Origin of the sequence: Streptomyces sp. CG4 (assembly GCF_041080655.1) — a bacterium.
In the GTDB taxonomy this organism is placed as follows: Bacteria; Actinomycetota; Actinomycetes; order Streptomycetales; family Streptomycetaceae; genus Streptomyces.
This window is the reverse complement of the sequence record NZ_CP163525.1, coordinates 2,464,278-2,521,331: the sequence shown is the minus strand read 5'-3', so window position 1 is coordinate 2,521,331 and position 57,054 is coordinate 2,464,278. Positions and strand designations below refer to the sequence as shown.

The following is a 57,054-nucleotide window of genomic DNA, read 5'->3' as shown; positions in this document are numbered from 1 at the left end:
CGCGGCCCCCTCGACGTACGGGCCCGGATCACCGAGCTGCGGCTGTCGGCCTTCGCCGGGCACCGGCGGGCCGGTTTTCCGCTGGGGTCCGTCACCTTGTTCGCGGGGCGCAGCGGCGCGGGGAAGACGACCGCGCTCGCGGCGTACGAGGCGCTCGCCCGGCTCGGCGGCGGAGCGTCGCTCGGCGAGGCGTTCCCGGACCCGGTCGCCTGCGTGCCACAGCGGGCGCGCCCCGACGCCGGCGGCCGACGGGGCTTCCGCATCGGGTGTACGGCCGACGGCGCCGAGGGGCCGGTCCGGCTCGACGTCGCCGTACAGGCCGAGCCCGACTTCAGGATCGTGGGGGAGCGACTGACCGCGGGCGGGGTCGTCCTGCTGGAGACCGCGCTGCGCGACCCCGGGCGCCGGACCGTGCAGGCCGCCTGGCACACCGCGGGCTCCGCACCGGTGACCCGCGCCCCGCTCCCGGACGACCGCCTCGGCACCGCGCTGCTGCCGCTGCGCGTGGCCGGCAAGACGGATGGGCAGCGCCAAGTGCTCGCCGCGGCCGAACAGATGGTGGTCGCCCTGCGCTCGGTCTTCCCCTGCGACCCCCGCCCCGAGTGCATGCGCACCCCCGTGCCCACCGGGTCCGGCCGGCTGCTGCCCGGCTGCGACAACCTGGCCGACGTGCTGTGGCGCACCCGCGCGGAGTGCGCCCGCCGGCACGGCCTGCTGGTCGAGGCGCTGCACGCGGGCTCCTCGGGCCCGGTTGCCGACCTGATCGCCGAGCCGCGGCCGGACGGCACGGTACGCGCCCTGCTCGACCGCGGCGACGGCCTGCGCAGCGAACTGGCCCGGCTCGGCGACGGCGAGCTGCGCTATCTCGCGCTGACGCTGGTGCTGCTGACCGGACCCGGTGTCCTGGACCTGGACACCCCGGGCGAGGTGCCCGACGCCCTGCGTACCCTCACCGTTCTCGCCGACGGCTTCGATCGCGGGCTCGACCCCTTCCAGCGCCGGGAACTGCTGCGGACGGCGGCCCGGATGGGCGAGCGCGGGCACATCCGGTGCGTGGGCGCGGTGAGCGACGCCTCGTGGGCCGCCGGGGTCGACGGCGTCTCGGTGGTACACCTGGACGCGTGACGGAACCTCTCGACCTGGCCCGGCTCCAGCGCAGGCTCGCCGCGTTCGCGGCCGCGCGGAACTGGCAGCCCTACCACACGCCCAAGAACCTCGTCGCCGCCCTCTCGGTGGAGGCCTCCGAACTCGTCGAGATCTTCCAGTGGTTGACCCCGGAGGAGTCGGCCCGCGTGATGGCCGACCCCGACACCGCGCATCGCGTCACGGACGAGGTCGCCGACGTCCTCGCCTATCTCCTGCAGTTCTGCGACGTCCTCGGCATCGACCCACTGGCCGCCCTGGACGCCAAGATCGCCCGAAACGAACGGCGTTTCCCCGTGCCGGGACCGGGCGGCGGGGATCGAGGCGGGGCCGAGGGCCGTCAACTGCCGGAATCCTGAGCTCCGTTATTACTCTACGCAGTCAATTCGCCTGTCTAATCCGAATTGTTGTCCACAAATTTCCCCCCACCTCTGGCTTTTCGTCCCACGCGCCCTCACTCTGGGTAGTGGACAGGAAAATTCAAGAGAGCGTGCGGAGAAGCACGCGGAGGGACGGGGGCGACACATGGATGCGATACGGCTCATCCTCACGAGCAGGCGCGCCCTGGCGGGCGGCGCCGACGCGGGCGAGATCCTGGCGGAGGTGTGGCAGGCGCAGGCCCTGGCCCAGGCGATCGGCAGCAGGCTCGCGGTCTCCGGTCCGCCGGAGCTGCGCGGCGAGGCGCTCGGCCTGACCGAACTGGCCGGCCGGGGCTGCGGGGTACTGGACCCGCCGGAAATCGACCTGGGCGACCTGCGCGCCGCCCAGCTCACCGAGCTGGACGACGCCCGCGAGACCCTGCTCTGCCTCGGGGGTCTGCTCGGCGAGGTCGGCATGGCCCTGGTCGGCATGGCCAGTGCCGCGGCCGACGAGACGGTGTACTGGCAGTGCATGGAGGCCATCGACGCGGCCGACGAGTCCCGCGACCGCGTCCTGGAGATGCTGCGCAAGCTGGCGGCACGGGAGGCGGCGTTACGCGAGGACGACAGCCAGGACAGCCAGAACAGCCAGAACAGCCCGAACGACAACCAGAACAGCCCGTCCGGCGTTTGAGGACGAGGCCGTTCAGGCCGAAGCGGGTGTCTGGGGGCGGCGGCCCCCAGGACGGCGTGTCAGCCCAGGTCGGCGTGTCGGCCGAGGTCGGCCTCTTCGGCGCAGCCCCGCTCCCCGGCGTGCAGGTCGGCCAGCTCCGACAGATCCGCGTTCAACGCGGCCATCAGCTCTTCCATCTGCTCCAGCAGGCTCCTCGGCTGGCCGGCGGAGCCAACCCGCTGACCGGCGGAGCCTTTCTCTTCGGACATCACGGCCTCCTCGGCCCCCCGGCCCGGCAGGGCCACGCGGTGACGCGCCACGGCGGCCACCGTCCGGCGCGGGTGCCGGTCGGTCCGGCTCCGACGTCCCAACGATCATCACCCGAGTGGGTCACTGCTCCGCGCCGTCGCCCCGGACCCTCCAGGACGATTTTCACCCGACCGGGGACGGCCGTGCGGGGAGGTACCGGCGAGGTTGACGGGGCGGGCGGCGTGCAGGATGGATGTATGGACCTTCGAATCTTCACCGAGCCCCAGCAGGGGGCCACCTACGACACCTTGCTCACCGTGGCGAAGGCCACCGAGGATCTCGGCTTCGACGCCTTCTTCCGCTCCGACCACTACCTCCGCATGGGCGGCTCCGACGGCTTGCCCGGGCCTACCGACGCCTGGATCACGCTGGCCGGGCTGGCCCGCGAGACCCAGCGCATCCGCCTCGGCACGCTGATGACTGCCGGAACGTTCCGGCTGCCCGGTGTGCTCGCCATTCAGGTCGCCCAGGTCGACCAGATGTCCGGCGGCCGAGTCGAGCTGGGCCTCGGCGCGGGCTGGTTCGAGGAGGAGCACAAGGCGTACGGCATCCCGTTCCCGAAGGAGAAGTTCGCGCGGCTGGAGGAGCAGCTCGCGATCGTCACCGGGCTGTGGGCGACCGAGGTCGGCAAGACCTTCGACTTCCACGGCGCCCACTACAACCTGACGGAGTCGCCCGCGCTGCCCAAGCCGGCCCAGCAGAAGATCCCGGTGCTCGTCGGCGGCCACGGCGCGACCCGCACACCGCGGCTCGCCGCCCGGTACGCCGACGAGTTCAACATCCCCTTCGCCTCCGTCGAGGACAGCGAGCGGCAGTTCGGCCGGGTGCGTGCCGCCGCCGAACAGGCCGGCCGCGGCTCGGACGCGCTGACGTACTCCAACGCGCTCGTCGTCTGCGTGGGCCGGGACGACCGGGAGGTCGCCCGGCGCGCCGCCGCGATCGGCCGTCAGGCGGACGAGCTGAAGGCCAACGGTCTGGCCGGCTCCCCGGCCGAGGTCGTCGACAAGATCGGCCGGTACGCCGAGATCGGCTCCCGGCGGATCTACCTGCAGATCCTCGACCTCGACGACCTGGACCACCTGGAGCTGATCTCGGCCCAGGTCCAGTCGCAGCTGTCGTAACACACCCGCGAGCACTCGCGAGCACTCGCGACCACCCGCGACCACCCCCGAACACACGGCACAAAGCCATGTCACGCCCGGACCGCCCGGAGCGCCCCGTCCGTACGGCGCGCCGGACCGGGCGGGGCACGGTCGCCGTCATCCCTCTCGCAGGCTCGTGACCAGATCGCGCGGCAGCCCATGGGTGTCGTGGAGGTAGTGGAAGTCCTCATCCGTCAGCGGGCCATGGAACCGGGGCCGGGCGAGCACCTGTCGTCCGCGCTCCAGGAGCCGGCGGAACCGGCGCTCCTCGTCGAGCAGCAGACGGCGTACGCCGGCGGTCTCCCCGTCCAGCCGGAAGTGGTCGAGGGTGTGGGCGAGCAGCTCGTCCGGCAGGTCGTGGAGACCGCGCGACGGATCGTCCCGCCACAGCACCGTGAGCACCCGGCGCACCAGGCGGCGCAGGACATAGCCCCGTCCGGTGTTGGCCGGGCGTACCCCGTCGCCGATGACCACGACGGCCGAGCGGAGATGGTCGTAGACCAGGCGCAGTGACGGTTCGTCCAGGGGCCACAGGGCCGGGACGAGCCGGCGCCAGGGGTCGAACACGTCGCACTCGAACACCGACGACCTGCCCTGCAGCAGAGAGGCGAGCCGTTCCACGCCCAGCCCGGTGTCGATGTTGCGCTGCGGCAGTGGCACGAGGGAGCCGTCCTCCAGGCGGCGATGGCGCATCATCACGTGGTTCCACACCTCGACCCAGCGGTCGTCGCGCGTGGGCGTCGAGCGGGGCGGGGTGTCGCCGGTCCACAGGAAGATCTCCGAGTCGGGCCCGCACGGGCCGACCGGGCCGTTGGACCACCAGTTGTCCTCCACGGTCAGCTCGACGGGAACGCCGCGGTCCTGCCACACCCGCAGGGAAGCGGTGTCCGGGCCGACCTGCTCGTCGCCGCCGTAGACGGTGGCGTGCAGCAGGCCCGGATCGATCCCCAGCCCCTCGGTCAGCAGGTCGTAGCCCCAGTTGAGACTCTGCGGGCCCTCGTAGTCGCCGAGGGACCAGGTGCCGAGCATCTCGAACACGGTCAGATGGGTCGTGTCGCCGACCTCCTCCAGGTCCGTGGTGCGCAGACAGCGCTGCAGATTGACCAGCCGACTGCCCAGGGGATGCGGGCGCCCCTCCAGATACGGGGTGAGCGGATGCATGCCGGAGGTGGTGAACAGCACCGGGTCGTCGGGGGGCGGCAGGAGGGTCGAGCCGGTGATGCGGCGATGACCGCGCTCTTCGAAGTACTCGATGAACGTTCGGACTACACGCTCGGTGTTCATGGGGGTGGCTCCTTCGCGTCACAGCGGGGGAGGCACCGGAGAACGGGACCGCTCGGTCACCACACCGGGCGAGCGGAGGAGAACGCCACGGGATCACCGACGGGCCGTCTCCGGTCGCCGGTGGAAAGGGGGAAGGTCAGGCGGCGGCAACCGGCGAGCTGGTCGCTCGCGCGGTCGCGTCGATGCTTCGGCCGGTGACGTTCATGAGAGTGACGGTAACGCGCCACGGCCCCGGAGGCATCCGGTTTTCCCGCAGGCTGAAAACCGGTGGTCGGCGGCGACTGATACCGGAAGACTCGGGCATGTGTTCCTGACGATCTCCACGCGCGGCGACGCCGCCCACCCGGCCACCGACCTCGGGTATCTGCTGCACAAGCACCCCGACAACGCGCAGAAGTTCTCCACGTCCTACGGAACTCCGTAGATACGTAGGTTGAAACTGCCCTACGCTCTGCCTCATGGCAGAGACACAGAGGGCGCTACTCGCCGCACGGATCAGCGTGGACACCGACGAATCAACGTCCATCCCACGGCAGTTGGAACACCTCCAGACGTGGGCACAGGGGCGCAGCTTCCCCGTGGCCGGCGTGGTGGAGGACCGGTCCGTATCCGGCTCTGTAGACCTCCCTGAGCGCCCCTCTATGGGGCCATGGCTCACCGAGGAAGGGCGGGAGCTTTGGGATGTGCTGGCAGTCACCACACAGGACCGCCTGAGCCGTGACGATCTCCATTTCATGGCGTTCGTCAAGAACGTTCTGGACTGGGGGAAGACTCTCGTTGTCTTGGATGATCCCTCGTTCGATATCTCCACAGAGACGGGACGGCTCATTGCCTACGCCAAGGCGACTCAGGCAGCAGCAGAGCTGAGAAAGATCCGGCAACGTGTCTCTGACGCAAGGGATTACCTACGCCGGAACGGCCTGTACGCGGGAGGCATCACGCCATTCGGCTACGTCTACGCAGACTCGCCGGACGGGAAGCATTACGTCCTGGTGCCGGAAACCAAGTACGCCAAGCTTCTACGGGAGATCTCAGAGCGCGTACGTGCTGGAGTCTCCACGAACCAGATTGCCCGAGAGCTGAACGCCAAGGGAGTAATTACGTGGCGTGACTATCTGCGCGTACTGAGAGGGAAGGAGCCAAAGCGCAGGAACGGGAACGCTCTGACAGAGCCCAAGGGAACTAACTGGACTCCCAGGGTGGTTCAGAACATCCTCAAGCACCCTGCCTGTGCCGGATTCCTCGCTTACAAGGGTGAGCCGTACGAGGATGATCAGGGGAACCTCGTAATGGCGACGGAGTACCCGATTCTCACTCATGCCGAATGGCAAGCCACTGTGTCCGCCATCAAGTCCCGTGGCGTATCGAACATCCGGCGTGGCGATGCTGTCTCCCTACTGACAGGCATTGCACGGTGCGGGAGTTGTGGGGCTCGGATGTTCTGCCACCGACTTAAGAAGACTCTGGCAACGGGGGAAGTCAAGGTCTACCGGCACTACTCCTGTACGTCCCGTTCCAAGGCAATGCCCTGTGACAGTCCGGCTCGGATTCCAGAGGACTTCCTGAATGAGATCTTTGAGGGAGTCCTCTTGGACAGGCTTGGTGACCTCCCGGAAGTGGTGAAGGTGACCGAGCCGGGGGAGGACCACACAGCAGAGCTGGAGCAGGTCACAGCACGTCTGCTCAGGCTGGAGAAGGACTATGAGAACGGCCGGTACGACGACCCCGAGAAGGAACAGTCCTACTGGCGTATGCACGGGAATCTCACCAGGAAACAGAAGGAGTTGAAAGCCAAGCCGGTACGCCCCTCAGTCACTCGATACGTAGAGACGGGTCTGACGTGGGCTCAGAAGTGGGGAGGCATGCGCACCGAGGAACGTAGGGATTACCTCACAGGCAGGGACGTACGGGTCTACGTCTGGAAGAGCGCACTTCTCAACGCGAGTCACGGCGTAGTCGTGTCCCTCGGCGACCTACAGGAACTTGCCAAAGCTGCGGGACTGGACTCCGCCTCTGTTGAGGGGTGGCAGTTGAACGGCTGGAACGTACCGGCGCATTGGACGAACCCGGAACTCAGGGACTTCCCAAGCAGGCTGGTGGATACGTCAGTTGTTCCAGAGGTCATTGATCAGCTACACCAGAAGCTCTTGAGCGCCCCTGAGAGCGTCTGAGAACGCGAGAGAGCTCCTGGATACCTTCCCGAGTTGGGAGGGCGTCACAGGGGCTTTTCTGTGTCTTTATGTCGATTGATCTGGAGCTAGAACCATCCCATGAGGCACTGACAAACAGACATGAATCATTCCGCTTACGGACACAGCTAAGCGCCCGGCTCCGAGGCGAACCGGGCGCGATGCCGCGCGCATTGAAACCGGCTGGCGGCTACGCCTACTCCGTCTCCTCCAATTCATCAAAGGAGAGCTGTCGGTGCAGGGAAGGCTCATACCCTAAGACTTGTCCCGTAACTGCTGGTCACGGATGAGATGATCTTGGTGTGGCTGGTGTGATCACGGCGTCGGAGCCGTCCTGGATAGCCCCGTTCACCGGGCTGAGTCCGCGTCAGTTCGGCAAGCTGATCACAGCGTTGCGACGCGAGGGCGCCGACCCGGTGCGCAAGGGCCGGCCCTGGAGTCTGCCGCTGGAGGACCGGGTCCTGCTGATCGCCGCCTATTGGCGGACCAACCTCACGCTGCGCCAACTGGCGCCGCTGTTCGGGGTGTCAAAGTCCGCAGCCGACCGCATCATCGACCACCTCGGACCCGCGCTCGCCCTCCAGCCGCGCAGACGGTTCCGCCGGGACACCGTGCTGATCGTGGACGGCACTCTGGTGCCCACCCGCGACCACACCGTCGCCGAGCAGTCAAAGAATTACCGGTACTCCACCAACCACCAGGTCGTCATCGACGCCGATACCCGGCTCGTCGTGGCCGTCGGCCGGCCACTGCCCGGCAACCGCAACGACTGCAAGGCTTGGGAGCTGTCCGGCGTGAAAGACGCCGTCGGCCACACCACGGTCATCGCAGACGGCGGCTACCGCGGCACCGGCCTGGTCATCCCGCACCGCCGCGAGCGCGGCCAGGCCGAACTCCCGGCCTGGAAAGAGGAACACAACGCCTCGCACCGCAAAGTCCGCGCCCGCGTCGAGCACGCCTTCGCCCGGATGAAGACCTGGAAGATCCTGCGCGACTGCCGCCTCAAAGGTGACGGCGTCCACCACGCCATGCTCGGCATCGCCCGCCTGCACAACCTCACCCTTGCCGGGTGACGGAGAAACGGCAGGTCATCCAGCACACCAAAGATCATTTACGGGACAACGCTTAGGAAGCGAGACAGACCTGCAGGCACTCAAGGAATTCGATCCGACGGCGACGGGCCCGGTGCCCACAGCCGAGGAGGCCACCGGGGTTCCGGCTCGCACCTTCGCCCAGTGGGCACACGACCATGCCCGGGAGTTTCTCCCCGACTGACGGTTTCATGCCGCGGACCGGAGCTTTCGAAGGCAGATGATGCTGCACGCCAGGGTCAACAACCCATGGTGGATGTCGGCGCGTCGTTCGTAGCGGACACGGAGCCGTTTGAACTGGTGCAGCCAGGCGAAGGCACGCTCGACCACCCAGCGCACCTTGCCAAGCCCCGAACCATGGGGGACGCCGCGTCGGGCGATCACCGGCTTGATGCCGCGTTTCCATAGTAGGCGGCGGTACTTGTCGAAGTCGTAGCCCCGGTCGGCGTAGATGCGCCGGGGTTTGCGGCGGGGGCGTCCCCGCTGACCCCGGATAGGTGGGATGGCGTCGAGCAGCGGCAGGAGCTGGGTGACGTCGTGGCGGTTGCCGCCGGTGAGCGTGACGGCAAGCAGGGTTCCGTGGCGGTCGACTATCACATGATGCTTCGAGCCTGGACGGGCGCGGTCGACCGGGGAAGACCCGACGCGATCCCCCCTAATCCAGGATGTAAGCAGACGGCCCGGGCTCGTGCAACGCCCCGGGCAGCTGCTTGTGCAGGACAGCGAATGCCTGGATCCCCCCTGGCCGTCAAGGCCTCCTCAAAGAGCGGTATCGCTGTCCGTTGCGGGGCTCCCGGTGATGACGCGGGCGCCGGGCTGATGCCTCCGTTTCCCCGGCCTCATCCATCCGCGAGCCCGTGAGCTCTGCAGAAAGAACGAGCCCCTGGAGTGCGCTGGTGTCGTGAACGGCTACTGAGATGGCGGACGTACGAGTCCTTGGATTAGGGCGCCGCGTGACCCGCATGTGCTCGTGACCTGCATAAACGGACGGATCTGGGAGGACAGCTTGACTGTGTTTTGCGGCATCGACTGGGCGGAGCGCCACCACGACGTCGCCGTCGTCGACGAAGCCGGCACCCTGCTCGCCCAAGCCCGTATCACCGACGACGCGGCCGGCTACCACCAGCTCCTGGCCCTCTTGGCCGAGCACGGTGACAGCCCAGACGATCCGATACCGGTGGCCATCGAGACCAGCCACGGCCTTCTGGTCGAGAGCCTGCGCACCGGCAGCCGTCGGGTCTTCGCGATCAACCCGCTCGCCGCCGCCCGCTATCGCGACCGCCACGGCGTCAGCCGGAAGAAGTCCGACCCCGGCGACGCCCTGGTCCTGGCGAACATCCTGCGCACCGACATGCACGCCCACCGGCCCCTGCCGGCCGACTCCGAACTTGCCCAGGCCATCACGGTCCTGGCCCGAGCCCAGCAGGACGCCGTCTGGACTAGGCAGCAGGTCGCCAACCAGGTCCGCTCGCTCCTGCGCGAGTACTACCCCGCTGCTCTGCTGGCCTTCCAGGGCAAACAAGGCGGTCTGACCAGGGCTGACGCCCGCGTCATCCTCACCCTGGCCCCGACCCCGGCCAAGGCCGCGAAGCTCACCCTCGCCCAGTTGCGGGGCGCCCTGAAACGTAGTGGCCGCCTCCGCGGCTGCGACGCGGAAGCCGAGCGGCTGCGGGATACCTTCCGTGCCGAGTACGCCCACCAGCTGCCCGGCGTCGAGGATGCCTTCGGCCACCAGCTCATGGCCCTGCTCAAGCAGTTGGACGCCACCTGCCAGGCTGCGGACGATCTCGCGGAGGCGGTCACAGCCGCCTTTCACCAGCACGCCGACAGTGAGATCCTGCTCAGCTTCCCGGGCCTGGGGCCCATGCTCGGCGCTCGCGTGCTCGCAGAGCTGGGCGACGACCGGGGACGGTTCGCCGACGCCCGGGCGCTGAAGTCGTACGCCGGACCCGCGCCCATCACCCGGGCCTCTGGCAAGAAGCGGTTCGTCGGCCGCCGGTTCGTCAAGAACAACCGCCTCATCAACGCTGGCTTCCTCTGGGCCTTCGCCGCCCTCACCGCCTCACCGGGAGCGAACGCGCACTACCGACGCCGACGCGAGCACGGAGACTGGCATGCCGCCGCGCAACGGCACTTGCTGAACCGCTTCCTCGGCCAGCTCCACCACTGTGTCAAGGCCCAGCAGCATTTCGACGAACAGCAGGCCTTTGCACCGCTCCTTCCAGCGCATGCATGCCCCGCCAACCCGACCGACTCCGTCGACGAGAACGACGGCAGTTCGACAGAGCCACGCTGTCGAGCGCGAACTCAATCAGAGGGCGTGACCGGGGCCCGCAGGCCGAGCCACTGATCGGCATCCCAGGCCCGGAACCGCTCCGCTTCGGTGAACCCCAGCTTTGCCGCGAGGCGCATCGAACGGACGTTGGCGGTCTGGGTGGCGAGCACCACCGGCTCACCCGGAAGGACGTCTTCGAGCCAGTCCAGTGCCGCCGCGCACGCCTCGGCGGCATACCCGAATCCCCACGCCCGCGGCAGGAACAGGTAGCCGAGATCGACCTTCCCCACGGCAGTGGGGCAGAGGTGCTCCGTTGCTCTCCTGAGCAGGATCTGGCCGATCATCGCCCCTTCGAGATCGACGACGAAGCTCCCGGACCGCCGCCCGGGCGTCTCGGGCATCTCGCGCTCAAGCTCGTCACGCGGGCGAGGGCCGCCGAGATAGGTGTGCACCTCCGACGAGGCGTGCAGCTCGATGAACGCCGCACGGTCCCAGGCCTCGGGCTCACGCAGCACGAGCCTCTCGGTCTTGATCGGTGCAGGCGGCCACGCAACAGGTCCGAGATCATTCATGTTGGCCAGCCAATCAGCGGCCTCAGTGGTGATCAAGACTCGCGGTCCCTCTTGACTTCTTATCCCTCTGAGATGTCTTTGAGGGCCCGAACATGCGACCCGTCCACGGCGTAGTCGTCCAACTCCAGAAGCTCCGCCTGGCGCAGCTCAGTCAGAAGGGCGGCGTGCAGGCGGGGCCAGACGCCAGCCTCGGTCCAGTCCCGCAGCCGGCGCCACGCCGTCACCCCGGAGCAGCCCACGACCTCGGTGGGAACGTCGCGCCATGCGACACCGGTCCGCAACACGTACAGCACGCCTGCGAGTGCCGTCCGGTCCGCAACGCGCAAGCGTCCGGGATAGCGGCGGCGCCGTTCAGGAACGGGAGGCAAGAGCGGAGCCACGCGCTCCCACAGATCATCCGGAACAAGACCAGAACGCACCCGGATACCCTGCCGGACAAGATCGCCAAGTACAAGGCCACCGAGCACAACTCATTCTGAAACGATCAGTTACTCCTCCTCGTACTCCGGAAGCCTCTGTCCCCGGCTCTCTGCGATGTTCAGTACGTCCGTCAGGCTCTCGATCAGCCGTCCGGCGATCCACCTCAGCTCACCTGCCGTCAGCTCGGCTGCCTCACCGACCATCGGCCGTGCCAACTCCACGATGACCGTTGCCGTTTCGATCTGCTGGCTCTCGATCCTGTCTGCCAGCAAGGACAGGGGAGTCGGTGATCCGTCAGTGATCAGGTGCGCCCTCTTCCCTTCCGGCCCAGAGAACGGCAACAGCCGGACAACGCTACGCTCTGCCATGTCATCCCTGCTTTCGTCAGGTGTGGCCACGCCCCCGGACAGTTCGCCCTGTCGCGGGGGTCCTTTCTTGGCTCACCAGACTACCTGGGTATCTGACTACCTCGATAGCGCGTTGGGTGAATCTCTCGCACGCTGAATAGGTGGAGATCAACAGGGCAGAGCCGCATTGGCCACAGGTGGCAGAGGAGATCCGGCGACGCATCCGTGAGGGCATGTACGCCCCTGGTGCGCGCGTGCCGGGCACTGTGGCACTGGCAGCAGAGTTCGACGTGTCGCAGTCAACGGCATCCCGAGCACTGGCCAGGCTCCGCACTGAGGGAGTTGTGTACGTGATCAGTGGACGTGGCTACTTCGTCTCAGAGCCCACGTAATCCAGTACCAACCTGGCCCACTGCCACCCATACTCGATCACGTGTTCCTGACGATCTCGACTACCGGCAACGAGCAGCGCCCGGCTACTGACCTGGGGTTTCTCCTCCATAAGCACCCTGACAACCCGTTCTCAACCAAGCTGTCCTACGGCACGGGGCACGTCTTCTACCCCGAGGCGGACGACCGGCGCTGCACGGCCGCGCTGTTGCTGGAGATCGACACGCTCGCGCTGGTCCGGCGGGGCAAGGGCAAGGGCCGCGGCGGCGCGCCCGACGCGGCGCTCGCGCAGTACGTCAACGACCGTCCGTACGCGGCCTCCTCGCTGCTCGCCGTCGCGCTCAGCGGTGTCTTCTCCAGCGCCCTGCGCGGGGTGTGCACCGCCCGCCCCGAGCGGGCCGCCGCCCCGCTGCCGCTGCGCATCGAGGTGCCCGCGCTGCCCGCCCGCGGCGGCGCCGATCTCGTCCGACGGCTCTTCGAGCCGCTCGGCTGGACGGTGAGCGCCGACCCGGTGCCGCTCGACGCGCAGTTCCCGCAGTGGGGCGACTCGCGGTACGTCCGTCTCGTCCTGGAGTCGGAGGCGCTGACCCTCGCCGAGGCGCTGCGCCATCTGTACGTCCTGCTGCCGGTCCTCGACGACGCCAAGCACTACTGGGTCTCCTCCGACGAGGTCGACAAGCTGCTGCGGGCCGGCGAGGGCTGGCTGCCCGGCCATCCGGAGCAGCAGCTGATCACCAGCCGGTATCTCTCCCGCCGCTGGTCGCTGACCCGCCAGGCCAGGGAGCGGCTGGAGCTGGTGCGGCTCGCCGAGGCCGACGACAGCGAGGTCGAGCAACTCGACAACGCCGTCGAGGCGGAGACCGAGGCGGAGGAGAAGCCGACCCCGCTCGCCGTGCGGCGAAGGGACGCGATCGTCGCGGCCCTGCACGCCTCGGGCGCGGCCCGGGTCCTCGACCTGGGCTGCGGGCAGGGCCAGTTGGTGCAGGCGCTGCTCAAGGACGTGCGGTTCACCGAGATCGTCGGTGTCGACGTGTCCGTGCGGGCGCTCACCATCGCCGCGCGGCGGCTGAAGCTGGACCGCATGGGGGAGCGGCAGGCGTCCCGGGTCCGGCTCGTGCAGGGCTCTCTCGCCTACACCGACAACCGGCTCAAGGGCTATGACGCCGCCGTGCTCAGCGAGGTGATCGAGCATCTCGACCTGCCCCGGCTGCCCGCTCTGGAGTACGCCGTGTTCGGGCACGCCCGCCCGAAGACGGTCCTCGTGACCACCCCGAACGTGGAGTACAACGTCCGCTGGGAGTCCCTGCCAGCCGGACACGTCCGGCACGGCGACCACCGCTTCGAGTGGACCCGCGAGGAGTTCCGCACCTGGGCGCAGGCGGTCGCCGAACGGCACGGATACGACGTGGAGTTCGTACCCGTCGGGCCGGACGACCCCGACGTGGGGCCGCCCACCCAGATGGCCCTGTTCCACCGCGACGACACCGAGAAGGAGGCGAAGGCGGCATGACCCTGAACCGCACGGGACGGACCCTCCCCGTCCCCGACCTCTGCCTCGTCGTCCTCGTCGGCGCCTCCGGCTCCGGCAAGTCCACCTTCGCCCGCCGGCACTTCAAGCCGACCGAGGTGATCTCCTCGGACTTCTGCCGCGGTCTCGTCTCCGACGACGAGAACGACCAGAGCGCGACCCGGGACGCCTTCGACGTCCTGCACTACATCGCCGGCAAGCGGCTGGCCGCCGGCCGCCGTACCGTCGTGGACGCCACCAGCGTGCAGCAGGACGCCCGGCGTCAGCTGATCGAGCTGGCGAAGAGGCACGACGTGCTGCCCATCGCCATCGTGCTGGACATGCCGGAGGAGGTGTGCGCCGAGCGCAACGCGGCCCGCACCGACCGTGCCGACATGCCCCGCCGGGTCATCCAGCGCCACATCCGCGAACTGCGCCGCTCGCTCAGGCACCTGGAGCGCGAGGGCTTCCGCAAGGTGCACGTCCTGCGCGGGGCCGAGGAGGCGGAGAGCGCCACCGTCGTCACCGAGAAGCGCTTCAACGACCTGACCCACCTCACCGGCCCGTTCGACATCGTCGGCGACATCCACGGCTGCGCGGCCGAACTGGAGTCGCTGCTGGCCAAGTTGGGCTATGTGGACGGCGTGCACCCCGAGGGCCGTACCGCCGTGTTCGTCGGTGACCTGGTCGACCGCGGCCCGGACACCCCGGGTGTGCTGCGCCGCGTGATGTCCATGGTCGCCTCCGGAAACGCGCTGTGCGTGCCCGGCAACCACGAGAACAAGTACGGCCGCCACCTCAAGGGCCGCAAGGTCCAGCACACCCACGGGCTCGCCGAGACCATCGCGCAGATGGAGGGCGAGAGCCAGGAGTTCAAGGACCAGGTCCGCGCGTTCCTCGAAGGACTCGTCAGCCACTACGTCCTCGACGGCGGCAAGCTGGTCGTCTGCCACGCCGGCCTGCCCGAGAAGTACCACGGCCGTACCTCCGGCCGGGTCCGCTCGCACGCCCTGTACGGCGACACCACCGGCGAGACCGACGAGTTCGGGCTGCCGGTGCGCTACCCGTGGGCGGAGGACTACCGAGGCCGGGCGGCCGTGGTCTACGGCCACACTCCGGTCCCGGAGGCGACATGGCTGAACAACACCATCTGCCTGGACACCGGCGTGGTCTTCGGCGGCAAGCTGACCGCGCTGCGCTGGCCGGAGCGGGAACTGGTCGACGTACCGGCCGAGCGGGTCTGGTACGAGCCGACGCGCCCGCTGCGCGCCGAGGCGCCCGGCGGTCAGGACGGCCGGCCGCTGGACCTGGCGGACGTGTACGGCCGCAGGGCCGTGGAGACCCGGCACGCGGGCAGGGTGGCGGTCCGGGAGGAGAACGCGGCGGCGGCCCTGGAGGTCATGAGCCGCTTCGCGACCGACCCGCGGCTGCTGCCCTACCTGCCGCCGACCATGGCGCCGACGGCGACCTCGCACCGGGAGAGCTATCTGGAACACCCCGCCGAGGCCTTCGCGCAGTACGCGGTGGACGGCGTCGAGCGGGTCGTGTGCGAGGAGAAGCACATGGGCTCGCGGGCCGTGGCCCTGGTGTGCCGGGACGCGGAAGCGGCACGCAAGCGCTTCGGAGTGGACGGCCCCACAGGGTCCCTCTACACCCGTACCGGGCGGCCGTTCTTCGACGACGAGACGGTGACCGAGGAGATCCTCGGCCGGCTGCGCTCGGCGATCACGGACGCCGGGCTCTGGGACGAACTGGCCACCGACTGGCTGCTGTTGGACGCCGAGCTGATGCCGTGGTCGCTGAAGGCGTCCGGGCTGCTGCGGTCGCAGTACGCGGCCGTCGGCGCCGCGTCCGGCGCGGTGTTCCCGGGTGCGCTGGCCGCCCTGGAGGCCGCGGCGGCGCGCGGCGCCGACGTGGGCGCACTGCTGGACCGGCAGCGGGAACGCGCGTCCGACGCGGCCGCGTTCACCGCCGCCTACCGCCGGTACTGCTGGACCACGGACGGCCTGGACGGCGTACGCCTGGCGCCGTTCCAGCTCCTTGCCGTGCAGGGCCGCAGCCTCGCCGCGCTGCCGCACGACGAGCAACTGGCCCTGATCGACCGGCTGGTGGAGCACGACGGCACCGGGCTGCTGCAGACCACCCGGCGGCTGTACGTCGACACCGGTGACCCGGAGTCGGTGCGCGCGGGCGTCGACTGGTGGCTGGAGATGACCGGCCGCGGCGGTGAGGGCATGGTGGTCAAGCCGGTCGGCGCGCTGGTCCGGAACGCGGAGGGCCGGCTGGTGCAGCCCGGCATCAAGTGCCGGGGCCGCGAGTACCTGCGGATCATCTACGGCCCCGAATACACCCGGCCGGACAACCTGGCCAGGCTCCGGCAGCGGTTCCTGAACCACAAGCGGTCCCTCGCCCTGCGCGAGTACGCCCTCGGCCTGGAGGCCCTGGACCGGCTCGCGGACGGGGAGCCGCTGTGGCGGGTGCACGAGGCGGTGTTCGGGGTGCTGGCCCTGGAGTCGGAGCCGGTGGACCCACGGTTGTGAGACCGGGCCGCCGTATCCGCACCCTTCCTGTTCTCGTCAATGGGACGAGAACAGGAAGGGGCGGAAACGGTCGAGAAGGGCGTGAAGACGGGCGGCTGCGGCCAGGATGGAGGCATGGCATACCACGTCGACTCCGAGGCCGGTCGGCTGCGCCGCGTGATCCTGCACCGGCCCGACCTAGAGCTCAAGAGGCTCACTCCCAGCAACAAGGACGCCCTCCTCTTCGACGACGTGCTGTGGGTGCGCCGGGCGCGTGCCGAGCACGACGGGTTCGCCGACGCCCTGCGGGACCGCGGAGTCGCCGTCCACCTCTTCGGTGACCTGCTGGCCGAAGCCCTGGAACTGCCCGAGGCCCGCACTCTGGTCCTCGACCGGGTCTTCCACGAGAAGGAGTACGGCCCCCTCGCCACCGACCATCTGCGCGCCGCGTTCGCCGCCCTGCCCGCGCCCGAGCTGGCCGAGGTGCTCGTGGGTGGGATGACCAAGCGGGAGTTCCTGGAGGCGCACGCGGAGCCGACCTCGGTCCGCTTCCATGTGATGGACCTCGACGACTTCCTCCTCGGACCCCTCCCCAACCACCTCTTCACCCGCGACACCTCCGCCTGGATCTACGACGGGGTCGCCATCAATGCCATGCGGCTGCCCGCGCGGCAGCGCGAGACCGTCCACTTCGAGGCCATCTACCGTCACCATCCGCTGTTCCGCGACGAGACGTTCCACGTCTGGTCCCAGGGGCAGGCCGACCACCCCTCCACCATCGAGGGCGGCGATGTGCTGGTGATCGGCAACGGCGCGGTCCTGGTCGGCATGAGCGAGCGCACCACGCCGCAGGCCGTGGAAATGCTGGCGTACAAGCTGTTCGCGGCCGGCTCGGCGCGCACCATCGTCGCGCTCGACATGCCCAAGCGGCGCGCCTTCATGCACCTCGACACCGTGATGACCATGGTCGACGGTGACACCTTCACCCAGTACGCCGGGCTCGGCATGCTGCGCTCCTACACCATCGAACCGGGGGTCGGCGAGAAGGAGCTGAAGGTCACCGACCATCCGCCGGAGCACATGCACCGCGCGATCGCCGCCGCCCTCGGCCTCGGCGAGATCCGGGTGCTGACCGCCACCCAGGACGTGCACGCCGCCGAGCGGGAGCAGTGGGACGACGGCTGCAACGTCCTCGCGGTCGAACCGGGCGTCGTCGTCGCCTACGAGCGCAACTCGACGACCAACACCCACCTGCGCAAGCAGGGCATCGAGGTGATCGAGATCCCGGGCAGCGAGCTGGGCCGGGGCCGGGGCGGACCGCGGTGCATGAGCTGTCCCGTGGAGCGAGACGCCGTATAAAAATGTGAAAGGTCGTATAGACTTCCACGGTCCCCTGTAGTCTTAGTCATCTGGAGCCCCCATGGCGACAGTCCCGACCGCCCTCGCCGGCCGCCACTTCCTCAAGGAGCTGGACTTCACCGACGAGGAGTTCCGCGACCTGGTCGAGCTGGCCGCCGAGCTGAAGGCCGCCAAGCAGGCCGGGGCCGAGACGCAGTACCTGCGCGGCAAGAACATCGCGCTCGTCTTCGAGAAGACCTCGACCCGCACCCGCTGCGCCTTCGAGGTCGCCGCCGCCGACCAGGGCGCCCACACCACCTACCTCGACCCGGCCGGCTCGCAGATCGGGCACAAGGAGTCCGTGAAGGACACCGCCCGCGTTCTCGGCCGGATGTTCGACGCCATCGAGTACCGCGGACACGGCCAGGGCGTCATCGAGGAGCTGGCCACCTACGCCGGTGTCCCCGTCTACAACGGCCTCACCGACGAATGGCACCCCACCCAGATGCTCGCCGACGTGCTCACCATGACCGAGCACACCGACAAGCCGCTGGCCGAGGTCGCCTTCGCCTACCTCGGCGACGCCCGCTACAACATGGGCAACTCCTACCTGGTCACCGGCGCCCTGCTCGGCATGGACGTGCGGATCGTCGCGCCCCGGCTGCTGTGGCCGGACGAGACGATCATCGAGCTGGCCCGGCAGCTCGCCACCGCCTCCGGCGCCCGGATCGCGCTCACCGACGAGGTGAAGGAGGGCGTGCGCGGCGCGGACTTCATCGCCACCGACGTATGGGTGTCGATGGGCGAGCCCAAGGAGGTCTGGGACGAGCGCATCGCGCTGCTCGGCCCGTACGCCGTGACCATGGACGTCCTCGCCGCCACCGGCAACCCGGACGTGAAGTTCCTGCACTGCCTGCCGGCCTTCCACGACCTCGGCACCGCCGTCGGCCGTGAGATCCACGAGCGGCACGGGCTCACCGAGCTGGAGGTCACCGACGAGGTGTTCGAGTCCGAGCACTCCGTGGTCTTCGACGAGGCGGAGAACCGGATGCACACGATCAAGGCGGTCCTCGTGGCCACCCTGGCGGGTACGTCACACAGCGTTGCCTGACCCACGTCACCAGGCCTTATCCTGACCGGCGGCCCGGCACCACCCCTGCCGGGGCCGCCGCCGCGACCGCATCACGGTCGCCCGCACCACCAGAAACGAGCACCACCCGCATGCCCGCTCCCCGCATCAAGTCCCCGCATCTGCTGGTCGCCGAATCCGGCGCCGACCGCGAGGGACACGGCCTGAAGCGCACCATGGGCCTCTTCCAGCTCATCTGCTTCGGCGTCGGCGCCATCGTCGGCACCGGCATCTTCGTCGGCCTCTCCGACTCGGTCGCCCAGGCCGGTCCTGCCGTCGTCGTCTCCTTCGTCCTCGCCGCGATCACCTGCGTCTTCACCGCGTTCTCCTTCGCGGAGCTGGGCGGCGCGATCCCGGTCTCCGGCTCCTCGTACTCCTTCGCCTACGCCGGACTCGGCGAGTCCACCGCCTTCCTGGTCGGCTGGTGCCTGCTGCTGGAGTACGGCATCTCCATCTCGGCCGTCGCCGTCGGCTGGAGCCAGTACGTCAACGAGCTGCTGCACAGCCTGACCGGCTGGCAGCTCCCGGCCGCGCTGTCCGCCGGACCGGGCGACGGCGGGGTCGTCAACCTCCCCGCCGTGATCGTCATCGCCATGGCCTCCGTCCTGCTGGTGCGCGGGGTGCGCGAGAGCGCCCGGGCGACGGCCGCCATGGCCGCCGTGAAGCTGGTCGTCCTGCTGGCCTTCTGCGCCATCGGCTACAGCGCCTTCAAGCACGGCAACCTCACCCCGTTCTCGCCGGCCGGCCTCGGCGGCATCGGCGCGGGCACCACCGCCGCGTTCTTCTCCTACATCGGCTTCGACGCGATCACCACGGCCGGCGAGGAGGCGAAGAACCCGCGCCGGGACATCCCGGTCGCGATCATGGTCTGCATGGGCCTGGTGACCCTGCTCTACTGCGCGGTCGCGGTCGCCGCGATCGGCGCCATCGGCGGCAAGCAGGTCGCCGGCCGCCCCGCGGCCCTCTCCTACGTCGTCAACGAGGTCACCGGCTCCGCCGTCGGCGGCGGTGTGATCGCCTTCGGCGCGGTCGTCGCCATCGCCTCGGTCGTCCTCGCCGTGATGTACGGCCAGACCCGCATCCTGATGTCGATGTCCCGCGACGGCCTGATCCCGCGCGTCTTCGAGAAGGTCAACCCGAAGACCGCCACCCCGGTCGCCGGCACCCTGATCGTCGCCGTCGTCTTCGCGGTCCCGGCGGCCTTCGCCTCCCTCGACGCCGTGATGAACCTGTGCACCATCGGCACGCTCGCCATCATGGCCGTAGTCAACATCGTGGTCATCGCCCTGCGCCGCCGCGAACCGGGCCTCACCCGCAGCTTCCGGGTGCCCCTCTACCCCGTGGGCCCGCTGCTCGGCGTCGCCTTCTGCCTGTACCTGATGTACGAGACCGGCTGGCAGACCTGGATCCAGTTCGCCGTGTTCCTCGCGGTGGGCCTGCTCATCTACTACGGCTACGGCCGCCGGCACTCCACGCTGGCCACGGCCGTCCCCGAGGTCACGCCGAGCGCCGCCGCTGAGCGGGAACCGCAGGCAGTCTGAACCACACCGCCTTGCCCGACTCCGTGGGGCGGTGACCGCAGGACGAGCTGAGGGCGCGGATCAGCAGCAGCCCGCGCCCGCCCTCCTGCCAGACGTCGGGCTCCTCGATCACCGGGCGGGCCAGATGGCCGGGCGGCGCCGGGTCCGGGTCGTGCACCTCGACCTGGCAGCCGGTCGGCAGCAGCTCCACCACCAGCTCTATCGGGCCTCGCCCGGCGGTGTGCTCCACCGCGTTGGCCACCAGTTCCGCCGTGAGCAGCTCCGCGGTGTCACAGTCGGCCGTGTGCTCCACCTCGGCGAGGGCCGTGCGCACCAGGGCGCGGGCCACGGGCACCGCCGCTGCGGTGTGCGGCAGCGCGATGCGCCAGGAGGCCGATTCGATGGGGCGTTCGTGCAAGGCGAGTCCGTTCATGGAGCAGGCTGTCCTGCTTTCAACTGTAGGAATGGTACGGGCCCCGGCCGCAGGGGCCGTCGACGGGCTTCGCCCGGGACCTTCGGCCCCGGTACCGGCGGCTTACCCCGGCGAACGACCCGCCTCGCCTGTCCGTGCCCCTTGTTACGGCGCTGTCGACGACCGGTGACGCACGTGACCGGACTCGGCCAATCCGACCGAGGCGTGTCGCGCACTCATGACGACAGTCACAAACAAGTGATAACTTCGAGGGACAGTGCAACGTACGGCACCGCCGCCCTAGGAGGCCGCACGTCATGAGTCCCTTCACCGGCTCCGCCGCCCGCACCTCCGACTGGGAGCACCTACGGGTCCAGCTCGCCGACGGGGTCGCCACCGTCACCCTCACCCGCCCCGAGAAACTCAACGCGCTCACCTTCGGCGCCTACGCCGACCTGCGCGACCTGCTGGCCGAGCTGTCCCGGGAGCGTGCCGTACGCGCCCTGGTGCTGGCCGGTTCCGGGCGGGGCTTCTGCTCCGGCGGCGACGTCGACGAGATCATCGGCGCCACCCTCGCCATGGACACGGCCCAGCTGCTCGACTTCAACCGGATGACGGGCCAGGTCGTACGGGCGATCCGTGAATGCCCGTTCCCGGTGATCGCCGCGGTGCACGGAGTGGCGGCGGGCGCCGGAGCGGTCCTGGCGTTGGCGGCCGACTTCCGCGTGGCGGACCCGACCGCCCGCTTCGCCTTCCTCTTCACCCGCGTCGGCCTGTCCGGCGGCGACATGGGCGCGGCCTATCTGCTGCCCCGGGTCGTCGGCCTCGGCCACGCCACCCGCCTGCTCATGCTGGGCGAACCGGTCCGGGCCCCCGAGGCCGAGCGCATCGGCCTGATCAGCGACCTCGCCGAGGAGGGCCGCGTGGACGAGACGGCGGCGGCTCTGGCCCGCCGCCTGGCGGACGGCCCCGCCCTGGCGTACGCCCAGACGAAGGCATTGCTGACAGCCGAGCTGGACATGCCGTTGGCGGCGTCCGTGGAACTGGACGCCTCGACCCAGGCCCTGCTGATGAACGGCGAGGACTACGCGGAGTTCCACGCGGCCTTCACGGAGAAGCGCCCGCCGAAGTGGCGGGGGAGGTGAGCCTTCATGCGCGTGGCGATCACCGGCGGCGGTCCGGGCGGCCTGTACGCGGCGGCGCTGCTGAAACGGCTCGACCCGACCCGTGAGATCACGGTCTGGGAACGCAACGCCCCCGACGAGACCTTCGGCTTCGGAGTCGTCCTCTCCGACGAAACACTGGGCGGCATCGAGCACGCCGACCCCGTGGTCTTCGAGGCCCTGCAAAGGGACTTCGTCCGCTGGGACGACATCGACATCGTGCACCGGGGCGTCACCCACCGCTCCGGCGGCCATGGCTTCGCCGCGCTCGGCCGCCGCCGCCTCCTGGAGATCCTGCACGAGCGCTGCCGCTCCCTCGGCGTGCGGATCGAGTTCCGTACCGAGGCCCCTCACCCGGACGCCCTCTCCGCCGAGTACGACCTCGTCATCGCCGCCGACGGGGTGCGCAGCACCACCCGCGAGACCTACGCCGAGGCGTTCCGCCCGACGCTGACCGAGCACCGCTGCCGCTACATCTGGCTCGCCGCCGACTTCCCCTTCGACGCCTTCCGCTTCGAGATCGCCGAGACCGAGTACGGCGTGCTGCAGCTGCACGGCTATCCGTACGCGGCCGACGCCTCCACCGTGATCATCGAAATGCGCGAAGAGGTGTGGAAGGCGGCGGGATTCGACGAAGTCACCCCCCAGGAATCCATCGAACGCTGCGCCAAGACCTTCGCCGAAGCCCTCCGCGGCCGCCCCCTGCGCTCCAACAACTCGGCCTGGACGACCTTCCGTACGGTGGTCAACGACCGCTGGTCGCACGGCAATGTCGTCCTCCTCGGCGACGCCGCGCACACCGCCCACTTCTCCATCGGCTCCGGCACCAAGCTCGCCGTGGAGGACGCGCTGGCCCTGGCCGCGTGCCTGCAGGAACAGCCGGACGTGCCCAGCGCGCTGGCGGCCTACGAGGAGGAGCGCAAACCCGTCGTCGCCTCCACCCAGCGCGCCGCCCGGGCCAGCCTCGAATGGTTCGAGAACCTGCCCCTCTATCTCCACCAGCCGTCCCGCCAGTTCGCCTTCAACCTGCTCACCCGCAGCCGCCGCGTCACCCACGACAACCTCCGGCTGCGTGACGCCCGCTTCACCGCGGCGGTCGAGCGCGAGTTCGGCTGCCCGCCCGGCACACCCCCGATGTTCACCCCGTTCCGGCTGCGCGGTCTGACCCTGCGCAACCGGGTCGTGGTGTCGCCGATGGACATGTACTCCGCGACCGACGGCCTCCCCGGCGACTTCCACCTCGTGCATCTCGGCGCCCGCGCCCTCGGCGGGGCCGGGCTCGTCATGACCGAGATGGTGTGCGTCAGCGAGGAGGGCCGCATCACGCCGGGCTGCACCGGTCTCTACACCGGCCGGCAGGCCGAGGCATGGCGGCGGGTCACCGACTTCGTGCACACCCAGACGCCCGGCACCGCGATCGGCGTACAGCTCGGCCACGCCGGCCGCAAGGGCTCCACCAAGCTGATGTGGGACGGCATCGACGAGCCGCTGCCCCACGGCAACTGGCCCCTCGTCGCCGCCTCCCCCCTGCCGTACAAGCCGGGCAGCCAGGTGCCGCGGCAGCTCTCCCGGGCCCAACTCACCGACATCCGCGAGCAGTTCACGGCCGCCGCCTGGCGGGCCGCGCGGGCCGGCTTCGATCTGCTGGAACTGCACTGCGCGCACGGCTATCTGCTCTCCGGCTTCCTGTCCCCGCTCACCAACCGGCGCACCGACGCCTACGGCGGCTCGCCGGAGCGGCGGCTGAGGTTCCCGCTGGAGGTCTTCGACGCCGTACGCGCGGTGTGGCCGGCCGAGCGGCCCATGACGGTCCGCATCTCGGCCACCGACTGGGCCGAGGGCGGTACGACCGCCGAGGACGCGGTGGAGATCGCCCGCGCCTTCGCCGCGCACGGGGCGGACGCGATCGACGTCTCCACCGGGCAGGTCGTGGCCGAGGAGCAGCCGGAGTTCGGGCGGTCGTACCAGACGCCGTTCGCCGACCGCATCCGGCACGAGGTGGGGGTCCCGGTGATCGCCGTCGGCGCGATCTCCTCCTGGGACGACGTCAACTCCCTGATCCTCGCCGGGCGTACGGACCTGTGCGCGCTGGCCCGTCCGCACCTGTACGACCCGCACTGGACCCTGCACGCGGCGGCCGAGCAGGGGTACGACGGACCGGGCGTCGGCTGGCCCGCGCCGTACCGGGCGGGCAGCCGGCGCCCGCAGACCGGGCGCACGGACGCCCCGAAGCCCCGGCTGACCCTGGACGGCTGATGGTCGGTGCCGCCTGCTGTACTCGGCCCGTGAGCGTGATTTTCGAGTACTTCCGGGCTGCCGACCGGGATGGCCCGACCCGGACAAAGTGCCCTACCCCCATGAGACGTATCCCCTGGCCGGGACCGCCTGGGACAGCGGGAGCTGGGACTACGAGGAAGCGGCGGAATGCGTGCGCATGTTCGTCGGCCTGGCGCAGCGGGCCAGGGCGGCCGGGGCGCAGCTGTACTGCCGGTTCTGCGCCTGACCCGCCTCGGAGCCCGGGTCACAGCCCCACGAACTCGGCCCCCGCGTCCCGCAGCCGCCTGTGCAGTCCCTGGAACACCTCCGCCGAGCGCACGCCCGGCCAGCCCGCCGGCAGCAGCTCGGTGGGCAGGCCGGGGTCGGTGTAGGGCAGATGGCGCCAGGAGTCGAGGGCGAGGAGGTAGTCGCGGTAGGCCTCCTCGGGCGGGGTGCCGGTACGGCGTTCCCAGGCGCGCAGCACCGGGGCGTGCGCGTCCAGGAAGCGCTCGTGCTCCTTGGCGATCGCGGCCAGGTCCCACCAGCGGGCGACCGCCTCGGCCGTCGGCGCGAAGCCGAGATGCTCGCCGCGGAAGAAGTCGACGTACGGATCGAGGCGCAGCCGGCGCAGGGTGTGCCGGGTCTCCTCGTACAGCCGGGCCGGGGCGATCCACACCCCGGGGGCCGCCGTGCCGAAGCCCAGGCCCGCCAGCCGGGAGCGCAGCACATGCCGCTTCTGCCGCTCCGACTCGGGCACGGAGAACACCGCGAGCACCCAGCCCGCGTCCGCCACGGGCGCGGTCGCGTAGATCCGCCGGTCGCCGTCCTCCAGCAACTGGCGTGCTTCCGGGGAGAGTTCATAGCCCGCCGCACCCTGCTCCGTACGGGCCGGCTGCAGCAGGCCGCGCCGTTTGAGCCGGGACACGGAGGAACGGACGGAGGGCGCGTCCACACCGACCGCGGCCAAGAGGCGGATCAGCTCGGAGACGGGCATCGGGCCGGACAGATAGCGGCCGTACGCCCCGTAGAGCGTGACGATGAGGGACCTGGGGGCGTGCTGCTCGGACACGTTGATCATTTTAGGTCGTCGGCGTCACTGCCGGTCACCTTCGTCGCGCAGCCGGAACCGCTGGAGTTTGCCGGTGGCCGTGCGGGGCAGGGCGTCCAGGAAGACGAACTCGCGCGGGCATTTGTACGGCGCCAGTTCCGCCTTGAGGTAGGCCCGCAGCGGCTCGGGGTCGCGCGGGACCCCCTTGCGCAGCACCGTGTAGGCCACGACGACCTGTCCGCGTGCCTCGTCGGGGCGGCCCACGACCGCCGCCTCCACCACGTCCGGGTGGCGCAGCAGCGCGTCCTCCACCTCCGGTCCGGCGATGTTGTACCCGGCAGAGATGATCATGTCGTCGGCGCGGGCCACATAGCGGAAGTAGCCGTCGGGCTCGCGGACGTAGGTGTCGCCGGTGATGTTCCAGCCGTCGCGCACATATCCGCGCTGGCGCGGATCGGCGAGATAGCGGCAGCCGACCGGGCCGCGCACGGCGAGCAGTCCGGGCTTCCCGTCGGGCACCGGCGCGCCATGCGCGTCCTGCACCCGCGCCTGCCAGCCCGGCACCGCCAGGCCCGTGGTGCCCGGTCTGATGGCGTCGTCGGCGGCGGAGACGAAGATGTGCAGCAGCTCGGTGGCGCCGATGCCGTTGATGATGCGGATGCCGGTGCGTTCGTGCCAGGCCTGCCAGGTGGCCGCGGGCAGGTTCTCGCCGGCCGACACACAGCGCCGCAGCGACGAGACGTCGTAGCCGTCGAGCTGCTCCAGCAGGGCGCGGTAGGCGGTCGGGGCGGTGAACAGGACCGAGACGCGGTGCTCGGCGATCGCGGGCAGCAACTGGCGGGCGCCGGCCTGCTCCAGGAGCAGGGAGCTGGCGCCGGCCCGCATCGGGAAGACCACAAGGCCGCCCAGGCCGAAAGTGAACCCGAGCGGGGGACTGCCCGTGAACACGTCGTCCGCCCGGGGCCGCAGCACATGCCGCGAGAAGGTGTCGGCTATGGCCAGCACATCGCGGTGGAAGTGCATACACCCTTTCGGGTGACCCGTCGTCCCCGAGGTGAACGCGATCAGGGCCACGTCGTCGGCCGCGGTGTCGACCGCCCGGTACGGCGTGCCGGGCCCGGGGCGGCCGAGGAGGTCGTCCGGGCCGTCCCCGCCGTACGTCGTGATGCGCAGCCCGGGGATGTCGGCCTTCGCCAGGTCGTCCACCGCCCGGATGTCGCACAGCGCGTGCCGCACCAGCGCGATGTCGCACAGCGTGGCCAGCTCGTGCGGGCGCTGCTGGGCCAGCACCGTGACGGCGATCGCGCCCGCCTTCAGCACGGCCAGCCAGCAGGCCGCGAGCCAGGGCGTGGTCGGGCCGCGCAGCAGCACCCGGTTGCCGGGGACCACGCCCAGGTCGCCGGTGAGGACGTGGGCGATCCGGTCGACCCGCGCACGCAGCTCGCCGTACGTCCAGGTCGGGCCGTCCGGGGTGTGGAAGACCGGGCGGCCCGGGTCGGCGTGGTCCAGCAGCTCCGCCGCGCAGTTCAGCCGGCCGGGGTAGCGCAGCTCCGGCAGGTCGAACCGCAGCTCGGGCCATTCGTCCGGCGGCGGCAGATGGTCGCGCGCGAAGGTGTCGACGTGGGCCGAGCGATGCATGGCGGTTCGCCCCCTTGCCGTGACAGACGTCGAGACGGGCGTCGTGGTGGGCACCGGCGTCCTGGTGGGCTCGCCCAACGAGCGTATCGTCTTGGTGACGGCAGTCAAGCTTGCGCGATAACGTCGGAAGGGTGACGAGGGGGGCGGGACCGAGGTCCCCCCCGGCAGGAACAGGGGGCAGGCAGACGCCCCCGGACGGCGCAGGGAAGGGCTGTGGCGGCCCCTCCCGGAGGGAGGACCGGCAGTGCCCGCATTCTCGCTCGAACCAGAGCAAACCGCCTGGTGTACCGAGCTGCGCACGCTGGCCGCGCAGCGGCTGCGGCCGCTCGCCGACAAGGGAGAACCAGGACACGTCAATCGGCCGCTCCTCACCGAACTCGGCCGACTCGGGCTGCTGGAGCGGCTGTTCACCTCCGGTGCGCTCGACCTGTGCCTGATGCGCGAGTCCCTCGCCCAGGCCTGCACCGAGGCCGAGACTGCCCTCGCCCTGCAGGGCCTGGGCACCCATCCGGTGCACGCCCACGGCAGCCCCGCCCAGAAGGAACGCTGGCTGCCCCGGGTCGCCGACGGCAGCGCGGTCGCCGCGTTCGCGCTGAGCGAGCCGGGCGCCGGTTCGGACGCGGCCGCGCTGTCCCTCGCGGCCGAGCCCGACGGGACCGGCGGCTGGCGCCTCACCGGCCAAAAGTGCTGGATCTCCAACGCCCCCGAGGCCGACTTCTACACCGTCTTCGCCCGTACCACCCCGGGCGTCGGCGCCCGCGGCGTGACCGCCTTCCTCGTCCCGGCCGACCGGCCCGGGCTCACCGGCAGCGCACTGGAGATGCTCTCGCCGCATCCCATCGGCGCCCTGGACTTCGCCGCCGTCCCGGTCACCGCGGCCGACGTGCTCGGCGAGAGAGACCGCGGCTTCGCCGTCGCCATGGGCACCCTGAACCTGTTCCGCCCCAGCGTCGGTGCCTTCGCGGTCGGCATGGCCCAGGCCGCGCTCGACGCCACCCTCGACCACACCGGCCGCCGCGAGGCCTTCGGCGGCCGGCTGAGCGACCTGCAGGCCGTCTCCCACCAGGTCGCCGAGATGGCGCTGCGCACGGAGGCCGCCCGGCTGATGGTGTACGCGGCGGCGACGGCGTACGACACGGGCGCCGCCGATGTGCCGGGGCGCGCGGCGATGGCCAAGCTGCTCGCCACCGAGACCGCGCAGTACGTCGTCGACACCGCGGTCCAGCTGCACGGCGCCCGCGCCCTGCGCCAGGGCCACCTCCTCGAACACCTCTACCGCGAGGTACGGGCCCCGCGCATCTACGAGGGCGCCAGCGAGGTCCAACGGGGCATCATCGCCAAGGAGTTGTACACCCGGACCCACCGCCAGGAGGCCCCGTGACGACCGAGCGCGTCAACCCGCCCGAGCTGTCCCCGCCCACGGGCTTCTCGCACGCCGTCGTCGCCGCCGGCTCCCGCGTGGTGTTCCTCGCCGGCCAGACCGCCCTCGACGCCGACGGCAAGGTCGTCGGTGACACGCTCCCCGAGCAGTTCGAGCGGGCCCTCGGCAACCTCCTCACGGCCCTGCGCGCGGCCGGCGGCACCCCCGCCGACCTCGCCCGGGTCACCGTCTACGCCACGGACGTCGCCGCGTACCGCGTCCATGCCCGACAACTCGGCCGGATCTGGCGGGAGTCGGCGGGCCGGGACTATCCGGCGATGGCGGTCGTGCAGGTCGTACGGCTGTGGGACGAACAGGCGCTGGTGGAACTGGACGGGTTCGCGGTGCTGCCGTAGACGGCGCGCGCCATGACCGCTCGGGCAGGCACGGTGGGCGCCGGTAGAAGGTTCAGGTCGCCAGGGTGCTCGCCATGACCGCTCGGGCAGCCACGGCGGGCGCCGGGTGAGGGTTCAGGCCGCTACCGCGAGGCGGTCTGCCGGGACCCGGCACGGCGGGACCACGCTGCCGTCCGGGTGCAGTTCGCCGCTGTCGTCGAAGACGATCGAGCCGTCGCACAGCAAGGTCCAACCCTGCTCGGGATGGGCGGCCACCGGGTGCCGCGGGGCGGGGCCGGACGCGGGGCACGAGGACTGGTCGGAGCACATGACGCACCTCCACATCGGGATGTGAGGGGCCGGCGGATGCGGCCGCAGCCCGTCATACCCAGACCATGCCCCCCGGCGTGAACGCCCCGGAACCGCCCGCGGTGAACCGTGACAACACCCGGACAACTCCCGGACGGTGCCGGGACGCGCCACCGAAGGAGTGACGGTCACGCCGGGCCGCCCGGCCGGCCGGTACCAGTGGTAGCCCGCAGCACATCCCCACCGGGAGGTACCCCTCATGCCAGCACGCCCCGCCCTCGCCGCGGCCCTCGGTGCCGCCGCCCTGCTGTGCGCCGCCGTCGCCCCCGCTGCCGCCGACTCGACCGACACCCTGACCATCGACAAGACCGGCCATGTCGCCAAGGACGGCACCATCACGCTCAGCGGCACCTATCGCTGCACGGGGGCCGACGGTGTGACCTTCGTCAGCTCCACGATCAGCCAGGGCGACCGCGCCACGGTGTACGGCATCGGGGGCGCCGCCGCCCAGTGCGACGGTGCCGAGCACCGCTGGGAGAACACCAGCAAGATCTCGCCGAACCCCCTCAAGGCCGGAAAGGCCCATGTGCGGGCGACGGTCACCGAACTGCGCTCCGGCGGCCTGCTGTTGCTGCCGGACTTCCACGCCGTCGAGGACCGGGACATCACGCTCGACCAGGAGTGAGGGGCGGGTCGGCGCCGAGCCGGCCGCCACGAAGGGGTGCCGGGGGCCGCGGGTCCGGCGCCGGCACCCACCGGCTCGTCTGCAGCACCCCGGAGATCCGCTGGGCCAGGCCATGTGACAGTGTTTCAACGTCGCCCAGCGGAAAAGGACTTGATCATGAGCGTAGAGTCCCTGCGGATCGGACTCCAGCTGCCCGCCCGGGAACAGGCGATCAAAGGCAGCTACGCAGCCGCCCCCCCTGCTCGACTTCGCGCGCCAGGCGGAAGCCCTCGGCTTCGACTCCGTCTGGACCGGCGACTTCCTCACCGCCCGCCCCCGCCTCGACCCCCTGGTCGTGCTGTCGGCCGTGGCGGCGGTCACCCACCGCATCACCGTCGGCACCGCCGCCCTCACCCCCGCCCTGCGCCACCCCCTCATCGGCGCCAACATGATCGCGAGTCTCAGCCATGTCGCCGCCGGCCGGCTGGTTCTCGGCCTCGGCTCCGGCTTCCCGCTGGCCGAGACCGAGGAGGAGTTCGCCTCGGTCGGCGCCTCCTACCAGGGCCGGGCCGGTCGCCTGGACGAGATCACCGCACTGTGGCGCACGGCCTGGCGCTCCGGCGAGGACGGCGAACCCACCGAGTTCGACGGGAAGTTCTGGCAGGCGGAACACCTGGACCGGCTCCCCGCACCGGCGGTGCCGGGCGGCCCGCCCCTCTGGCTGGCCGGCAGCGACACCCCCAGGGTGCTCGCCCGCGCGGCGACGCGCTACGACGGCTGGCTTCCCTACCTCCCGGACGTCGACGCCTACGCCCGCGCCCGCCGCCGTATCGCCGAACTCGCCGCGGAGGCCGGCCGCACGGTCACCCCTGCGCTGTACGCCACGATCACCGTGAACGGCAGTGAATCGGCCGCCAAGGCCGAACTGGAGCACTACATCAGCCGCTACTACGGCCGCTCCCCGGAGCAGATGAGCGGCATCCAGGCCTACGCCTGGGGCAGCGCCGAGAAGTGTGCCGAGTGGCTCGGCGGCTACGTCCGGGCCGGCGCCCGCCACCTGGTCGTACGCATCGGATCCCTCGACCCCGAGCCCCAGTTGAAGGAGATCGCCGAGGTGCTGCTGCCCGCGGTACGCGCCCTCGGCCCGTCCGTCACCGTGGAGAGTACGCAGTCGTGACAGAGGCGGATGACGGAGCCCGAACTCGGCGAGCGGGCAAGGAAGTCGGGTTCCCTCCCGGCCGGGACGTGCGACCATCCGCCATCGCCTGCTAGCCGGGCACCTCCTGCCCCCGCCGGACCATCGATCCCCCCGCCGGCCGGCGAAGCGCCGCCACGAACTTGTACCGCGATCCCCGGTACACCGACCGCACCCACTCCACCGGTCTGCCCTCCGCGTCCCGTGAGTGCCGGGACAGCAGCAGCATCGGCAGCCCCACGTCCGTGGCGAGCAACTGCGCCTCGCGCGGAGTCGACAGCGAGGTCTCGATGGTCTCGTCGGCCTCCGCGAGGTGCACGCCGTACACCTCGGCGAGCGCCGTGTACAGCGAGGGATACGTGGCCAGGGAGCCGCGCAGGCCCGGGAAGCGGCGGGTGGACAGGTGGGTCGTCTCGATCGCCATGGGGTCGCCGCTCGCCAGCCGCAGCCGCTCGATGCGCAGCACCCGCTCGCCGACGGCGATACCGAGCAGGCCCGCGAGCCGCTCGTCCGCCGGCACCTCCCCGATGTCCAGCACCTGTGAGGCGGGGGTGAGGCCCTGGGCCCGCATGTCCTCGGTGTGCGAGGTGAGCTGGAGGGTGCGGTACAGCTTGGGCTGGGCGACGAACGTGCCCTTGCCCTGGATGCGGTCGAGGCGGCCCTCGCCGACCAGTTCCTGCAGCGCCTGCCGGATGGTGGTCCGTGAGGTGTCGAAGCGGACGGCCAGCAGTCGCTCGGCCGGCATGGCCGAGCCGGGCCGCAGCTCCTCGGCCATGGCGAGCAGTTGCTGCTTGATCCGGTAGTACTTCGGCACGCGCGCGGTGCGGCCGGACGCCCCTCTGTGCGGCTGGGCGCTGCTGACGTCGGTGGTCATGCCTGCCTTCCCGGCTGTGTCGACGGTCTCCCGTTATAGCGACCAACTGCCCTATGGTCTAGTCCAACCCGCCGGTGCGGGTCCGGTCCGTTCGGAGGATGGGGCGAAAGGTGCGGATGCGGACGGACGCCCTCCGGTGACGTTCTCGTAACGGCCGGAATCGCCTTCCCGGACCACCCTTGACACCCCGAAAGGTCTAGGCCAAGCTCCACCGTACTGGTCTACACCATTAGTGGCCAGGTCCCGAGCCCTACGTGCAACAGCGTCGTACGCAGGTCACCGCCGAGGGCGTGGGGGGTCAGAGGCATCCCTGAGGAGGGTGGCGTGAAGCGCAAGCTCGCTGCCGCGATCGTGATCGCGGGCATGATGGTCTCCGTTGCGGCGTGTGGCGGAAACAGCAGCAAGGACAGTGGCAAGGACGCGGGACCGGACAGCTGGAAGGGCCAGACGCTGACGGTCTGGACCATGACCGGCTCCGCGCCGCCGCAGTGGACCAAGGACGTCCAGGCCGCCTTCGAGAAGAAGACCGGCGCGAAGGTCAAGTTCGAGATCCAGAAGTGGGACGGGATCCAGCAGAAGATCACCACCGCCCTCTCCGAGGACAACCCGCCGGACGTCCTGGAGGTCGGCAACACCCAGACCCCCGCCTATGCGGCCACCGGCGGCCTCGCCGACCTCTCGGACGTCAAGAAGGAGATCGGCGCCGACTGGACGCCCTCGCTCTCCCAGTCCTCGGTGTACGAGAGCAAGCAGTACGCCGCCCCCTGGTACTTCGCCAACCGCGTCGTCCTCTACAACAAGGCGATCTGGGCGAAGGCCGGCATCACGGCCACCCCGAAGACCCGCGACGAGTTCTTCAAGGACCTCGACACCATCGGCAAGAAGACCGACGCCGAGCCGCTCTACCTGCCGGGCCAGAACTGGTACTTCCTCGACGGCCTGATCATCGGCCAGGGCGGCGACCTGGTGAAGAAGCAGGGCGGCAAGTACGTCTCCAACCTCGCCGACCCGAAGGTCGCCGCGGCCATGGAGATCTACAAGAAGTACGCCGCCTACTCCAAGGCACCCAAGGACAAGGACGAGGCCACCCCGCAGCAGGCCACGATCTTCGCCAAGGGCAAGACCGGCGCCATGATCGGCATGGGCTGGGAGGCCGGCACCGCCATCCAGACCGACAAGTCCATCGAGAAGGACCTCGGCTACTTCACCATCCCCGGCGCCACCGCCGACAAGCCCGAGGGCGTCTTCCTCGGCGGCTCCAACCTCGCCGTCGCCCAGAACAGCAAGAAGCAGTCCCTGGCCAAGGAGTTCCTGAAGATCGCCCTGAACGACCAGTACGAGGGCGAACTGGCCAAGCTCAACGGCATCGTCCCCAACAAGACCTCCCTGCAGAGCAACCTCAAGGGCAACGCCGCCGCCGAGGCCGCCGCGCCCGCCGCCGCGGGCGGCGGCACCACCCCGCTGATCCCGGAGTGGGCCGCGGTGGAGAACACCCCGAACCCGATCAAGTCCTACATGACCGCGGTGCTCACCGGTAAGGACCCGGCCGCGGCCGCCAAGGACGTCGAGGGCGAGATCAACAAGCGCCTGGCCCAGCAGAACTGATGACCCGCCGGGGGCGCCGCCGCAGGCGCCCCCGGCTCCCCGCGCCGTCCGCACGTACGGCACGGGGAGTTCGTACGGCCACGGAAGAGATGGCAATTCATGTCAGTGCAGACCGAAGGCACGGACACGGCCGGGGAGCCCGCTGTCCGCAAGGCCCGGATACCGGGGCCGCCGCGGGGTGCGGACCGTGACTCCGGGTCCCCGTCCCGCCGCGGCGTTGCCGCCCCCTACCTGCTCCTGCTGCCCGCGCTGCTGGCCACGGTGGTCCTGCTCGGCTGGCCCCTGGTCAAGAACGGCATCCTGTCGTTCCAGAACCTCAACCCGCGGCAGCTCATCCAGCACCTCACCGAGTGGAACGGCATCGAGAACTACCGGCAGGTGCTGTCCGAGCCGGAGTTCTGGCACGTCGTAGAGCGCACCGTCTTCTTCACCGCCGCCAACGTGGTCCTCATCATGGGGCTCGGCACCCTGATCGGGCTGCTGCTGGCCCGGCTCGGGAAGAAGACACGGCTGTTGCTCATGGTGGGCCTCGTCCTGGCCTGGGCGATGCCCCCGGTCGCCGCCACCACCGTCTACCAGTGGCTGTTCGCCCAGCGCTTCGGCGTCGTCAACTGGGCCCTGGACAAGCTCGGCTGGCACTCCATGGCCGGCCACAACTGGCTCGGCAGCCAGTTCTCCACCTTCTCCGTGGTCGTCCTGCTCATCGTGTGGCAGTCGATCCCGTTCGTGGCGATCAACCTCTACGCCGCCACCACCACGATCCCCAAGGAGCTGTACGAGGCCGCGTCCCTGGACGGCGCCGGCGCCTGGCAGAGCTTCACCTCGGTGACCCTGCCCTTCCTGCGGCCATTCCTGTACGCCACGACCTTCCTCGAGGTCATCTGGGTCTTCAAGGCGTTCACCCAGATCTTCGCGATCAACCAGGGCGGCCCCGACCGCCTCACCGAGACGCTGCCGATCTACGCCTTCGTCGAGGGCGTCGGCAACCAGCACTTCGGCGTCGGCGCGGCGATCTCCTTCCTGACCATCCTGATCCTGCTCGTCATCACCTCGTACTACCTGCGCATGGTGCTCAAGCAAGAGGAGGACGAGCTGTGAAGCGCTCGCTCTTCGGCCGTATTTGGCCCAACGCGACCGCCGCCGTCCTCTTCGTCGGCTTCGTGTTCCCCGTCTACTGGATGTTCGCGACGGCCTTCAAGCCGACCGGCGACATCATCTCCGAGAACCCGGTGTGGTTCCCGACGGACGTCACCCTCAGCCACTTCAAGAAGGCGATCGACGCCGACCACTTCTGGACGCTGGTCGCCAACTCCGTGACCGTGACGGTCCTTTCGGTCGTCTTCTCGCTCGTCATCGCGCTCTTCGCGGCCTTCGCCCTGGCCCGGATGCGGTTCAAGGGCAGGCGCGGGCTCATCGTGACGTTCATGCTGGCGCAGATGGCCCCCTGGGAGGTCATGGTCATCGCCATCTACATGATCGTCCGCGACAACGACATGCTGGACAGCCTGGTCCCGCTCACCGTCTTCTACACGATGATGGTGCTCCCGCTGACCGTCCTGACACTGCGCGGCTATGTGGCCGCCGTGCCGAAGGACCTGGAGGAGGCGGCCATGGTCGACGGCTGCACCCGCTTCCAGGCCTTCGTCCGGGTCATCCTCCCGCTGCTGGCCCCCGGTCTGATGGCGACCTCGCTGTTCGGGTTCATCACCGCCTGGAACGAGTTCCCGCTCGTCCTGATCCTCAACAAGGACATCGACAAGCAGACGCTGCCGCTGTGGCTGTCGCAGTTCCAGACCGCGTTCGGCGACGACTGGGGCGCCACCATGGCCGCCTCGTCCCTGTTCGCGCTGCCCATCCTGATCCTCTTCATCTTCCTGCAACGCAAGGCTGTCAGCGGTCTGACCGACGGCGCCGTGAAGGGATGACGCCCGATGACCACACTCGCCACCGGTGCGGACACCCTCACCCGCGACGCCCTCGCGGTGCTCCAGCCCGGGTTCGCCGGCACCACCGCCCCCGACTGGGTGCGCCGCCGCCTCGGTGAGGGCCTCGCCTCCGTCGCCCTGTTCGGCCGCAACGTCGTCACCGAGGACCAAGTCACCGCGCTCACCGCGCAGTTGCGCGCCGAACGGGACGACCTCCTCGTCGCCATCGACGAGGAGAGCGGCGACGTCACCCGCCTCGACGTCCGCACCGGCTCCTCCTTCCCCGGCAACCACGCCCTCGGCGCCGTCGACGACCCCGACCTCACCCGGGCCGTCTCCCGCGAACTGGGCCGGCGCCTCTCCGCCTGCGGTGTCAACTTCGACTGGGCACCCTCCGCCGACGTCAACGCCAACCCCGACAACCCCGTCATCGGCGTCCGCTCCTTCGGCGCGAGCACCGCCCTGGTCGCCCGGCACACCGCCGCCTGGGTCGAGGGCCTGCAGTCCACCGGCGTCGCCGCCTGCACCAAGCACTTCCCGGGCCACGGCGACACCAACGTCGACTCCCACCACGCCGTGCCCCGCATCGACGTCGACGCCGACACCCTCTACGCCCGCGAACTGCCCCCGTTCCGCGCGGCCATCGCCGCCGGCACCCGGGCGATCATGAGCGCGCACATCCTCGTGCCCGCCCTCGACCCCGACCGCCCCGGCACCCTCTCCCGCCGCATCCTCACCGACCTGCTGCGCGACGAACTCGGCTACCAGGGCCTGATCGTCACCGACGGCATGGAGATGCGCGCGATCTCCGGGACCTACGGACTGGAGTACGGCGTGGTCCTCGCGATCGCGGCCGGCGCCGACGCCATCTGCGTCGGCGGCGGACTGTGCGACGAGGGCACGGTCCTGGGGCTCCGGGACGCCCTCGTGGCCGCCGTACGCTGCGGCGAACTGCCCGAGGAACGGCTCGCCGACGCGGCCGCCCGGGTGCGGAAGCTGGCCGCCTGGACCACCCGGGCACGCGGCGGGGCGGACATCGAGCCCCAGCCGGAGATCGGCCTCGTCGCGGCCCGCCGCGCGCTGCGCGTGACCCGTACCGGCACCGCCGCCCCGCTCAACACCCCTGTGCACGTCGCCCAGTTCGAACCGGAGCGCAACATCGCCGTCGGCGACCAGACCCCCTGGGGCGTCGCCGCCGAGCTGAAGCGGCTGCTGCCCGGCACCGACGCCGCCTCCTTCTCCGGCGACGGAGCCGGCGAAGCGGCCCTCGCCGCCTTGCGGGGCCGCCGGATCGTCGCCGTGGTCCGCGACGAACACCGCCACCCCTGGATGGGCGCCGCCCTCGACACCCTGCTCACCGCCCGCCCCGACACCGTCGTCGTGGAGATGGGCCTGCCGCAGGCCGCCCCGCGCGGCGCCCTGCACATCGCCGCCTACGGCGCCGCCCGGGTCTGCGGAGTGGCGGCGGCGGAGGCCGTCGTCGCGGGCTGACCCACGGGTTCACCGGCCGCCCGCCGGCGCGGGCGGCCCGCTCGATCTTGCTCTTTCCCCGGATCCAACCGCACTTGTGTTCCAGAGGAATCGCATGCAAACGCCCCACCCCTTCCTCCACCGAGCCGCCTCGGCGCGCCCCTACTTCAGCGCCGACGGCGAGACCTACCTCGCCCCCACCCCGCTGCGCGACCTGGAGAAGTCCCGCCCCCTGCGGGTGCTGTCCGAAGCGGACCTCACCTTCTGGCAGACGTACGGCTACGTCGTCGTCCGCGAGGCCGTCACCCCCGGCGAGGCCAAGCAACTCCTCGACTTCGCCTGGGAGTTCCAGCACCTCGACCCCGACCGTCCCGAAACCTGGTACACGGAACCGGAGTTCCGCTCCGCACTCGACCAGCACCTGTTCATCTACGGCTTCGTCGAGGCCTACCACCACCAGCTCCTCTGGGACACCCGCCAGACCCAGCGGGTCTACGACGCCTTCGTGGACGTCTGGGACTGCGCAGAGCTGTGGGTCACCCTGGACCGGCTCAACCTCAACCCGCCCAACATACGCACCCGTTCCCGCTCCCTGATCGAACCCACCGACGACGGCTTCGACATCGAACTGCACTGGGACGTCGACACCACCCGCGCCGTCCTGCCCCAGCGCGTCCAGGGCATCATCGCCCTCAACGACACCCGGCCCGAACTCGGCGGCTTCCAGTGCGCCCCGGAACTCTTCCGCCGCTTCGAGGAGTGGCGGGTGGCCCGGCCGCCCGGCCGCGACCCGGTCCGCCCCGGCACCGACCGCGCCGAGTTCCCGGTCATCCGCCCCGACCTCCAGGCCGGTGACCTGCTCATCTTCAACGGGCTGCTGGCGCACGGGGTGGCACCGAACCTCTCTGACAACGGTGTCCGAGCCGTCCAGTACCTGTCGATGATGCCCGCCCTGGAGGAGCACACCGCCCTGCGCGACTCCCGCGTCGACTCCTGGCGCACCCTCGCGACCCCCGACTGGAACGGCACCCTCCTCGGCGACGCCCGCGAGCCGGAGGCCGACCGCTACGGGCCCGCCGCGCTCACCCCGCTCGGCCGGAAACTGCTCGGCCTGGACTCCTGGACCGCCACCGCAAAAGAGGCACAGTGAACCACCGCATCTGCCTCTGCCTGCCCACCAACCGGGCCTGCTCCGCCACCCTCACCGCGATCCACGCCGAGGCCGCCTACGCCGCCGACCGCTTCGGCGCGGACGTCCAGCTCCTGATCCTCGACTCCTCCGACGACCCCACGCGCGCCGGACACGCCCGGACCGTCGCCGCCCTTCCCCCGGTCCCGCACGTGACCGTCCACCACCTCGACGAGTACGCCCAGCGCGTCTTCCTGCACCGCACGATCGAGCGCGCGGGCCTGCCCGACCCCGACCGGCTGCTCCACCTGATGCTGCCGCCCGCCGTCTCCTACGGCGCCTGCACCAACCGCGCCTTCCTGCTGGCCGCCGCCCTCGGCTGCGACTCGCTGCACCGCAGGGACTCCGACGGCGCCTACCAACTCCACGCCGGACAAACGGTGTTCCCCGTCCACCACGAACTGCCGCACCTCGGCCGCCCGGCCACCGAGGCGGCCGGCAGCGTCACCCGCACCGACCTCGCTCCGGAGCTGCTGCACCGCCCGGTCTCCCTGGCCGGGGCCTCCTTCATCGGCGAACTCTCCGTCGACATCGGGGAGATGCGACGCCTGGACGAGGGCGTGTACCACGACGTCGTCAGCCTCTGGGCGCCCGGCGACTGGCCCGAGGACCGCAAACGCCATCTGGTCGAGGAGTCCTTCACCGGCGCGGGCACGGCACCCTTCACCGGTGACCGGGCAACCCTCACCGTGGTCGACCCCATGCGCGTCGACATGTGCAACATCGCCTTCGACCGTGCGATCTACGAACGCATCCCGCTCCCGCCCGCCACCGACACCATCGGCAGCGACTACTTCCTCCTGCATGTGGTCCACGACGCCGTCCTGCCCGGCATCCTGCACAACCGCCACATCGAGAACTTCCACACCCCCGAACGCCGTACCGACACCGGATTCCCGGCCTACCAGCGGCGGTTCGTAAAGTTCCTGCTGTCGATGCTCTACTTCCACGACGTCTACGACCACATGGCCGCCGAGGGCGACCGGCTCCTGAACGATCACGGGCAGGTACGGCCCGACCGGATCACGGAGCTCCTGCGCGAGAGTGCGCACCTGGACCGCACCGAGAACGTCTGGCGCTTGGACCGGATCGACACGGCCTATCGCAAACTGGGTGGCAGATACGCGTCATTTGCCGATCAACTCGCCTACGAGCGTGCCGAGTTGCTGGACCAGGCAGAGTGGGACATCGAGGACTTCGCCCACCTGACCGACGTCTGGCCGGCACTTGTGGAAGCGGCCCGCACATGAGCGCCCCAAAGGGGCGCGGGGCCCCGTCTGACATGCGGCTACCGCCGCGTGGGCGCGACAAGCCACAACGAACCCGCAGAGGACCACTCGGCGAACCCCTCGCCACCGAACTCGCCGCAGCCGAATCCGACCGCATCATCTTCGACCTCACCGGCATGGAGCACCAATACGACGCCCTGCTGAACGAGTTGCCCGAAGTCACGATCCGCTTCGCACTCAAGGCCTGCCCAGTCGACGAAGTCCTGCGCTGCCTGGCCTCCAGAGGTGCGGGATTCGACACCGCCAGCCCCGCCGAGATTACCCAGGCCCTCCACGCCGGCGCCCAGCCAGACCACATCCACTACGGCAACACCATCAAGTCCGACCACGACATCGCCGAAGCCCACCGCCTGGGTGTCCGTACCTTCGCCACCGACAGCATCGAGGATGTCACCGCCATCGCCGCGCACGCGCCCCGCGCCCAGGTGTTCTGCCGTCTCGCCACCAGCGGGGAGGGCGCTGTGTGGGGCCTGAACCGCAAGTTCGGCTGCACCCCCGACGACGCCGTCCGGGTGCTGGTCACGGCCCGCGCGGCCGGTCTCACCCCGGCCGGCCTGTCCGTCCACGTCGGTTCCCAGCAGATGACCGCGGAGGGCTGGCAGCAGGCCCTGGACACCCTCGCCGAGACCGTGACGGCGCTGGCCGGGCGGGGGATCGTACCCGACCACATCAACCTCGGCGGCGGCCTGCCCGCGCTCGGCTACCAGGACCGGCACGGCAACCCCCTCGACCCGCCCCTGGACAAGATCTTCACCGTGCTCCGCGAGGGCATGGACCACTTGCGCACCCTCACCTCCACCCCGCTCGCCTTCGTCATGGAACCCGGCCGCCATCTGGTCGCCGACCACGGCGCCGTACGCGCCCACGTCTCCCGGCTCACCCGCCGCCGGCAGCCGGACGGAACCGACGCGCACTGGCTCTACCTCAGCTGCGGCAAGTTCAACGGCCTCTACGAAATGGACCAGTTGACGCACCGGATGGTCTTCCCGGGCCACCCCGAGGACGAGGAGCGGGTCCTGGCGATCGTCGCCGGCCCCACCTGCGACAGCGACGACGCCTACGGCGACGGCCGGCACCCGGTGCGCGTGCCCCGGTCCGTCGGTTCCGGCGACCCGGTCTGGATCCTCTCCGCCGGCGCCTACGCCACCAGCTACATGACCCAGGGCTTCAACGGCATCCGCCCGCTGCCCTGCGTCTGCATACGCGGCCAGGAAGGACAGCACTGACATGCGAGACCTCATACGGGGCCTCACCGAGGCCGACTGGCCCCAGGTCGTGGACTTGGAGGCCGGGGCGTACGCGGACACCTCGCTGACGGAGGGCGAGGCCGGCCTGCGGTCCCGGGCCGCGGCCGGCACCTGCTTCGTGCTGGACCGCGACGGCCGGATCGCGGGCTATGTACTGGCCCTGCCCTACCCGAGGTTCCACTACCCCGAGCCGGCCCGCGCCGAGCAGACGTCCCACCGCTCCGCCAACCTGCACCTGCACGACCTCGTCGTCACCGCGCCCCTGCGGCACAGAGGGCTGGGCACCCGCCTGGTCCGCCATCTGACGGACGTGGCCCGCGGCCGCGGCTTCGAGACCATGTCGCTGATCGCGGTCGCCGGCAAGGAGCCCTTCTGGCGGGCCAACGGCTACCGCCCCCATCCCGAGGCGCGGCTGCCGGCCGGCTACGGCAGCGGCGCGGTGTACATGTCGGCGCGGCTGGTCGCGCTGCGGGAGGCGAGCTGATGACCACTCCCTCCTTCCGGCGCGCCAAGTGGTCGATCGCCGCGCTCTTCTGCTTCCTCGGCTTTCAGTACGGCACCTGGGTCTCCCGCCTCCCCGCGCTCAAGACCCGGCTGGACCTGGGGGCCGGGGAGGTGGGCCTGCTGCTGATGGCCTGCGGGGCCGGCGCTGCCGCCTCCTTCCCGCTGGTCGCCGCCCTGATGCGCCGCCTCGGCTCCCGGCGGCTGTCCCTGGCCTCGGCGCTGTGCCTGATCGCCGTACTGGCAGCCCTGCCCGCCGTACCCGACTACCCGCTGGCGCTGCTGGCCGTGTGCGCGGACGGAGTCGCGGTCGGCTGCCTCAACGTGGCCATGAACGCCCAGGGAGCCGCGCTGGAGCAGACGTACGACCGCACCACCATGTCCCAGCTGCACGCCACGTTCAGCGCCGGCCTGCTGGCCGCCGCCCTGCTCAGCTCGGGCGTGACGACGCTGACCGCCTCCGTCCCGGCCCACTTCGCGTTGGCCGGCGCCCTGTTGCTGCTCCTGCTGGCCGGCGCCCGCCCCGCCCTGCTGGCCCACACGGAACCGGCCAGGTCCAACGACCGCAAACCCGGCGGCCGTTGGACGCCGCCCTCCGCCACCACCCTCCTCATGGGCTGTGCCATGGCCTTCGGCACGATCACCGAGGGCGCCATGAACGACTGGTCGACGCTGTATCTGAAGGACGAGGTCGAGGCGTCGGCGACGGTGGCCCCGCTGGGCATCGCGGTCGTCTCCGTGATGATGCTGCTGGCCCGCCTGTGGGCGGACCGCTGGCGCAGCCGGTTCGGCGACGGCCGGGTGGTACGGGCCGGCAGCGCGGTGGCAGCCACCGGCCTGGCCCTCGCGTTGGCGGCCGGCGGGGTGATCCCGACGCTCCTCGGCTTCGCCTGCGTCGGCCTCGGCGCCGCCGCCGTCACCCCGTGCGTCTACGTCGCGGCCGCCGGCCGCGGCTCCGGCGCCCTGGCGCTGGTCGCCGCGATGGGCACCACGGGCCTGCTGGCGGGCCCCGGCCTGATCGGCTTCGTGGCGGGCGCGACGAACCTGACCCTGGGCATGACCACGGTCGCCGCAGCGGCCCTGATCGTCACGGTGACGGCGTTCTGGATCCCCTGGGCGGACCGCGCCTGCGCGTCCACGGCCGGGGCTTCAGTTCCGGCGCATGAGAACGCGTAGGGCCCGCAGGGGCGGCGGACTCACGGAACCGCGCAGCACCCCGGCGCCACGCGCCCGTACCGCGTCCGCGGTGAGCAGTTCGATGTCGATCAGCGCACGCACGAGCCGCCGGCCGGGAGCCGGGATCAGCGTGGGCAGCTCCCGGGCGGCCGTCAAGGAGGCGCGGGCGGCGGCGACTTGGTCCGCCACGAGCGCGTCCAGACCGGCACCGGAACGGCCCGCCGCCAGCTGGGCCGCGTCGAGCGAGAAGCGTTCCAGGGTGGCCACCGGGATGCCCACGTGGCCCTCCCGCAGGTCCTCGGCGAGGTCGTTGACGAAGTCGAGTCGCTGGCTGCCGTCGATGAACGTCCGGCACGCGGCCTGGTACCGCGGGTCGTCGCCCTCCGGCCCGAGCAGCTCCGCGATCAGCATGAAGGCGGGGAAGGAATAGGCGTCCAGATAGGCCTGGTAGTCGGCCTCGGTGGCGAAGCCGGCGAAGTACAGTTCGGCCGTGGCGGTCTCCAGGTAGCTCTCCACGGTCGCGCGCAGCCGTGGCCGGGCGGACACGGTGTGCACGAGCGTGCGCAGCAGCGGGCTGTCACCCGTCCCCGTCTTCAACGCCTCCCGCACCCGCCGCTCCCAGTCGGCCCAGGCCGCCTCGCGCTGCGGCAGGGGCCCGGTGTCCAGGAGGCGGTCCCCGTGATGCATCACGGCGGTCATCGCCACCACCTGCGGCTGCAACCGCCCCGGCAGCAGCAGCCGCGCGGCCACGTACGCGGTCCGCCGATACCGCCGCACCAGTTCCCGCTGCCGGCCGTAGTCCGCCCGCAGCCCCGGCTCCCGGACCCCGGCCGCGTCCAGACTCTTCGTCCACCCTCGCATGTGCCGATCGTAGGGCCGGGGCGGGCCGGCGCGATCGCAGGGTCCGGGGACCGCGGCCGCGCCGATGGCGGGGCCGAGGGAAGGCGTCTGCGCCGATGGCGGGGCCCGGAGGCGTCAGCGCACGGCGATCACATTGGTGGCCTTCGCTCCGACGACGTCGAACAGGACCCGCTGGCCCTCGCGCGTCGTCTGCGTCTCCATGCCGGAGAAGGGGCGCAGTTCACCGTCCTCGCCGGTGATGATGCCCACGCCGTCCGCGTCGTTGTACACGGCGATCCTTCCGAGCGGCATCGTCCAGTCCTCCGTGGGTCGGTCGTGAAGCTCCTGATGTCCCCCGGTGAGCAGAGCATCACCCGCCGTGTCCGACGGCGGAAGAGGCATACGGCGCGTCGGCCACTGTTTGACTGGATGTCAACTGCCTCTGGCGGCCGGGATGCTGACGGGGCGTGCGGTGCGTTCGAGGCCTGGGTGTGGGCGGGTGCAACGCGGGTACGACCCCTCGCGTACGGAGGCGTCGCGGAAGCGACCGAAGAGCGAGGAGTGTCGGAAGTGATTCGAAAGCTGCAGGCGGTCGCCCTGGACTGTGCTGACCCGGTACGGCTCGCCGAGTTCTACGCGGATCTGCTCGGCGGCCGGGTGATCGCGGACTCCGAGGATGCCGACTGGGTCGAGGTGCACGGGTTCGAGGGGGCACCGCTGGCCTGCCAGCGGGTGGACGGCTACCAACCACCGCAATGGCCCGGCCAGGAGCGCCCGCAGCAGCTTCACCTGGACTTCGACGTGGACGACCTCGACGGAGAGGAGAAGCGGGCGCTCGCCCTCGGCGCGACCGTGCTGGAACGGACGGACCAGCTCCGCCCGGAGGCCAACTGGCGGATCTACGCGGACCCGGCCGGCCATCCGTTCTGCCTCTGCCTCCACTGAGCCCAGCGGGCCCGCTGTCCTGGCTCCACGGCTGCCGCCGCCGCACCGGCTGAGCCCGCCCTTTATTTGGTTGCCGCAGGCGGGCCCTGCCGGATAAGAAGCCTGCATGCTGAAGGGCGCCAAGGTCGGGCTGAGGGCCCGCCACGAGGACGACATCCCGGTCCTGCGGGCCGAGCTCTACGACGACGTGGTCAACGCCTCGCGTGCCGACGGCCGTCCGTGGCGGCCGATCACGCCCGGCTCGAAGGACCCGCGGCTCGTGGTGGACGACAAGGAACAGGGGCATGTCCCGTTCTCCGTCGTGGAGTTGGACGATGGCACGCTGGTCGGTACCGCGACGCTGTGGGGCATCGACAACCACAACCGGTCCGCGCACATCGGCCTCGGGCTGCTGCCGTCCTGCCGTGGCAAGGGCTACGGCACCGATGTGGTCGCGGTGCTGTGCCACTACGGTTTCGTCGTGCGCGGCCTGCAGCGGCTGCAGATCGAGACGTTGTCGGACAACGTCGCGATGCTGCGCTCCGCCGAGCGCAACGGCTTCGTCCGCGAGGGCGTGCTGCGCTCCTCGGCCTGGGTGATGGGCGAGTTCCTGGACGAGGTGCTGCTCGGGCTCCTCGCCCAGGACTGGCAGCCGGACTCGAAGCGTCCAGGCCCCGAGGTCCGTCCGGCTTCCTAGATGTCGCGGAAGGTCTCGATCTGCGCCCCGATCGAGTTCAGGCGCTCGGCGAGATCCTCGTAACCCCGGTTGATGACGTACACGTTGCGCAGCACCGACGTGCCCTCGGCCGCCATCATCGCCAGCAGGACGACCACGGCGGGACGCAGGGCCGGCGGGCACATCATCTCGGCGGCGCGCCAGCGGGTCGGGCCCTCGACCAGGACCCGGTGCGGGTCCAGGAGCTGGAGGCGGCCGCCGAGGCGGTTGAGGTCGGTCAGATAGATCGCGCGGTTGTCGTAGACCCAGTCGTGGATCAGGGTCTTGCCCTGCGCCACCGCCGCGATGGCCGCGAAGAACGGGACGTTGTCGATGTTCAGGCCCGGGAAGGGCATGGGGTGGATCTTGTCGATCGGGGCTTCGAGCTTGGAGGGGCGGACCGTGAGGTCCACCAGGCGGGTACGGCCGTTGTCCGCGCAGTACTCGGGGCTGCGGTCGTGGTCGAGGCCCATCTCCTCCAGGACCGCCAGCTCGATCTCCAGGAACTCGATGGGGACGCGGCGGACCGTCAGTTCCGACTCCGTCACCACGGCGGCGGCCAGCAGGCTCATCGCCTCGACCGGGTCCTCGGAGGGGGAGTAGTCCACGTCGGCGTCGATGTTCGGCACGCCGTGCACGGTGAGCGTGGTGGTGCCGATGCCCTCGACCTTGACGCCCAGCGCCTCCAGGAAGAAGCACAGGTCCTGGACCATGTAGTTGGAGGAGGCGTTGCGGATGACGGTCACGCCGTCGTGCCGGGCGGCGGCCAGCAGCGCGTTCTCGGTCACGGTGTCGCCGCGCTCGGTCAGCACGATCGGGCGGTCGGGCCGGACCGTGTGGTCGACCCGCGCGTGGTACTGGCCCTCGGTGGCCGCGATGTCCAGGCCGAACCGGCGCAGCGCGATCATGTGCGGCTCGATGGTCCGGGTGCCGAGGTCGCAGCCGCCGGCGTACGGCAGCTTGAAGGCGTCCATGCGGTGCAGCAGCGGGCCCAGGAACATGATGATCGAGCGGGTGCGTACGGCCGCCTCCGCGTCGATCGCCGCCATCTCCAGCTCGGCCGGGGGCACCAGCTCCAGGTCGACGCCGTCGTTGATCCAGCGGGTGCGGACGCCGATGGAGTTCAGCACCTCCAGCAGGCGGTACACCTCCTCGATGCGGGCCACCCGGCGCAGCACCGTGCGGCCCTTGTTCAGCAGCGAGGCGCACAGCAGGGCGACGCAGGCGTTCTTGCTGGTCTTCACGTCGATGGCGCCGGACAGCCGGCGGCCGCCCACGACTCGTAGATGCATCGGCCCCGCGTACCCCAGCGACACGATCTCGCTGTCCAGGGCTTCACCGATCCGGGCGATCATCTCAAGGCTGATGTTCTGGTTGCCGCGCTCGATGCGGTTGACCGCGCTCTGACTGGTGCCGAGCGCCTCCGCGAGCTGCGTCTGTGTCCAGCCTCGGTGTTGCCGGGCGTCACGGATGAGCTTGCCGATGCGTACGAGGTAGTCGTCTGCCATGAGGCTGAGGCTATCTCAGATATGAGATGGCGCCCGTCATGGGGGTCCATTCGAGTGACGTCGCGTCGGCGATATCCGGCGATTTGCGCCTTGCGTCACCCTAAAGGTCCAGTTAAATGCGGCGATGTCAGCTGATGTCCGCTATGCCCTTCCCTCTGTGCCGAACGGCACGAACACCGGCCGCCGGTCGATACGGGCCCGGTCCTCCGGCGAGGCGAACCGTGCGTCGATACGGCGCACCGCCTCGGCCCAGTCGGCGCGGGTGCGGACGGCGTCCAGCTGCTCGACGACGAACGGGTCCGCCCAGCGTTCGTACGAACGCCGCCACAGCACCAGCGGGTCCTCGGTGAGCAGACTGCCCACGGTGCCCTCGTAGATGGGCATCGCGCGCACCTCGCCGTCCGGTTCGATCTCCATGGGCCGGAAGCTGGGGGTGCGGGCCAGGAACCCCGGGTTCATCTGGACCTCGAAGTTCTCGGTCGTCTCCACCGTGACCGACGCCGGTGCGGCCGCCCGCAGCCGCTCCAGCGTCCGCGGCGCGATGAGCTCGGCGACCTGCTCGTCGTGGAGCAGCTCGTGCTCGACGAAGGAGCGGCGGCTGGCCAGGCCCGTGGGCACGACGGCGCCGAAGTAGAGCGTCTCCAGGTGCGGGAACCTGGGCGCCACCTGGACGCACATGGCGTCCAGCTCGGCGAAGTTGCTGCGGATCACGACGTAGTCGATGCCGAACCGGGGCGCCCGCCGGCTCTGCGCGAGCCGTCGCCCCACCTCCGCGTCGATGCGGGCGAGGGCGCCCGTCGCCCGCTCGAAGGACCCGGCCCGGCCGCGGATCCGGTCGTGGGTCGCGGCGGTGGCACCGTCCAGGCTCACCACGATCTTGGCCACGACGTCCGAGAGCGCGTCGATCGCGTCGGCCGGCAGCGCCCAGCCGCTGGTGTACAGGAAGACCCGCACCCCCGCCTCGTCGAAGTGCCGGGCCACGTCGACGATGCGCCTGATGGTCAGCGGTTCGCCGCCGCACAGCGTGATCATCTTCGGGTGCAGGGAGATGATGGCGTCCGCGACGCGCAGCATCTCGTCGTGGGTGAGATTCTTCGCGGGCCGCCGGCCCGATTCCGTATAGCAGTGAACGCAGCGCAAGGGGCACGCGAAAGTGACGTCCCAGATGACCGCGTTGGGGTTCTTCATCTCGTCCACGGGTGCCTCTCCCAGTCGGTGGCCGGCCCTCCCCGTCGGTGGCCGGCGTGCAGTCCTGGCCCCGCACCCTAGGAACGCACCCCGCGCGCGGTCGTCCGTGGAGCGGTACGCAAGGGCGGGCGCGCGGTACGCACGGGGCGTACGTACGGGACAGGGGGGCGCCGGCTGCGTACGCACGGGCGGGATTTGCGTACCCGATCACGGATTCGTCCGCCACCCGCCCCGCCGTAGCGTTCCTCGCGTTCCGCAGCAGTGCTCCCGCCGAGACGAGAGGAGGTGAATCGCCATGATGTATCCGCCCCCGACCGTCGGCGAGTGACGGTGAGACGCACACGCGGTGGCCGCTTCCGTTCCGAGGCGGCCACCGCATTCATGTCGGCGCACTTCTGATCCGGCGGAGGGTGAATCCGGTGGTACGTCCGGTGGTGCATCCCGTGAGGGCACACAGCAGCAAAGTCCTCGCACTGGTACGGCAGTTGCCGCGGATCGCGCCGGGGCTGACCCTCGCGCTCGCGGCACTCGTCCTGGCTCAGGCCGCAGGCGCCGCTCTACTGCCGCTGGCCACCGGGCAATTGGTGGCCGCGCTCACCGGAAGGCCGCCGTCCCGGGGCGGTACGGCGGTGGGGCTCGGGCTGCTCGCACTCGTGCTCGTCCTCGACGTGGTGCTCGACCCGGTCCGCGCCATGGCCGCCGCACGCCTGGGCACCGCGGTCGACGGGGCGATGGCGCAGCGCACGGTGGACGGCGCCCTGCGGCCCGCGCAGATCGGGCATCTGGACGACGCCGGGGTGGCCGACCGCATCGAGCAGGCACGGGCGGTCGCCCTGGGCGCGCATCCGCCCGGCCAGGCGGTGGTCGCGCTGGCCGGCCTGGTGCCGCTGCGGCTGACCGGCCTGGTCAGCGCCGCCCTGCTCGGCTGGGCCGGATCCTGGTGGATGCCGCTGGTCCTCGGCGCCGGCTGGGTGGTCACCGGCCGCTGGCAGGAGAAGGAGATCGGCCGGTCCGTGACCGCGCACGGCGCGCAGACCGGGCAACTGCGGCGCGCCGCCTATCTGCGCGAGCTGGCCACCACCGCGCCCGCGGCCAAGGAAGTACGGCTGTTCGGGCTGCGCCCCTGGCTGGTGGAGCGGTTCAGCACGGCCTGGTGGGAGGGGATCGTACGGCTGCGTCGTGCACGCGTCAGCCCGCGGCGGCACGCCCTGGCGATCGTGCTCCTGCTCGGCGCGCATCTGGCCGTGGTGCTGCCGCTCGCCGTGCAGGCGACCGGCGGCGCGCTCTCCGCACGCCAACTGACCGTCGCGCTACAGGCGTTGCTCGGCATGTACGCCCTCGGCTTCAGCGGCGATCTGCTGTGGCAGCTGCACACGGCCGGCGCCGCGGTTCCGGCCGCCCTCGACGTCGGCGCACTGGGGATGGCGGACGCGACTGGGGATGCGGCCTGCGACGAGCATGCGGCCCACGCCGGGCACCCCGCCGGACAGGCGCCGGACGCAGCCGGTCCCGCCCACGAGCAGGCAGCGACCGGGCTGCCCGGCAAGCGGGACGCAACCGGCCTCCCCTGCAAGGAGATCCGTTTCGAGGGGGTCCGCTTCTCCTACGCGAGCCGGCCCGAGCCCGTCCTCGACGGCCTGGACCTGGTCGTGCCGGCAGGGTCCTCGCTCGCCCTCGTCGGTGACAACGGCGCGGGCAAGAGCACCCTCACCAAGCTCCTCGCCGCGCTCTACCTGCCGGGCGGCGGCCGCGTCACCGTCGACGGCACCGACCTGCGCGAGCTCGACACCGCCTCCTGGCGACGTCAAGTGGCCGTCGTCTTCCAGGACTTCGTGCGCTACCCGTTCTCCGCGCGCGACAACATCCGCTTCGGCCGCATCGAGGCCGAGGCCACCGACGAGGCCCTGCGCGCGGCCACCCGGCTCGGCGGCTTCCTCGGGGTCGAGGCCGAGCTGCCGGGCGGCTGGGACACCCCGCTCAGCGGCGCCTACACCGACGGCACCGAGCTGTCCGGCGGCCAGTGGCAGCGGCTCGCGCTCAGCCGGGCCCTGTTCGCCGTGCAGCACGGCGCCAAGGTGCTGGTCCTGGACGAGCCCACGGCGCACCTCGACATCGAGGCGGAGCACGAGCTGTACGCCCGCTTCCTGGAGATCACGGCCGGGCTCACGACCATCCTGGTCTCCCACCGCTTCGCCACCGTCCGCCTGGCCGACCGCATCGCAGTCCTGGACGGCGGCCGGATCAGCGAGTACGGCACGCACGAGACGCTGCTCGCCGCCGAGGGCCGCTACGCGCGGATGTTCCGCATCCAGTCCGAACCCTTCGACGTACGCCAGGGAAGCCGCCGTGCGTAACCGCCGTGTCAGTCAGCCCGGTTCACGAGAGTCAGCCGGCCGAACCCGCCGTACGGCGCTCGCCGCCGTCCGTCTCCTCCTCGGCACCGCCCTCCGCGTCGACCCGAGGCGCGCGCTCCTCGTCCTGATCCTCTCCCCGCTGCTCAACGTCGTCGCGGCGCTGCAGGCGCTCGGCCTGCAGTGGATGGTCGACGGCGCCGCCGGGGCCGACCGCTGGCAGGCCGTGCGCGGCGGGTTGCTGTTGCTCGGGGTCACGGTGTTCGTGCATCAGGCGGCGGCCGTCGCCACCGACGTACGCCTGGTGCTGCAGCACCGCATCGGCTTGGAGTTCGACCGGCGCATGATGAACCTGTGCTCGGAGCCCGACCACATCGGGCACTACCAGGACCCGGAGTTCCTGGACACCGCCGAGGTGGTGCGCCAGCGGCGCGGCGAGTTCGGCACGGCCTTCGCGGCCCTGGTGGAGAACGCCAACCTGGTGGCCCGGTGCGTGGGCGCGCTGGTCCTGCTGGCCTTCGCCCACCCGCTGCTCGCGCTGCTGCCGCTCGCGATCGTGCCCCTGGCGGCGGCGGGCCGCCGCCAGGCGCGGACGGTCGCCGCCGCGGAGCGGGCGGGTGCCGAGGCCGACCGGCGCCGCACCGACCTCTTCACGCTCGCCACCGACCCGGGACCGGCCCGCGAGGTGCGCCTGTACCGCCTCGCCGGGGAGATCTCGGCGCGCCACCGGGCGGAGTTCCTGGCCGCGAGCGGCCCGCGCGAGGCGGCCCGGGCCAGGGGCGCGCTCGCCGTGGCGGGGGGCTGGCTGGTCTTCAGCGCCGCGCTCATCGGCGGCCTGTACCTCGTCTCGCGCGGGGTGTTCGACGGCACCGGCTCCGCGGGCCAGGCGGTGCTGGTCCTGCTGCTGAGCACCCGCCTCGTCGGCGCCACGACCGGTCTCGGCTGGCTGCTCGGCTGGCTGCGCCGCGCCCTCGACACGGTCGCGCTGTACCTGCGGCTGGCCGACCACCCGCGCGGCGGCCTGCCCGGCGGCACGGGCAGGGCCGTACCGCCGCGCGGCGATCTCGTCCTCGACGGCGTGGTGTTCACCTACCCGGGCCGCGGCGAACCGGCGCTCGGCCCGGTCGACCTGCGGCTGCCCGCCGGCGCCACGGTCGCGGTGGTCGGGGACAACGGGGCGGGCAAGTCCACGCTGGTCGCCCTGCTCGCGGGGCTGCAGCCGCCGACCGAGGGGCGGATCGGCTTCGGCGGCCAGGACCTGGCCGAGGTGGCCCCGGCCGAGTGGCGTACCCATGTCACGGCCTGCTTCCAGGACTTCTGCCGGCTGGAACTCCCCGTCCGGGAGAGCGTCGGCCTCGGCGACCCGGCCGCCCTCGACGACCCGGACGCGGTAGGCACCGCGCTCCGGGCCGCCGGCGCCGCCGAGGTGGTCGCGGGCCTGCCCGCCGGGCTCGACACCCAGCTGGGCCGGACCTTCCCGCACGGCACCGACCTGTCGGCGGGCCAGTGGCAGAAACTGGCCCTGGCCCGCGCCAGGATGCGCACCGCCCCGCTGCTCGTCCTCCTCGACGAGCCGACCGCGAGCCTCGACCCGGACAGCGAGGCCGACCTCCTGCGGCACTATCTGCGCACCGGCGGGCGGGGCCCGGACACCATCACGGTGATCGTGTCGCACCGGTTCGCGACGGTACGAGAGGCGGACCTCGTCGTCGTCCTGGACGGCGGCCGGATCGTGGAGACCGGCCGCCACGGCGAACTCCTCGCCCGGGGCGGCCGCTATGCCGCGATGTACGCGCTGCACGCGGCCGCGTACGCCCCGGCTGCCCCTGTCCGGTCAGGCGCGCAACGCGGAGGGCAGGTCCCGGCGGGAACGCACCCCGAGCTTGCGGTAGACGCGGGCGAGATGGCTCTCCACCGTACGGACGGACACGTCGAGCCGGCTGGAGATCGCCCGGTCGGCCAGGCCCGCGGCGGCCAGTGAGGCGATCTCCAGCTCGCGGGCGGTGAGCGCGTCGGGCCGTAACGCCGGTGCCACCGCCCCCTGGTGGTCGCGCAGCCTGTTCACCAGGATCACCGCGTCGCCGTGCCGGTGGCCGTGCGCCCGCAGCGCGGCCACCGCCTTCTCGGCGAGGCGCCAGGCGGGCGCCCGCATGCCCAGGCCGTCGAGGCGCACCGCATGCTCCAGCAGTTCCGTACCGCTGCCCCGGGCCAGGGCGAGCGCGGCCTGTGCCCCGGCGAGCAGGCGCGGCGCGTCGATGTGGCCTGCGGCGCGGGCGAGTTGGTCGACGAGGCCGGCGGGCGGACCGGCGGGCGCCAGCCAGGCCGCGCACGTCAGATACTCGGCGGCCACCGCCCAGCAGCCCTCGCGCCGTGCGATGTCGGCGGCGGCGGTGAGGCCCGCCGTCGCCGCCGTCACCTCGCCCCGCGCGGCCGCCACCGCGGCCCGGGCCCACCGCTCGTGCCCGGGCACGAACCCGACGGCGTCGGGCGGACCGGCGGCCAGGGCGCGTTCGGCGTCATCGGGCCGCCCCGCCTCGGCGAGGCAGCCGACGAGCCGGCAGCTCGCCTCGGTCCGTAACAGCCGGGTCCCGCCGGAGTGCCGCAGCACGGCCTCGCGCAGCCGCACGACGGCCTCCTGGTGATCGCCGAGCGCCCAGAGCCGCAGCCCGTCGAGGAATGCGGAGGCGGGGTGCGACCCCGGCGGGGCGCCAAGCGCCGCGCCCGCACCGCCACCCCACACCTGGTCGAGGTCCGGATCCGTGCCGCCCCCCGATGCCGGTCCGGACTCCGGGCCCGCACCGCCACCCCACACCCGCGCGAAGCAGCCCGCGATCCGCGCCAACTCACCGACCTCACAAGGGGTGTTGCCGTCAGCGGCCGTCTGCTCGGCCAGCGCGACGGCGTCCCGCGTACGGCCGCTCAGCGCGTGGCCGACCGACAGGGCGAGGCGGGCCGGGGCGACTCCCGGTCCCCGTACCGTCGTGCGCAGGACCTGCTCGGCGACTTCCACGGCCGCGCTCGTGCGGCCGCCGCCCAGCAGCACCAGGGCGCGTACCCCGTCCACCGCACTGCGGGCCGCGGGCGAGGTCGTCCGTGCGCCCAGGGCGGTGAGGTCCGCCGCGGCGCCTGCCGGGTCGCGCTCCACCCAGCAGACGTGCCCGGCGAGCGCGACCTCGGCCCGTAATCGGGCCGCCTCGGTGGGCGCGTCGACGCGGGCCCGTTCCAGGACGTGCCGGGCCTGCGCGCCGTCGCCCGACTCGACCAGGGCACGGGCGAGTACGACGGCCGCCGCGCTCGACTCGCGCAGGGCCCGGCGGGCGAAGCGGCAGGAGAGCTCGGGGTCGTGGCCGCGGGTGGCCTCGGCCGCGTGGATCAACAGGGCGGCGTCGACGGGCCCGTCCGCCTCCAGCTGCCAGCGCGCCCGGACCACCGGGTCCGGCGCGGGGCAGTCGTCCGCGGCGAGCAGGGCCGCGGCGACCCGGCGGCGCCGCAGCCGGGGCAGCCTTCGGTGCACCGCCGCGGCGAGCAGCGGCCGGCCCAGGCGGACCAGGATCTGCCCGCCGCCGTCGGCCGTGCGCACCAGGCCCCGCTCCTCCAGCGCCTCGACGGCGTCGCACGCCACGGCCTCCACCGCGGCCAGGGCCAGCGGCTCGCCCAGGGCGATCGCCGCCAGGGCATCCTGCTCCGCGGAGGTCAGGCCGTCCAGCTCGTGCTCGAACACCTCGGCCAGTCCGGGCGGCACCGTGCGCGGGCCCCGCCACCACCACAGGCCGCGCTCGGCCGCGAGGCGGCCCGACGCCCGGGCGTGGCGCACCAGTTGGGTCAGCAGCAGCGGGTTGCCGCCGGTCCACCGGTGCAGCAGATCCACGGTGCCCCGGGCCACCTCGCCGTCGACCAGGACGTGCAGCAGCCGGGCGGTGCCCGCGAGGCCGAGCGGCGCCACGTCCAGGCGCTGTACATAGCCGTCCTTCCACAGCGCCACCACGGCGTCGGACACCGCCGCTGCGGGCTCGCTGCGGGCGGCGACCAGCAGTCTGGCCCGCCCCTCCGCGGCCAGCCCCAGGGCCAGCGCCGCGCACCGGTCGTCGAGGTGGTGGACGTCGTCGACGACCAGGACCGGGGTGCGCGGCCCGGACCGCCGGGCCAGTTCGGTGCGCAGCGCCCCGTACGCCAGGCCCTCGTCGAGCCGTTCCCGTGCGCCGCCGAGCAGACCGTGGAACGCGCCGAAGGGCACCTGCCGGCTCGCCCGGGTGGCCACGGTCCACACCACGTCGAAGCGCGCCGCGTCGAGCCGGCTCGCCACGGCGCAGAGCAACGCCGTCTTGCCGACCCCGACGGGACCGACGATCGCCGTACCCCCCTTGGTCAGCACGGCGCCGAGCGCCTGCCGCTGCTCTGCGTCCCTGGCGACAAATCGTTCCGGACCCATGTCGTGTCGCAAGGTGTCTCCCCCCGGACGTGGCCGGGCCCGCCCGCCCCCGCCGGGCCCGGCCACGCCGTCGTCGGGCACCCGCGAAGGCGCGGGCACCGGTACGCGGACAGCGGTGCGCTGCGGGCACATGCGGGGACGGGCGCGGCCGCAGCCGATTGTGAACGGTCCGGCCGGGTGCGACGGGTCAGGTCGGCGGCGCGGCGGGACCGTGCGGTGTCAGGGCGCCGAGGCGGAGGTGGCGGCATCAGGACGCCACGGCGACCGTCGTGCGGGTCGGGCCGAGCGGGTCGGCTCCCCGGCGCCGGTCAGATGTGGGCTGGGCGCATCGTGTCGCGCATCGGTGGCTCCCTACGACGGGGCCTGCCGGGACAGGCCGGGTGCACAGCATGGTGGCCCGCGGGCGGGCGGCGGGCCAAGCGGTGTTCCGCTGAGCGGACCGGCGCGGTCCGTCCGTGAACCAGTGGTGCGTTGAGCGGATATTCATCGCTCGTTTATCGAGCTGCCCTGAACTGCTCGGGAGACGAAGGGGGCGGCCGATGGCCGGCACTGTCCCTGGAGGCCCCGACGCGCGGCCGCCTCGCGGCCGGCCCGTCCTCGACGGCGCGTTCGCCCTCCTGGAAGCACTCGCGGCGCACGACGAGGACCTGGGCCTGACCCGGCTGGCCGAGCACGCGGGCCTGCCCAAGACCACCGCGCACCGGCTCCTCGACCAGCTGGTCACGCTCGGCGCCGTCCAGCGCCGGGCCGGGCGCTACCGCGTCGGTTCCCTCACCTTCCGCCTGGGCCAGGCCTGGCAGCCCGCCCAGCTCCTGCGTACCGCGACGGCCCAGCCGCTGCGCCGGCTCACGCTCGAATTCGCCCACGTCGGTCTGAGCGTGGCCGTACCGGACGGCGGCGGTCCCCTGCTCGTCGCCGGGATACGCGGCGAGGTGGACGAGCTCTTCACCCTGCGGGCCGGCGCGGTCCTGCCGCCGGGCACCGCCGCCGAAGTCCTCTTCGCACCGGCCGCGCCACCGCCGGGCCAGTCCGGACGCGCCTGGTCCCGCCGGGTCGTGCTCGCCCGGGACCGGGGCGTGGCCTACGACCACGAGGAGTGCGTGCCCGGCCTGTTCTGCGTCGCGGCGCCCGTGCGCGGCCCCTCCGGCAACGTGGTCGCCGCGATCAACGCCACCGTGTTCGACCCCCGCCGGCTCACCCCGCTCGCCGATGCCCTGCGCCGCGCGGCGGCCATGGCCGGCACCAACCTGACCCGGCTCCCGGCGCCGGGGTGAGCGCACCCGGGTGACGCGCCACCGGCGCCCGCCGGAGCCTCGGCGCGGGCGCGGGCGCGGGACCAGGACCGGCCTGCGGCATGATGCGCGGACGGACTTCGAGTCGTACCGGGGCGAGTTGGTGGTGTTCTGCTACCGGATGCTCGGCTCGTTCCATGCGGCCGAGGATCTGGTGCAGGAGACGCTGCTGCGCACCTGGAAGGCCCGTGACCGGTACGACCCGGCGCGGGCGTCGCTGCGGACATGGCTGTACGGGATCGCGACCCGGGTGTGCCTGATCGCGCTGGACGGGCGCGCGCGGCGTCCGCTGCCGTCGGGGCCGGGCGCGCCGAGCGATGATCCCGGGGCGCCGCTCACACCGGCGCTCGACCGGTCTCGGCATCGATGAGGCCCAGCTGGGGCTGCGACTGGAGTCCGCCCGGTCGTCGCACCGTACCCGCAGCGCGATCACCCGCACGACGGGGTTCACTGAGACGGGAGGCGGAACGACTGGGTTCGCCGAGTGGACGGACTCGATGGGATGAGGACCGGCACCCCCGCCCGCGCATGACCATTCCGCGCCCATGTACTAGAGTTATCTCGACATCGAGATATCTGCCAGGCGCACCGCAGCCGTCACCCACTAAGGGTTACCTAACTTAGCCTGACCTTAGCGGATTGGCCAGACCGGCGTGACGGCACGATTGACGGTGGTACGCGCACATCAATGAAGGAGACTGTCGTGTCGGCGAACAGCTTCGACGCCCGCAGCACGCTGCAGGTGGGCGACGAGTCGTACGAGATCTTCCGGCTGGACAAGGTGGAGGGCTCGGCCCGCCTGCCGTACAGCCTCAAGGTCCTGCTGGAGAACCTGCTCCGCACGGAGGACGGCGCGAACATCACCGCCGACCACATCCGTGCCCTCGGCGGCTGGGACTCCCAGGCCCAGCCCAGCCAGGAGATCCAGTTCACGCCGGCCCGCGTGATCATGCAGGACTTCACCGGCGTGCCCTGTGTCGTGGACCTCGCGACCATGCGTGAGGCCGTGAAGGAGCTCGGCGGCGACCCCGCCAAGATCAACCCGCTGGCGCCGGCCGAGCTGGTCATCGACCACTCCGTCATCGCCGACAAGTTCGGCACGAACGACGCCTTCAAGCAGAACGTCGAGCTGGAGTACGGCCGCAACAAGGAGCGCTACCAGTTCCTGCGCTGGGGCCAGACCGCCTTCGACGAGTTCAAGGTCGTCCCCCCGGGCACCGGCATCGTCCACCAGGTGAACATCGAGCACCTCGCTCGTGTCGTGATGGTGCGTGACGGCAAGGCCTACCCCGACACCCTCGTCGGCACCGACTCGCACACCACCATGGTCAACGGTCTCGGCGTCCTCGGCTGGGGCGTCGGCGGCATCGAGGCCGAGGCCGCCATGCTCGGCCAGCCGGTCTCCATGCTCATCCCGCGCGTCGTCGGCTTCAAGCTCACCGGTGAGCTGCAGCCCGGCACCACCGCCACCGACCTCGTGCTCACCATCACCGAGATGCTCCGCAAGCACGGTGTGGTCGGCAAGTTCGTCGAGTTCTACGGCGAGGGTGTGGCGGCCACGAGCCTCGCCAACCGCGCCACCATCGGCAACATGTCGCCGGAGTTCGGCTCCACCGCCGCGATCTTCCCGATCGACGACGAGACCCTGAACTACCTGCGCCTGACCGGCCGCAGCGAGCAGCAGGTCGCGCTCGTCGAGGCCTACGCCAAGCAGCAGGGCCTCTGGCTGGACCCGAAGGCCGAGCCGGACTTCTCCGAGAAGCTCGAACTGGACCTGTCCACGGTCGTGCCGTCCATCGCCGGCCCGAAGCGCCCGCAGGACCGCATCGTCCTCGCCAATGCCGCCGAGCAGTTCAAGCTGGACGTCCGCAACTACGTCGAGGA

Annotated in this window: 47 protein-coding genes and 6 pseudogenes (2 of these 53 running past the window's edge); 37 read left to right on the top strand and 16 right to left on the bottom strand. The window is 71.3% G+C overall.

Annotation, left to right across the window (positions count from 1 at the left end; all coding sequences use genetic code 11):
* The 3 genes from AB5L52_RS11465 to AB5L52_RS11455 form a co-directional block, all read left to right on the top strand.
* A protein-coding gene (locus tag AB5L52_RS11465) for an ATP-binding protein (RefSeq protein WP_369363767.1) crosses the window boundary here: on the top strand, nt 1-1,125 show its 3' portion. Its footprint begins 72 nt before the window's first position; the window shows 1,125 of its 1,197 coding nt (coding positions 73-1,197); the start codon falls outside the window, past its left edge; its stop codon occupies nt 1,123-1,125.
* On the top strand, nt 1,122-1,502 hold the full coding sequence (locus tag AB5L52_RS11460) for a nucleotide pyrophosphohydrolase (RefSeq protein ID WP_351015838.1): 381 nt from the start codon (nt 1,122-1,124) through the stop codon (nt 1,500-1,502). Before AB5L52_RS11465 ends, AB5L52_RS11460 begins: the two co-directional genes overlap by 4 nt.
* A 166-nt stretch (nt 1,503-1,668) precedes the next feature.
* Nucleotides 1,669-2,196, top strand: a complete 528-nt coding sequence (locus AB5L52_RS11455) for a DUF6099 family protein (RefSeq protein WP_369363766.1) — start codon at nt 1,669-1,671, stop codon at nt 2,194-2,196.
* 59 nt (nt 2,197-2,255) lie between these two features.
* Here the strand turns inward: AB5L52_RS11455 and AB5L52_RS11450 are convergent, their stop codons facing one another.
* Nucleotides 2,256-2,444 carry a hypothetical protein gene (locus AB5L52_RS11450; RefSeq protein ID WP_351563885.1) on the bottom strand — a complete coding sequence of 63 codons (189 nt, stop codon included), beginning with the start codon at nt 2,442-2,444 and terminating at the stop codon, nt 2,256-2,258.
* A 237-nt stretch (nt 2,445-2,681) separates the two neighbouring features.
* Between AB5L52_RS11450 and AB5L52_RS11445 the strand changes: the two genes are divergently transcribed.
* Nucleotides 2,682-3,605 (top strand): LLM class F420-dependent oxidoreductase, encoded by a 924-nt coding sequence (locus AB5L52_RS11445; RefSeq protein ID WP_351015829.1) that lies wholly within the window; start codon nt 2,682-2,684, stop codon nt 3,603-3,605.
* A gap of 138 nt (nt 3,606-3,743) precedes the next feature.
* Here AB5L52_RS11445 and AB5L52_RS11440 read toward each other — a convergent pair whose 3' ends face one another.
* A complete protein-coding gene (locus AB5L52_RS11440) occupies nt 3,744-4,910 on the bottom strand; it encodes an alanine--tRNA ligase-related protein (RefSeq protein WP_369363764.1) in 1,167 nt (388 codons plus the stop codon).
* Between the two features lie 304 nt (nt 4,911-5,214).
* Between AB5L52_RS11440 and AB5L52_RS11435 the strand changes: the two are divergent.
* The 3 genes and pseudogenes from AB5L52_RS11435 to AB5L52_RS11425 form a co-directional block, all read left to right on the top strand.
* A pseudogene (locus AB5L52_RS11435) lies at nt 5,215-5,328 on the top strand (hypothetical protein); the annotation flags it as partial.
* Between the two features lie 40 nt (nt 5,329-5,368).
* The gene (locus tag AB5L52_RS11430; protein WP_369363762.1) at nt 5,369-7,081 is read left to right on the top strand and encodes a recombinase family protein; all 1,713 of its coding nucleotides are present in this window, start codon (nt 5,369-5,371) and stop codon (nt 7,079-7,081) included.
* A gap of 320 nt (nt 7,082-7,401) precedes the next feature.
* The gene (locus tag AB5L52_RS11425) at nt 7,402-8,172 is read left to right on the top strand and encodes a transposase (protein ID WP_067011155.1); all 771 of its coding nucleotides are present in this window, start codon (nt 7,402-7,404) and stop codon (nt 8,170-8,172) included.
* Between the two features lie 207 nt (nt 8,173-8,379).
* Here AB5L52_RS11425 and AB5L52_RS11420 read toward each other — a convergent pair.
* A pseudogene (locus AB5L52_RS11420) lies at nt 8,380-8,844 on the bottom strand (IS5 family transposase); the annotation flags it as partial.
* A gap of 337 nt (nt 8,845-9,181) precedes the next feature.
* Between AB5L52_RS11420 and AB5L52_RS11415 the strand changes: the two are divergent.
* Nucleotides 9,182-10,423: pseudogene (locus AB5L52_RS11415) on the top strand (IS110 family transposase); the annotation flags it as partial.
* Between the two features lie 74 nt (nt 10,424-10,497).
* On the opposite strand, the gene AB5L52_RS11410 reads toward AB5L52_RS11415, so the two are convergent.
* From AB5L52_RS11410 to AB5L52_RS11400, 3 genes and pseudogenes are all read right to left on the bottom strand, one after another.
* On the bottom strand, nt 10,498-11,037 hold the full coding sequence (locus AB5L52_RS11410) for a GNAT family N-acetyltransferase (RefSeq protein ID WP_369368854.1): 540 nt from the start codon (nt 11,035-11,037) through the stop codon (nt 10,498-10,500).
* Between the two features lie 77 nt (nt 11,038-11,114).
* Nucleotides 11,115-11,456: pseudogene (locus tag AB5L52_RS11405) on the bottom strand (transposase); the annotation flags it as partial.
* A 69-nt stretch (nt 11,457-11,525) separates the two neighbouring features.
* Entirely contained in the window at nt 11,526-11,825 is a 300-nt protein-coding gene (locus tag AB5L52_RS11400) for a hypothetical protein (protein ID WP_369363760.1), read from the bottom strand.
* A gap of 140 nt (nt 11,826-11,965) precedes the next feature.
* On the opposite strand from AB5L52_RS11400, the gene AB5L52_RS11395 reads away from it, so the two are divergent.
* From AB5L52_RS11395 to AB5L52_RS11370, 6 genes are all read left to right on the top strand, one after another.
* Entirely contained in the window at nt 11,966-12,196 is a 231-nt protein-coding gene (locus AB5L52_RS11395; protein WP_369363757.1) for a winged helix-turn-helix domain-containing protein, read from the top strand.
* A gap of 41 nt (nt 12,197-12,237) precedes the next feature.
* Complete coding sequence (locus AB5L52_RS11390) at nt 12,238-13,704, top strand: 3' terminal RNA ribose 2'-O-methyltransferase Hen1 (RefSeq protein WP_369363756.1); 1,467 nt, start codon at nt 12,238-12,240, stop codon at nt 13,702-13,704.
* Nucleotides 13,701-16,241, top strand: a complete 2,541-nt coding sequence (locus tag AB5L52_RS11385) for a polynucleotide kinase-phosphatase (RefSeq protein WP_369363754.1) — start codon at nt 13,701-13,703, stop codon at nt 16,239-16,241. Before AB5L52_RS11390 ends, AB5L52_RS11385 begins: the two co-directional genes overlap by 4 nt.
* A gap of 114 nt (nt 16,242-16,355) precedes the next feature.
* A complete protein-coding gene (locus AB5L52_RS11380) occupies nt 16,356-17,579 on the top strand; it encodes an arginine deiminase (RefSeq protein WP_351015818.1) in 1,224 nt (407 codons plus the stop codon).
* A gap of 61 nt (nt 17,580-17,640) precedes the next feature.
* Complete coding sequence (gene argF / locus AB5L52_RS11375; RefSeq protein WP_369363752.1) at nt 17,641-18,669, top strand: ornithine carbamoyltransferase; 1,029 nt, start codon at nt 17,641-17,643, stop codon at nt 18,667-18,669.
* A 110-nt stretch (nt 18,670-18,779) separates the two neighbouring features.
* Nucleotides 18,780-20,228 (top strand): amino acid permease, encoded by a 1,449-nt coding sequence (locus AB5L52_RS11370; RefSeq protein WP_369363750.1) that lies wholly within the window; start codon nt 18,780-18,782, stop codon nt 20,226-20,228.
* Here AB5L52_RS11370 and AB5L52_RS11365 read toward each other — a convergent pair.
* Nucleotides 20,185-20,640, bottom strand: coding sequence for an ATP-binding protein (locus AB5L52_RS11365; RefSeq protein WP_351015810.1), 456 nt, complete (start codon nt 20,638-20,640; stop codon nt 20,185-20,187). The two genes, AB5L52_RS11370 and AB5L52_RS11365, sit on opposite strands and share 44 nt — an antisense overlap.
* A 296-nt stretch (nt 20,641-20,936) precedes the next feature.
* Here AB5L52_RS11365 and AB5L52_RS11360 point away from each other — a divergent pair, with 296 nt between their 5' ends.
* The 3 genes from AB5L52_RS11360 (at nt 20,937) to AB5L52_RS11350 (ending at nt 24,285) form a co-directional block, all read left to right on the top strand.
* The gene (locus AB5L52_RS11360) at nt 20,937-21,764 is read left to right on the top strand and encodes an enoyl-CoA hydratase family protein (protein ID WP_351563870.1); all 828 of its coding nucleotides are present in this window, start codon (nt 20,937-20,939) and stop codon (nt 21,762-21,764) included.
* A 6-nt stretch (nt 21,765-21,770) separates the two neighbouring features.
* The gene (locus AB5L52_RS11355) at nt 21,771-24,038 is read left to right on the top strand and encodes a bifunctional salicylyl-CoA 5-hydroxylase/oxidoreductase (RefSeq protein WP_369363748.1); all 2,268 of its coding nucleotides are present in this window, start codon (nt 21,771-21,773) and stop codon (nt 24,036-24,038) included.
* Between the two features lie 88 nt (nt 24,039-24,126).
* Nucleotides 24,127-24,285 carry a hypothetical protein gene (locus AB5L52_RS11350; protein WP_369363746.1) on the top strand — a complete coding sequence of 53 codons (159 nt, stop codon included), beginning with the start codon at nt 24,127-24,129 and terminating at the stop codon, nt 24,283-24,285.
* Nucleotides 24,286-24,303: 18 nt separating this feature from the next.
* Here the strand turns inward: AB5L52_RS11350 and AB5L52_RS11345 are convergent, their stop codons facing one another.
* Nucleotides 24,304-25,116, bottom strand: coding sequence for a PaaX family transcriptional regulator C-terminal domain-containing protein (locus AB5L52_RS11345; RefSeq protein WP_351015800.1), 813 nt, complete (start codon nt 25,114-25,116; stop codon nt 24,304-24,306).
* Between the two features lie 15 nt (nt 25,117-25,131).
* Nucleotides 25,132-26,724: an AMP-binding protein gene (locus AB5L52_RS11340; RefSeq protein WP_369363744.1), complete on the bottom strand. Its 1,593-nt coding sequence runs from the start codon at nt 26,722-26,724 to the stop codon at nt 25,132-25,134.
* A 244-nt stretch (nt 26,725-26,968) separates the two neighbouring features.
* Here AB5L52_RS11340 and AB5L52_RS11335 point away from each other — a divergent pair, with 244 nt between their 5' ends.
* On the top strand, nt 26,969-28,105 hold the full coding sequence (locus tag AB5L52_RS11335) for an acyl-CoA dehydrogenase (RefSeq protein ID WP_351015794.1): 1,137 nt from the start codon (nt 26,969-26,971) through the stop codon (nt 28,103-28,105).
* Complete coding sequence (locus AB5L52_RS11330; protein WP_351015791.1) at nt 28,102-28,500, top strand: RidA family protein; 399 nt, start codon at nt 28,102-28,104, stop codon at nt 28,498-28,500. Before AB5L52_RS11335 ends, AB5L52_RS11330 begins: the two co-directional genes overlap by 4 nt.
* 114 nt (nt 28,501-28,614) lie before the next feature.
* Here the strand turns inward: AB5L52_RS11330 and AB5L52_RS11325 are convergent, their stop codons facing one another.
* Entirely contained in the window at nt 28,615-28,809 is a 195-nt protein-coding gene (locus AB5L52_RS11325) for a DUF5999 family protein (RefSeq protein ID WP_351563863.1), read from the bottom strand.
* A gap of 238 nt (nt 28,810-29,047) precedes the next feature.
* On the opposite strand from AB5L52_RS11325, the gene AB5L52_RS11320 reads away from it, so the two are divergent.
* Nucleotides 29,048-29,473 (top strand): DUF6299 family protein, encoded by a 426-nt coding sequence (locus AB5L52_RS11320; RefSeq protein WP_369363742.1) that lies wholly within the window; start codon nt 29,048-29,050, stop codon nt 29,471-29,473.
* A gap of 238 nt (nt 29,474-29,711) precedes the next feature.
* A complete protein-coding gene (locus AB5L52_RS11315; RefSeq protein ID WP_369368853.1) occupies nt 29,712-30,629 on the top strand; it encodes an LLM class flavin-dependent oxidoreductase in 918 nt (305 codons plus the stop codon).
* A 91-nt stretch (nt 30,630-30,720) separates the two neighbouring features.
* Here the strand turns inward: AB5L52_RS11315 and AB5L52_RS11310 are convergent, their stop codons facing one another.
* Nucleotides 30,721-31,521, bottom strand: coding sequence for a GntR family transcriptional regulator (locus AB5L52_RS11310; RefSeq protein WP_351015780.1), 801 nt, complete (start codon nt 31,519-31,521; stop codon nt 30,721-30,723).
* 324 nt (nt 31,522-31,845) lie between these two features.
* Here AB5L52_RS11310 and AB5L52_RS11305 point away from each other — a divergent pair, with 324 nt between their 5' ends.
* From AB5L52_RS11305 to AB5L52_RS11265, 9 genes are all read left to right on the top strand, one after another.
* Complete coding sequence (locus tag AB5L52_RS11305) at nt 31,846-33,126, top strand: extracellular solute-binding protein (protein WP_369363740.1); 1,281 nt, start codon at nt 31,846-31,848, stop codon at nt 33,124-33,126.
* Between the two features lie 99 nt (nt 33,127-33,225).
* Complete coding sequence (locus AB5L52_RS11300; RefSeq protein ID WP_369363738.1) at nt 33,226-34,224, top strand: carbohydrate ABC transporter permease; 999 nt, start codon at nt 33,226-33,228, stop codon at nt 34,222-34,224.
* On the top strand, nt 34,221-35,051 hold the full coding sequence (locus AB5L52_RS11295) for a carbohydrate ABC transporter permease (RefSeq protein WP_351015772.1): 831 nt from the start codon (nt 34,221-34,223) through the stop codon (nt 35,049-35,051). Before AB5L52_RS11300 ends, AB5L52_RS11295 begins: the two co-directional genes overlap by 4 nt.
* A 6-nt stretch (nt 35,052-35,057) precedes the next feature.
* On the top strand, nt 35,058-36,542 hold the full coding sequence (locus AB5L52_RS11290; protein ID WP_369363736.1) for a glycoside hydrolase family 3 protein: 1,485 nt from the start codon (nt 35,058-35,060) through the stop codon (nt 36,540-36,542).
* Between the two features lie 94 nt (nt 36,543-36,636).
* Nucleotides 36,637-37,671 (top strand): phytanoyl-CoA dioxygenase family protein, encoded by a 1,035-nt coding sequence (locus AB5L52_RS11285; RefSeq protein WP_369363734.1) that lies wholly within the window; start codon nt 36,637-36,639, stop codon nt 37,669-37,671.
* Entirely contained in the window at nt 37,668-38,960 is a 1,293-nt protein-coding gene (locus tag AB5L52_RS11280; protein ID WP_369363732.1) for a DUF6271 family protein, read from the top strand. The genes AB5L52_RS11285 and AB5L52_RS11280 overlap by 4 nt, the downstream gene beginning before the upstream one ends.
* Nucleotides 38,961-38,992: 32 nt before the next feature.
* The gene (locus tag AB5L52_RS11275; RefSeq protein ID WP_369363730.1) at nt 38,993-40,225 is read left to right on the top strand and encodes a type III PLP-dependent enzyme; all 1,233 of its coding nucleotides are present in this window, start codon (nt 38,993-38,995) and stop codon (nt 40,223-40,225) included.
* 1 nt (nt 40,226) lies between these two features.
* The gene (locus tag AB5L52_RS11270) at nt 40,227-40,730 is read left to right on the top strand and encodes a GNAT family N-acetyltransferase (protein ID WP_369363728.1); all 504 of its coding nucleotides are present in this window, start codon (nt 40,227-40,229) and stop codon (nt 40,728-40,730) included.
* Nucleotides 40,730-41,923, top strand: a complete 1,194-nt coding sequence (locus tag AB5L52_RS11265) for an MFS transporter (protein WP_369363726.1) — start codon at nt 40,730-40,732, stop codon at nt 41,921-41,923. Before AB5L52_RS11270 ends, AB5L52_RS11265 begins: the two co-directional genes overlap by 1 nt.
* Here the strand turns inward: AB5L52_RS11265 and AB5L52_RS11260 are convergent.
* Entirely contained in the window at nt 41,897-42,784 is an 888-nt protein-coding gene (locus AB5L52_RS11260) for a phytoene/squalene synthase family protein (protein WP_369363724.1), read from the bottom strand. The two genes, AB5L52_RS11265 and AB5L52_RS11260, sit on opposite strands and share 27 nt — an antisense overlap.
* A gap of 114 nt (nt 42,785-42,898) precedes the next feature.
* Complete coding sequence (locus tag AB5L52_RS11255) at nt 42,899-43,075, bottom strand: hypothetical protein (protein ID WP_351015752.1); 177 nt, start codon at nt 43,073-43,075, stop codon at nt 42,899-42,901.
* A gap of 258 nt (nt 43,076-43,333) precedes the next feature.
* On the opposite strand from AB5L52_RS11255, the gene AB5L52_RS11250 reads away from it, so the two are divergent.
* Both AB5L52_RS11250 and AB5L52_RS11245 read left to right on the top strand, forming a co-directional pair.
* Entirely contained in the window at nt 43,334-43,708 is a 375-nt protein-coding gene (locus tag AB5L52_RS11250; protein ID WP_369363722.1) for a VOC family protein, read from the top strand.
* Nucleotides 43,709-43,814: 106 nt separating this feature from the next.
* Nucleotides 43,815-44,384, top strand: a complete 570-nt coding sequence (locus AB5L52_RS11245; protein ID WP_369363720.1) for a GNAT family N-acetyltransferase — start codon at nt 43,815-43,817, stop codon at nt 44,382-44,384.
* Here the strand turns inward: AB5L52_RS11245 and AB5L52_RS11240 are convergent.
* Both AB5L52_RS11240 and AB5L52_RS11235 read right to left on the bottom strand, forming a co-directional pair.
* Complete coding sequence (locus AB5L52_RS11240; RefSeq protein ID WP_369363718.1) at nt 44,381-45,910, bottom strand: helix-turn-helix domain-containing protein; 1,530 nt, start codon at nt 45,908-45,910, stop codon at nt 44,381-44,383. The two genes, AB5L52_RS11245 and AB5L52_RS11240, sit on opposite strands and share 4 nt — an antisense overlap.
* A 141-nt stretch (nt 45,911-46,051) precedes the next feature.
* Nucleotides 46,052-47,098: a radical SAM protein gene (locus AB5L52_RS11235; RefSeq protein ID WP_369368852.1), complete on the bottom strand. Its 1,047-nt coding sequence runs from the start codon at nt 47,096-47,098 to the stop codon at nt 46,052-46,054.
* A 443-nt stretch (nt 47,099-47,541) separates the two neighbouring features.
* Between AB5L52_RS11235 and AB5L52_RS11230 the strand changes: the two genes are divergently transcribed.
* Nucleotides 47,542-49,452, top strand: coding sequence for an ABC transporter ATP-binding protein (locus tag AB5L52_RS11230; RefSeq protein ID WP_369363716.1), 1,911 nt, complete (start codon nt 47,542-47,544; stop codon nt 49,450-49,452).
* Nucleotides 49,453-49,636: 184 nt separating this feature from the next.
* Nucleotides 49,637-51,019, top strand: a pseudogene (locus AB5L52_RS11225) (ATP-binding cassette domain-containing protein); the annotation flags it as partial.
* Between the two features lie 264 nt (nt 51,020-51,283).
* Here AB5L52_RS11225 and AB5L52_RS11220 read toward each other — a convergent pair.
* Nucleotides 51,284-53,890 (bottom strand): LuxR C-terminal-related transcriptional regulator, encoded by a 2,607-nt coding sequence (locus AB5L52_RS11220; RefSeq protein WP_369363715.1) that lies wholly within the window; start codon nt 53,888-53,890, stop codon nt 51,284-51,286.
* A gap of 527 nt (nt 53,891-54,417) precedes the next feature.
* Between AB5L52_RS11220 and AB5L52_RS11215 the strand changes: the two genes are divergently transcribed.
* The 3 genes and pseudogenes from AB5L52_RS11215 to acnA all read left to right on the top strand — a co-directional run.
* Entirely contained in the window at nt 54,418-55,152 is a 735-nt protein-coding gene (locus AB5L52_RS11215; protein WP_351563829.1) for a helix-turn-helix domain-containing protein, read from the top strand.
* Nucleotides 55,153-55,225: 73 nt separating this feature from the next.
* Nucleotides 55,226-55,522: pseudogene (locus AB5L52_RS11210) on the top strand (sigma-70 family RNA polymerase sigma factor); the annotation flags it as partial.
* A 351-nt stretch (nt 55,523-55,873) separates the two neighbouring features.
* On the top strand, nt 55,874-57,054 hold the start of the coding sequence (acnA, locus tag AB5L52_RS11205; protein WP_351015732.1) for an aconitate hydratase AcnA. Its footprint extends 1,537 nt past the window's final position; only the first 1,181 of its 2,718 coding nucleotides appear in the window; it begins with the start codon at nt 55,874-55,876; its stop codon lies off the right edge, out of view.

Excerpts from the sequence above, each read along its gene's own strand:
- AB5L52_RS11430 (WP_369363762.1), top strand. The coding sequence starts at position 5,369 with ATGGCAGAGACACAGAGGGCGCTACTCGCCGCACGGATCAGCGTGGAC.
- AB5L52_RS11440 (WP_369363764.1), bottom strand. The coding sequence starts at position 4,910 with ATGAACACCGAGCGTGTAGTCCGAACGTTCATCGAGTACTTCGAAGAG.
- AB5L52_RS11355 (WP_369363748.1), top strand. The coding sequence starts at position 21,771 with ATGCGCGTGGCGATCACCGGCGGCGGTCCGGGCGGCCTGTACGCGGCG.
- AB5L52_RS11245 (WP_369363720.1), top strand. The coding sequence starts at position 43,815 with ATGCTGAAGGGCGCCAAGGTCGGGCTGAGGGCCCGCCACGAGGACGAC.
- AB5L52_RS11345 (WP_351015800.1), bottom strand. The coding sequence starts at position 25,116 with ATGATCAACGTGTCCGAGCAGCACGCCCCCAGGTCCCTCATCGTCACG.
- AB5L52_RS11285 (WP_369363734.1), top strand. The coding sequence starts at position 36,637 with ATGCAAACGCCCCACCCCTTCCTCCACCGAGCCGCCTCGGCGCGCCCC.
- AB5L52_RS11310 (WP_351015780.1), bottom strand. The coding sequence starts at position 31,521 with ATGACCACCGACGTCAGCAGCGCCCAGCCGCACAGAGGGGCGTCCGGC.
- AB5L52_RS11360 (WP_351563870.1), top strand. The coding sequence starts at position 20,937 with ATGAGTCCCTTCACCGGCTCCGCCGCCCGCACCTCCGACTGGGAGCAC.
- AB5L52_RS11235 (WP_369368852.1), bottom strand. The coding sequence starts at position 47,098 with ATGAAGAACCCCAACGCGGTCATCTGGGACGTCACTTTCGCGTGCCCC.
- AB5L52_RS11445 (WP_351015829.1), top strand. The coding sequence starts at position 2,682 with ATGGACCTTCGAATCTTCACCGAGCCCCAGCAGGGGGCCACCTACGAC.
- AB5L52_RS11270 (WP_369363728.1), top strand. The coding sequence starts at position 40,227 with ATGCGAGACCTCATACGGGGCCTCACCGAGGCCGACTGGCCCCAGGTC.
- AB5L52_RS11240 (WP_369363718.1), bottom strand. The coding sequence starts at position 45,910 with ATGGCAGACGACTACCTCGTACGCATCGGCAAGCTCATCCGTGACGCC.
- AB5L52_RS11370 (WP_369363750.1), top strand. The coding sequence starts at position 18,780 with ATGCCCGCTCCCCGCATCAAGTCCCCGCATCTGCTGGTCGCCGAATCC.
- AB5L52_RS11410 (WP_369368854.1), bottom strand. The coding sequence starts at position 11,037 with ATGAATGATCTCGGACCTGTTGCGTGGCCGCCTGCACCGATCAAGACC.
- AB5L52_RS11265 (WP_369363726.1), top strand. The coding sequence starts at position 40,730 with ATGACCACTCCCTCCTTCCGGCGCGCCAAGTGGTCGATCGCCGCGCTC.
- AB5L52_RS11450 (WP_351563885.1), bottom strand. The coding sequence starts at position 2,444 with ATGTCCGAAGAGAAAGGCTCCGCCGGTCAGCGGGTTGGCTCCGCCGGC.
- AB5L52_RS11290 (WP_369363736.1), top strand. The coding sequence starts at position 35,058 with ATGACCACACTCGCCACCGGTGCGGACACCCTCACCCGCGACGCCCTC.
- AB5L52_RS11320 (WP_369363742.1), top strand. The coding sequence starts at position 29,048 with ATGCCAGCACGCCCCGCCCTCGCCGCGGCCCTCGGTGCCGCCGCCCTG.
- AB5L52_RS11300 (WP_369363738.1), top strand. The coding sequence starts at position 33,226 with ATGTCAGTGCAGACCGAAGGCACGGACACGGCCGGGGAGCCCGCTGTC.
- argF (WP_369363752.1), top strand. The coding sequence starts at position 17,641 with ATGGCGACAGTCCCGACCGCCCTCGCCGGCCGCCACTTCCTCAAGGAG.
- AB5L52_RS11340 (WP_369363744.1), bottom strand. The coding sequence starts at position 26,724 with ATGCATCGCTCGGCCCACGTCGACACCTTCGCGCGCGACCATCTGCCG.
- AB5L52_RS11455 (WP_369363766.1), top strand. The coding sequence starts at position 1,669 with ATGGATGCGATACGGCTCATCCTCACGAGCAGGCGCGCCCTGGCGGGC.
- AB5L52_RS11385 (WP_369363754.1), top strand. The coding sequence starts at position 13,701 with ATGACCCTGAACCGCACGGGACGGACCCTCCCCGTCCCCGACCTCTGC.
- AB5L52_RS11365 (WP_351015810.1), bottom strand. The coding sequence starts at position 20,640 with ATGAACGGACTCGCCTTGCACGAACGCCCCATCGAATCGGCCTCCTGG.
- AB5L52_RS11275 (WP_369363730.1), top strand. The coding sequence starts at position 38,993 with ATGCGGCTACCGCCGCGTGGGCGCGACAAGCCACAACGAACCCGCAGA.
- AB5L52_RS11260 (WP_369363724.1), bottom strand. The coding sequence starts at position 42,784 with ATGCGAGGGTGGACGAAGAGTCTGGACGCGGCCGGGGTCCGGGAGCCG.
- AB5L52_RS11325 (WP_351563863.1), bottom strand. The coding sequence starts at position 28,809 with ATGTGCTCCGACCAGTCCTCGTGCCCCGCGTCCGGCCCCGCCCCGCGG.
- AB5L52_RS11255 (WP_351015752.1), bottom strand. The coding sequence starts at position 43,075 with ATGCCGCTCGGAAGGATCGCCGTGTACAACGACGCGGACGGCGTGGGC.
- AB5L52_RS11400 (WP_369363760.1), bottom strand. The coding sequence starts at position 11,825 with ATGGCAGAGCGTAGCGTTGTCCGGCTGTTGCCGTTCTCTGGGCCGGAA.
- AB5L52_RS11380 (WP_351015818.1), top strand. The coding sequence starts at position 16,356 with ATGGCATACCACGTCGACTCCGAGGCCGGTCGGCTGCGCCGCGTGATC.
- AB5L52_RS11215 (WP_351563829.1), top strand. The coding sequence starts at position 54,418 with ATGGCCGGCACTGTCCCTGGAGGCCCCGACGCGCGGCCGCCTCGCGGC.